Annotated in this window: 52 protein-coding genes and 1 pseudogene (2 of these 53 cut by a window edge); 17 read left to right on the forward strand and 36 right to left on the reverse strand. The window is 56.5% G+C overall.

The annotated features are described in order from the left end of the window. The 10 genes from nth to blr form a co-directional block, all read right to left on the reverse strand. Positions 1-316, reverse strand: the beginning of a protein-coding gene (nth, locus tag ACMGGH_RS15085; protein ID WP_028012914.1) for an endonuclease III. 320 nt of this gene lie to the left of the window's left edge; 316 of the gene's 636 nt are visible here — the first part of the coding sequence; its start codon is at positions 314-316; the stop codon falls past the left edge of the window. Then, positions 313-999, reverse strand: a complete 687-nt coding sequence (locus tag ACMGGH_RS15090; protein ID WP_023617347.1) for an electron transport complex subunit E — start codon at positions 997-999, stop codon at positions 313-315. Before ACMGGH_RS15090 ends, nth begins: the two co-directional genes overlap by 4 nt. A gap of 2 nt (positions 1,000-1,001) precedes the next feature. Then, entirely contained in the window at positions 1,002-1,622 is a 621-nt protein-coding gene (gene rsxG, locus ACMGGH_RS15095) for an electron transport complex subunit RsxG (RefSeq protein WP_045261492.1), read from the reverse strand. Between the two features lie 10 nt (positions 1,623-1,632). Beyond that, positions 1,633-2,685 (reverse strand): electron transport complex subunit RsxD, encoded by a 1,053-nt coding sequence (gene rsxD / locus ACMGGH_RS15100; protein ID WP_063153897.1) that lies wholly within the window; start codon positions 2,683-2,685, stop codon positions 1,633-1,635. Beyond that, a complete protein-coding gene (gene rsxC / locus ACMGGH_RS15105) occupies positions 2,686-4,707 on the reverse strand; it encodes an electron transport complex subunit RsxC (RefSeq protein WP_232948156.1) in 2,022 nt (673 codons plus the stop codon). Beyond that, positions 4,700-5,278 (reverse strand): electron transport complex subunit RsxB, encoded by a 579-nt coding sequence (gene rsxB / locus ACMGGH_RS15110; protein WP_028012918.1) that lies wholly within the window; start codon positions 5,276-5,278, stop codon positions 4,700-4,702. Before rsxB ends, rsxC begins: the two co-directional genes overlap by 8 nt. Then, positions 5,278-5,859, reverse strand: a complete 582-nt coding sequence (gene rsxA, locus ACMGGH_RS15115) for an electron transport complex subunit RsxA (protein ID WP_028012919.1) — start codon at positions 5,857-5,859, stop codon at positions 5,278-5,280. Before rsxA ends, rsxB begins: the two co-directional genes overlap by 1 nt. 76 nt (positions 5,860-5,935) lie before the next feature. Then, positions 5,936-6,376: a DUF2569 domain-containing protein gene (locus ACMGGH_RS15120; RefSeq protein ID WP_023311379.1), complete on the reverse strand. Its 441-nt coding sequence runs from the start codon at positions 6,374-6,376 to the stop codon at positions 5,936-5,938. An 86-nt stretch (positions 6,377-6,462) separates the two neighbouring features. Next, complete coding sequence (ydgT, locus tag ACMGGH_RS15125) at positions 6,463-6,678, reverse strand: transcription modulator YdgT (RefSeq protein ID WP_013096896.1); 216 nt, start codon at positions 6,676-6,678, stop codon at positions 6,463-6,465. Between the two features lie 233 nt (positions 6,679-6,911). Next, complete coding sequence (gene blr / locus ACMGGH_RS15130) at positions 6,912-7,037, reverse strand: division septum protein Blr (RefSeq protein ID WP_232948381.1); 126 nt, start codon at positions 7,035-7,037, stop codon at positions 6,912-6,914. Positions 7,038-7,278: 241 nt separating this feature from the next. Between blr and ACMGGH_RS15135 the strand changes: the two genes are divergently transcribed. After that, a complete protein-coding gene (locus ACMGGH_RS15135; protein WP_048956290.1) occupies positions 7,279-8,319 on the forward strand; it encodes an oxidoreductase in 1,041 nt (346 codons plus the stop codon). A gap of 54 nt (positions 8,320-8,373) precedes the next feature. On the opposite strand, the gene add is transcribed toward ACMGGH_RS15135, so the two are convergent. The 3 genes from add to malX all read right to left on the reverse strand — a co-directional run bounded on the left by add (position 8,374) and on the right by malX (position 12,285). Beyond that, a complete protein-coding gene (gene add, locus ACMGGH_RS15140; protein ID WP_047368418.1) occupies positions 8,374-9,375 on the reverse strand; it encodes an adenosine deaminase in 1,002 nt (333 codons plus the stop codon). A gap of 96 nt (positions 9,376-9,471) precedes the next feature. After that, positions 9,472-10,644 carry a MalY/PatB family protein gene (locus tag ACMGGH_RS15145; protein ID WP_232948157.1) on the reverse strand — a complete coding sequence of 391 codons (1,173 nt, stop codon included), beginning with the start codon at positions 10,642-10,644 and terminating at the stop codon, positions 9,472-9,474. Positions 10,645-10,692: 48 nt separating this feature from the next. Further along, positions 10,693-12,285 (reverse strand): maltose/glucose-specific PTS transporter subunit IIBC, encoded by a 1,593-nt coding sequence (gene malX / locus ACMGGH_RS15150; protein WP_028012923.1) that lies wholly within the window; start codon positions 12,283-12,285, stop codon positions 10,693-10,695. Positions 12,286-12,462: 177 nt separating this feature from the next. Here malX and ACMGGH_RS15155 point away from each other — a divergent pair, with 177 nt between their 5' ends. Continuing rightward, entirely contained in the window at positions 12,463-13,491 is a 1,029-nt protein-coding gene (locus ACMGGH_RS15155) for a Mal regulon transcriptional regulator MalI (protein ID WP_136343178.1), read from the forward strand. Position 13,492: 1 nt separating this feature from the next. On the opposite strand, the gene ACMGGH_RS15160 is transcribed toward ACMGGH_RS15155, so the two are convergent. Beyond that, on the reverse strand, positions 13,493-14,389 hold the full coding sequence (locus ACMGGH_RS15160; RefSeq protein WP_232948158.1) for a LysR family transcriptional regulator: 897 nt from the start codon (positions 14,387-14,389) through the stop codon (positions 13,493-13,495). A gap of 107 nt (positions 14,390-14,496) precedes the next feature. Between ACMGGH_RS15160 and ACMGGH_RS15165 the strand changes: the two genes are divergently transcribed. Beyond that, on the forward strand, positions 14,497-15,477 hold the full coding sequence (locus ACMGGH_RS15165; protein ID WP_232948159.1) for an MBL fold metallo-hydrolase: 981 nt from the start codon (positions 14,497-14,499) through the stop codon (positions 15,475-15,477). Positions 15,478-15,492: 15 nt separating this feature from the next. After that, positions 15,493-16,347: an alpha/beta fold hydrolase gene (locus ACMGGH_RS15170; protein ID WP_232948160.1), complete on the forward strand. Its 855-nt coding sequence runs from the start codon at positions 15,493-15,495 to the stop codon at positions 16,345-16,347. Positions 16,348-16,385: 38 nt separating this feature from the next. Here the strand turns inward: ACMGGH_RS15170 and ACMGGH_RS15175 are convergent, their stop codons facing one another. After that, complete coding sequence (locus ACMGGH_RS15175) at positions 16,386-17,918, reverse strand: YdgA family protein (RefSeq protein ID WP_232948161.1); 1,533 nt, start codon at positions 17,916-17,918, stop codon at positions 16,386-16,388. A 99-nt stretch (positions 17,919-18,017) separates the two neighbouring features. Next, positions 18,018-19,193 carry a mannose-6-phosphate isomerase gene (gene manA / locus ACMGGH_RS15180; RefSeq protein WP_232948162.1) on the reverse strand — a complete coding sequence of 392 codons (1,176 nt, stop codon included), beginning with the start codon at positions 19,191-19,193 and terminating at the stop codon, positions 18,018-18,020. Between the two features lie 199 nt (positions 19,194-19,392). Here manA and fumA point away from each other — a divergent pair, with 199 nt between their 5' ends. Both fumA and fumC read left to right on the forward strand, forming a co-directional pair. Further along, complete coding sequence (gene fumA / locus ACMGGH_RS15185; protein WP_028012930.1) at positions 19,393-21,039, forward strand: class I fumarate hydratase FumA; 1,647 nt, start codon at positions 19,393-19,395, stop codon at positions 21,037-21,039. Positions 21,040-21,176: 137 nt separating this feature from the next. Continuing rightward, positions 21,177-22,571 carry a class II fumarate hydratase gene (gene fumC / locus ACMGGH_RS15190; protein WP_028012931.1) on the forward strand — a complete coding sequence of 465 codons (1,395 nt, stop codon included), beginning with the start codon at positions 21,177-21,179 and terminating at the stop codon, positions 22,569-22,571. Here the strand turns inward: fumC and tus are convergent, their stop codons facing one another. Next, on the reverse strand, positions 22,572-23,501 hold the full coding sequence (tus, locus tag ACMGGH_RS15195) for a DNA replication terminus site-binding protein (protein WP_232948163.1): 930 nt from the start codon (positions 23,499-23,501) through the stop codon (positions 22,572-22,574). Between the two features lie 73 nt (positions 23,502-23,574). Continuing rightward, on the reverse strand, positions 23,575-24,873 hold the full coding sequence (rstB, locus tag ACMGGH_RS15200) for a two-component system sensor histidine kinase RstB (RefSeq protein WP_028012933.1): 1,299 nt from the start codon (positions 24,871-24,873) through the stop codon (positions 23,575-23,577). Between the two features lie 312 nt (positions 24,874-25,185). On the opposite strand from rstB, the pseudogene ACMGGH_RS15205 reads away from it, so the two are divergent. Beyond that, positions 25,186-25,362, forward strand: a pseudogene (locus ACMGGH_RS15205) (KilA-N domain-containing protein); the annotation flags it as partial. 42 nt (positions 25,363-25,404) lie between these two features. Here ACMGGH_RS15205 and ACMGGH_RS15210 read toward each other — a convergent pair. Continuing rightward, positions 25,405-25,791 (reverse strand): hypothetical protein, encoded by a 387-nt coding sequence (locus tag ACMGGH_RS15210; RefSeq protein ID WP_047368427.1) that lies wholly within the window; start codon positions 25,789-25,791, stop codon positions 25,405-25,407. 575 nt (positions 25,792-26,366) lie between these two features. Beyond that, a complete protein-coding gene (locus ACMGGH_RS15215) occupies positions 26,367-27,008 on the reverse strand; it encodes an HD domain-containing protein (protein WP_048999474.1) in 642 nt (213 codons plus the stop codon). Positions 27,009-27,125: 117 nt separating this feature from the next. Here ACMGGH_RS15215 and ACMGGH_RS15220 point away from each other — a divergent pair, with 117 nt between their 5' ends. After that, complete coding sequence (locus ACMGGH_RS15220; RefSeq protein WP_232948165.1) at positions 27,126-28,088, forward strand: GlxA family transcriptional regulator; 963 nt, start codon at positions 27,126-27,128, stop codon at positions 28,086-28,088. Positions 28,089-28,246: 158 nt separating this feature from the next. On the opposite strand, the gene ACMGGH_RS15225 is transcribed toward ACMGGH_RS15220, so the two are convergent. Both ACMGGH_RS15225 and rstA read right to left on the reverse strand, forming a co-directional pair. After that, positions 28,247-28,507, reverse strand: a complete 261-nt coding sequence (locus ACMGGH_RS15225; protein ID WP_207118989.1) for a hypothetical protein — start codon at positions 28,505-28,507, stop codon at positions 28,247-28,249. Positions 28,508-28,751: 244 nt separating this feature from the next. Further along, positions 28,752-29,468 (reverse strand): two-component system response regulator RstA, encoded by a 717-nt coding sequence (gene rstA, locus ACMGGH_RS15230; protein ID WP_028012938.1) that lies wholly within the window; start codon positions 29,466-29,468, stop codon positions 28,752-28,754. Between the two features lie 128 nt (positions 29,469-29,596). Between rstA and ACMGGH_RS15235 the strand changes: the two genes are divergently transcribed. Further along, a complete protein-coding gene (locus tag ACMGGH_RS15235) occupies positions 29,597-29,932 on the forward strand; it encodes a GlpM family protein (RefSeq protein ID WP_014883596.1) in 336 nt (111 codons plus the stop codon). Here ACMGGH_RS15235 and folM read toward each other — a convergent pair. From folM to ydgH, 3 genes are all read right to left on the reverse strand, one after another. Then, positions 29,929-30,651: a dihydromonapterin reductase gene (gene folM / locus ACMGGH_RS15240; RefSeq protein WP_028012939.1), complete on the reverse strand. Its 723-nt coding sequence runs from the start codon at positions 30,649-30,651 to the stop codon at positions 29,929-29,931. The two genes, ACMGGH_RS15235 and folM, sit on opposite strands and share 4 nt — an antisense overlap. 39 nt (positions 30,652-30,690) lie before the next feature. After that, positions 30,691-32,073 (reverse strand): amino acid permease, encoded by a 1,383-nt coding sequence (locus ACMGGH_RS15245; RefSeq protein WP_232948166.1) that lies wholly within the window; start codon positions 32,071-32,073, stop codon positions 30,691-30,693. A gap of 184 nt (positions 32,074-32,257) precedes the next feature. After that, a complete protein-coding gene (gene ydgH, locus ACMGGH_RS15250; protein WP_232948167.1) occupies positions 32,258-33,202 on the reverse strand; it encodes a DUF1471 family protein YdgH in 945 nt (314 codons plus the stop codon). Positions 33,203-33,737: 535 nt separating this feature from the next. On the opposite strand from ydgH, the gene pntA reads away from it, so the two are divergent. The 3 genes from pntA (at position 33,738) to ACMGGH_RS15265 (ending at position 37,882) form a co-directional block, all read left to right on the forward strand. Next, positions 33,738-35,267 (forward strand): Re/Si-specific NAD(P)(+) transhydrogenase subunit alpha, encoded by a 1,530-nt coding sequence (gene pntA / locus ACMGGH_RS15255; RefSeq protein ID WP_028012942.1) that lies wholly within the window; start codon positions 33,738-33,740, stop codon positions 35,265-35,267. Positions 35,268-35,277: 10 nt separating this feature from the next. Then, the gene (gene pntB / locus ACMGGH_RS15260; protein WP_013096868.1) at positions 35,278-36,666 is read left to right on the forward strand and encodes a Re/Si-specific NAD(P)(+) transhydrogenase subunit beta; all 1,389 of its coding nucleotides are present in this window, start codon (positions 35,278-35,280) and stop codon (positions 36,664-36,666) included. A 106-nt stretch (positions 36,667-36,772) separates the two neighbouring features. Continuing rightward, entirely contained in the window at positions 36,773-37,882 is a 1,110-nt protein-coding gene (locus ACMGGH_RS15265) for a mechanosensitive ion channel family protein (RefSeq protein ID WP_041910286.1), read from the forward strand. 40 nt (positions 37,883-37,922) lie between these two features. On the opposite strand, the gene uspE is transcribed toward ACMGGH_RS15265, so the two are convergent. The 7 genes from uspE to ACMGGH_RS15300 all read right to left on the reverse strand — a co-directional run bounded on the left by uspE (position 37,923) and on the right by ACMGGH_RS15300 (position 45,097). Beyond that, positions 37,923-38,873: a universal stress protein UspE gene (uspE, locus tag ACMGGH_RS15270; protein WP_028012944.1), complete on the reverse strand. Its 951-nt coding sequence runs from the start codon at positions 38,871-38,873 to the stop codon at positions 37,923-37,925. Between the two features lie 109 nt (positions 38,874-38,982). Continuing rightward, positions 38,983-39,135 carry a hypothetical protein gene (locus ACMGGH_RS15275; protein ID WP_223824746.1) on the reverse strand — a complete coding sequence of 51 codons (153 nt, stop codon included), beginning with the start codon at positions 39,133-39,135 and terminating at the stop codon, positions 38,983-38,985. Positions 39,136-39,311: 176 nt separating this feature from the next. Further along, on the reverse strand, positions 39,312-40,064 hold the full coding sequence (gene fnr, locus ACMGGH_RS15280; RefSeq protein ID WP_006174991.1) for a fumarate/nitrate reduction transcriptional regulator Fnr: 753 nt from the start codon (positions 40,062-40,064) through the stop codon (positions 39,312-39,314). A gap of 183 nt (positions 40,065-40,247) precedes the next feature. Further along, the gene (gene ogt / locus ACMGGH_RS15285; RefSeq protein ID WP_232948168.1) at positions 40,248-40,763 is read right to left on the reverse strand and encodes a methylated-DNA--[protein]-cysteine S-methyltransferase; all 516 of its coding nucleotides are present in this window, start codon (positions 40,761-40,763) and stop codon (positions 40,248-40,250) included. A 10-nt stretch (positions 40,764-40,773) separates the two neighbouring features. Then, entirely contained in the window at positions 40,774-42,300 is a 1,527-nt protein-coding gene (gene abgT / locus ACMGGH_RS15290; RefSeq protein ID WP_045261473.1) for a p-aminobenzoyl-glutamate transporter, read from the reverse strand. Positions 42,301-42,341: 41 nt separating this feature from the next. After that, positions 42,342-43,787 (reverse strand): M20 family metallopeptidase, encoded by a 1,446-nt coding sequence (locus ACMGGH_RS15295; protein ID WP_232948169.1) that lies wholly within the window; start codon positions 43,785-43,787, stop codon positions 42,342-42,344. After that, positions 43,787-45,097: a M20 family metallo-hydrolase gene (locus ACMGGH_RS15300; protein ID WP_232948170.1), complete on the reverse strand. Its 1,311-nt coding sequence runs from the start codon at positions 45,095-45,097 to the stop codon at positions 43,787-43,789. The genes ACMGGH_RS15295 and ACMGGH_RS15300 overlap by 1 nt, the downstream gene beginning before the upstream one ends. A gap of 175 nt (positions 45,098-45,272) precedes the next feature. Here ACMGGH_RS15300 and ACMGGH_RS15305 point away from each other — a divergent pair, with 175 nt between their 5' ends. Next, entirely contained in the window at positions 45,273-46,184 is a 912-nt protein-coding gene (locus ACMGGH_RS15305; protein WP_028012950.1) for a LysR family transcriptional regulator, read from the forward strand. Positions 46,185-46,539: 355 nt separating this feature from the next. Further along, on the forward strand, positions 46,540-47,103 hold the full coding sequence (gene smrA, locus ACMGGH_RS15310; protein WP_045630204.1) for a DNA endonuclease SmrA: 564 nt from the start codon (positions 46,540-46,542) through the stop codon (positions 47,101-47,103). A 27-nt stretch (positions 47,104-47,130) separates the two neighbouring features. Here the strand turns inward: smrA and tcp are convergent, their stop codons facing one another. Beyond that, positions 47,131-48,792 (reverse strand): methyl-accepting chemotaxis citrate transducer, encoded by a 1,662-nt coding sequence (gene tcp, locus ACMGGH_RS15315; RefSeq protein ID WP_232948171.1) that lies wholly within the window; start codon positions 48,790-48,792, stop codon positions 47,131-47,133. Positions 48,793-48,935: 143 nt separating this feature from the next. On the opposite strand from tcp, the gene ACMGGH_RS15320 reads away from it, so the two are divergent. From ACMGGH_RS15320 to umuC, 3 genes are all read left to right on the forward strand, one after another. Further along, positions 48,936-49,802, forward strand: coding sequence for an aldo/keto reductase family oxidoreductase (locus ACMGGH_RS15320; protein ID WP_028012953.1), 867 nt, complete (start codon positions 48,936-48,938; stop codon positions 49,800-49,802). Positions 49,803-50,357: 555 nt separating this feature from the next. After that, complete coding sequence (gene umuD, locus ACMGGH_RS15325; protein WP_028012955.1) at positions 50,358-50,792, forward strand: translesion error-prone DNA polymerase V autoproteolytic subunit; 435 nt, start codon at positions 50,358-50,360, stop codon at positions 50,790-50,792. Next, complete coding sequence (umuC, locus tag ACMGGH_RS15330) at positions 50,776-52,038, forward strand: translesion error-prone DNA polymerase V subunit UmuC (protein WP_045630206.1); 1,263 nt, start codon at positions 50,776-50,778, stop codon at positions 52,036-52,038. Before umuD ends, umuC begins: the two co-directional genes overlap by 17 nt. Positions 52,039-52,421: 383 nt before the next feature. On the opposite strand, the gene ACMGGH_RS15335 is transcribed toward umuC, so the two are convergent. The 3 genes from ACMGGH_RS15335 to ACMGGH_RS15345 all read right to left on the reverse strand — a co-directional run. Then, positions 52,422-55,493, reverse strand: a complete 3,072-nt coding sequence (locus ACMGGH_RS15335; protein ID WP_232948172.1) for an efflux RND transporter permease subunit — start codon at positions 55,491-55,493, stop codon at positions 52,422-52,424. Further along, positions 55,490-56,638: an efflux RND transporter periplasmic adaptor subunit gene (locus ACMGGH_RS15340; RefSeq protein ID WP_232948173.1), complete on the reverse strand. Its 1,149-nt coding sequence runs from the start codon at positions 56,636-56,638 to the stop codon at positions 55,490-55,492. The genes ACMGGH_RS15335 and ACMGGH_RS15340 overlap by 4 nt, the downstream gene beginning before the upstream one ends. Before the next feature lie 78 nt (positions 56,639-56,716). After that, on the reverse strand, positions 56,717-57,079 hold the end of the coding sequence (locus ACMGGH_RS15345; protein ID WP_045261461.1) for a sensor histidine kinase. The gene runs 834 nt beyond the window's last position; the window shows 363 of its 1,197 coding nt (coding positions 835-1,197); its start codon lies beyond the right edge, outside the window; the stop codon is at positions 56,717-56,719.

A 57,079-nucleotide genomic window follows, 5' to 3' on the forward strand; every position in this document is an offset into this window, starting at 1 on the left:
CCGGTACTTCGCCTCCGTGCTGTTCCAGCAGGATCCGACAGGTCTTAATCACGTTCTCGGCTTTGCTGTTAAACAGGCCGATGGTTTTGATATAAGACTTCACGCCTTCCACGCCCAGCTCCAACATGGCCTTCGGCGTATTGGCGACCGGATAGAGCAGGGCAGTGGCTTTATTGACGCTCACGTCAGTCGCCTGCGCAGAGAGCAACACCGCGATCAGCAGCTCAAACGGAGAGGTAAAATTCAGCTCCGTCGTCGGGTGCGGGTTCTCGTCCCGCAGACGGGTCAGGATCGCAATGCGCTTTTCTTTATTCATGAGGCCTTCTCGGGTGTCCCTTCCAGAACGCTGCGCTCAGCCGCGCGGCGCTTACGTTTCTCATCAATCAGGTATTTTATCGCCAGCATCATGCCGAGGCCAATAAATGCGCCGGGCGGCAGCATCGCCAGCAGGAACGGCGTATCGGTGTGAAACACCTCAACGCGCAGCGCTTTAGCCCAGCCGCCCAGCAGCGCATCTGCGCCGTCGAACAGCGTACCGTTGCCGAGGATTTCACGCAGCGAGCCCAGCACGAACATGGCGCACGTGGCGCCCATGCCAATGGAAAAACCATCCAGCGCCGACATGGCCGGGCTGTTTTTCACCGCGAACGCTTCCGCACGCCCGACCACAATACAGTTGGTGACGATAAGAGGAATGAAGATCCCGAGCGACTGGTACAGACCAAACGCGTAGGCGTTAATCAGCATCTGGACGATACTGACCACCGACGCAATGATCATGACGTAAATCGGAATACGAATTTCCGACGGCGTCCAGCGTCGCAGGGCAGATATGGAGAGGTTGGTCAGGGTCAATACCAGCGTGGTTGCCAGACCCAGACCGAGCGCGTTGGTGGCGGTGGATGTCACCGCCAGCAGGGGGCACATACCCAGAAGCTGTACCAGAGCGGAGTTGTTCTTCCACAATCCCTGGACAATAACCTCTTTAACCTGGCTCATGATTACTCCTCACAGGCCGGAAGATTGTTGATCTGCGCGGGCAGCGTTTCAGCGTACAGCCCGGCTCGTTTTACAGCGTTTACCACCGCCCGCGGGGTGATGGTTGCGCCCGTGAACTGGTCAAACTCGCCGCCGTCTTTCTTCACCGCAAACGCGGTGTCATCTTCACCATGGATCACTTTACCGGCAAAGTGCAAAATCCAGTCGCTCAGACGGGTTTCGATTTTATCGCCCAGGCCCGGCGTTTCATGATGTTCCGTCACGCGGGTGCCCAGGATGGTACCGGAGAAATCGCTGCCCACGAGCAGCTGAATGGCGCCGGAATAGCCGTCAGGGGCGGTCGCTTCCATCACCGCGCCGACCGGTTTATCCCCTTTGCGGGCGATAAAGAGGCGGTGCGGGCCTTTCCCAAGCTGCGGCGCATCTACCACAAAGCAGCTTTTTTGCAGGTCATTATCGTAGAAATCGGACGGGATCACCTGATCGAACAGCGCCTTTTGCTGCTTCGAGGCCTGTTCTTCGATGGTCGTTTTGGTCAACGCATTAACCAGTGCCGTCAGCCCCGTCAGGACCGCGGCGAAGACAGCCAGCGTGACGCCGTGTTTTTGCATCGTTTTTAACATGGCGAAACCCTTAGCGATGGCCGTACACGCGTGGACGCGTGTAATAGTCGATGAGCGGAACGGTAATGTTGGCGAGCAGGACGGCAAAGGCCACGCCGTCCGGGTAGCCGCCAAAGCTGCGGATGAGCCAAACCAGCAGGCCAGCCAGCGCGCCGAAGATCAGGCGTCCGCGGTTAGTCGTTGAGGCCGTCACCGGATCCGTCAGGATAAAGAAGGCACCCAGCATGGTCGCGCCGGAGAGCAGGTGCATCTGCGGGCTGGCCAGCGATTCAGGAGAGAATACCCAGCCCAGCGTGGCGCAGAACGCCAGCGTTACCAGGAAGCTGACCGGAATATGCCAGCGGATGGCTTTCTGCTGCAACAGGAACAGGCCGCCCAGCAGATACGCCAGGTTGACCCACTGCCAGCCGGCTCCCGCCAGCACGCCGCTGTAGATGGCGGACTTCATGATTTGCTCAACGCTGTGCCCGGCGTGCAGGGACGTTTTAAACGTATCGAGCGGCGTCGCCTGGCTGATACCGTCCACGCCCATACGCAGCGCGTTCATATCAGCACCCAGCGCCGTATGGCCGGTAAAGATCACCTGCAGAGCATCCATAAAGCCGGGCACCGTGGCTGCAATCTCGTGCGGTGGCAGCCAGCTGGTCATCTGTACCGGGAAGGAGATCAGCAGCACCACGTAGCCAATCATTGCCGGATTAAACGGGTTATGACCGAGGCCGCCATAGAGCTGTTTGGCAATAATCACGGCAAACACGGTGCCGAGCACCACCATCCACCACGGGGCAAGCGGGGGAATGCTGATGGCCAGCAGCAGGCCGGTCAGCAGAGCGGAGTTGTCCGCCAGGATGCGGGAAACCGCCATCTTGCGCAGCTTCAGCACGAGGGCTTCCGCGGCGACGGCGCTGGCGCATCCAAGAGCTATCTGGAACAGAGTTCCCCAGCCGAAAAACCAGCACTGAACGGCAATGCCCGGCAGCGCCGCCAGGCAGACCAGCATCATGATGCGCGATGTCTGGCGCTGATTGTGGGTGTAAGGGGAGCTTGCGATTCTGAAAACCATTTAATCCTCGTTAACTGCTTGTTGTGCGGCTTTCTTTGCCTGAACGCGCGCAATGGCGGCGGCGACGGCGGCCTTGCGCGGGTCATCGTTGGCGGCCTGCGGCTGCTCTTCCTGCTGCGCTGCTTTGCGCGCTTTGGCGCGGGCTATCGCCGCTTCAACGGCGGCTTTACGTGGGTCGACCGGTGCTTCAGGTTCTGCGGCTGGCGCCTGCTGCGCTGCTTTGCGCGCTTTGGCGCGGGCAATCGCCGCTTCAACGGCAGCTTTACGCGGATCGACCGGTTCCTGTTCAACCACCACTGGCTGCTCCCCGGCCTTGCGCGCTTTGGCACGGGCTATTGCCGCCTCAACGGCGGCTTTGCGTGGATCGATTTCAGCTTCCGGCTGCGCCGCTTGCGCTTTTTCCGCCTGACGGGCGCGGGCCGCAGCTTTACGCGCTTCGCGGGCGGCAATCGCTTCGCTGTTATCCGGTTTTTCACCGGCCTGGATCACCAGCGTCTGGGCGGCACTGGCTTTTTTCTCGCGAACGCGCGCCAGTGCGGCGTTGATTGCATCCTGATCTTTCCCGGCAGGCTGAACGGCGGCCTGCTTATGTCGCTCCTGACGAGCCATCTTCTCACGTTCGAGACGCGCCTGACGCGCTTCGAAACGTGCCTTGGCTTCTGCGGCGCGTTTTTCTTCCATGGAGATGGCATAAATCTCGGCCTTCTCCTGGCGGAAGTACTGCACCAGCGGAATATTGCTTGGGCAGACCCAGGCGCAGGCGCCGCATTCGATGCAGTCGGCCAGGTTATGGGCTTTGGCTTTATCGTGCAGCTGGCCTTTGCTGTACCAGTACAGCTGCTGCGGGAGGAGATCCGCCGGGCAGGCATCGGCACAGGCGCTGCAGCGGATGCAGCCTTTCTCTTCCTGCTCCTCCCCCATTTCGGTTGGGGAAGGGGCGAGCAGGCAGTTGGTGATTTTCACTACCGGAACGTCGAGCCACGGCAGGGTAAAGCCCATCAGCGGACCGCCCATGATCACCATCTGGTCGCTGGCAGGGCAAAAATCAGCCTGTTCCAGCAGATGGCGCACCGGCGTGCCGAGGCGCGCCCAGACGTTACCCGGACGAGAGACAGACTCTCCGGTCAGCGTTACCACGCGCTCGGTCAACGGCTCGCCGTCAATCACCGCACGCTTGACGGCGTAAGCGGTGCCGACGTTTTGCATCAGCACGCCGATATCCGACGAGCGTCCGCCGTGCGGGACCTGCTTGCCGGTGAGGATTTGCGTCAACTGCTTTGCGCCGCCAGAGGGGTACTTGGTCGGAATAACGCGCAGGGCGATATCATGGCTACCGGCCAGCACGGCGCGCAGCATTGAAATAGCCTGCGGTTTATTATCTTCGATACCAATCAGCACTTCCCGCGGCTGCAGAATGTGCGCAAGGATGCGGATGCCTTCCACCACCTGGGCGGCGCAATCCTGCATCAGACGATCGTCGGCGGTGATGTACGGTTCGCATTCGGCGGCGTTGATAATCAGCGTCTGAATGTTATCGCCACCGCCGCGCAGCTTGACGCCGGTCGGGAAGCCCGCGCCGCCAAGCCCGGCCACGCCGAACTGATGAATGCGCTCGATGAGCGCTTCGCGGCTCTGGCTGCGGTAGTCGCTCCAGCCGTCACGGTCAATCCAGCGGTCTTCGCCGTCGGCTTCAATAATCACGCTCAGTTCCGACAGCGCGGACGGATGCGCCACCGTATGCTGCGCAATGGCGACCACCTTACCGGAGGTGGGGGCGTGTACCGGCAGCATACGTCCGCGTCCGAGGGTCAGCGGCTGACCGCGCAGCACCGTATCGCCTTCTTTCACGCACAGCTCGCCCTCAGCGCCAATATGCTGCTTGAGCGGCATGACGTAACGCGTCGCCAGCGGAATTTGACGCAGCGGCGTGCCGTTGGACTGGGTTTTCATCTCTGGCGGATGGATACCGCCGTCAAAGTCCCAGATCTTCTCTTTTCTGAAAGCAGAAAATAACTTAAGCATGTTGTTCCACAGGAATATTGCGAACCGGAATGGTTTGAAGATCCCACTTCCAGCTTTCGGTAGTCGTTTCAACCGGGCGCAGCTCTATACATTGCGTCGGGCAGGGGGCCACGCAGAGGTTACAGCCGGTGCAGAGATCCGCCACAACGGTGTGCATGGCGCGGGTCGCGCCAACAATGGCGTCGACCGGGCAGGCCTGAATACATTTGGTGCAGCCGATGCAGTTTGCTTCGTCGATCACCGCGAGGGCGCGAACCGGCTCCTGGACTTCCGCATCGCCATCAACGGGCTGCGGATCGACGTTAAGCAGGGCGGCAATTTTCAGCATCACCGCTTCGCCGCCGGGCGCACAGCGGTTAATTTTTTCACCCTGAATGCCTACCGCTTCAGCGTAAGGGCGGCAGCCCGGGTAGCCGCACTGTCCACACTGACTTTGCGGCAAAAGCTCATCAATTTTTTCAACAACAGGATCGTCCTCTACCGCGAAACGGCGGGAGGCGTAGCCCAGGATAAGGCCAAACACCAACCCCAGGACGCTGATAGAGGCGATGGCAATCCAGATAGCATTCATTACAACTTCACCAGACCACTAAAGCCCATAAAGGCCAGAGACATTAAACCCGCGGTCACCAGCGCAATGGCATTACCGCGAAATGGCGCGGGGATATCCGCTGCTGCCAGACGTTCGCGAATCGACGCGAACAGCACCATAACAAATGAGAAACCGACAGCGGCGGAGAAGCCGTACAGCGCCGACTGCATGAAGTTATGGCCAAGGTTGATGTTCAGCAGCGCCACGCCAAGCACCGCACAGTTGGTGGTGATCAGCGGCAGGAAGATACCCAGCAGGCGATAGAGCGCCGGGCTGGTTTTACGCACCACCATTTCGGTAAATTGCACCACCACCGCAATGACCAGAATAAACGCCAGCGTGCGGAGATAGATTAACCCCAGCGGGATGAGGATCCAGGTGTCAATCAACCACGCGCAGATGGACGCCAGCGTCATGACGAAGGTCGTCGCCAGCCCCATGCCCATCGCCGTTTCCAGCTTTTTGGACACGCCCATAAACGGGCACAGGCCAAGGAACTTCACCAGAACGAAGTTGTTAACCAGCACGGTGCCGACAAAGAGCAGTAAGTAATCGGTCATTATTTAGCCTGAAATAAAAAAGCCGCCTATTATCGGACAAACCGGGGCAGGCGACAACAGGTTATCTGTAAGGTTATTACGGGTTCACGAAGGTGTTTTTCACACGCGTCGAACGTTTGAAATAGGGCACCAGCAGCGCCGCAGCCAGTAACGGGAAAAGCAGCTGGCGGACAGCAAGCGCGTCAGACACGGGCGAGAAAGCAAACGCTTTAACCGCCAGCAGAACCGAAATGAGCAGCCAGATAATGTAGTGCTTAGGCACACTCTTGCGGCGCTTAAAGAAAGCGATAGTCAGCCACAGGGTGTAGTACCACATCCCAATCGCGAAAACGAACGACACAAACCACATCGCTATATTCAGCACGCTTTGCGACATCAGGGTCTGAATAGCGTGAGGGGTAATCAATGCGGTGGTATAAAGCAGCAGCGCAAGCGATGCGCTTAATAAGGCAACCAGCAGCCATGCCAGTGGGGCGATTAACCAGCCTCCGATGCGTTCTCCAGGCGTTGCGGTCATGAACTCTCCCATTATCTGCGCGAAATGTTGTACAGCCAGTTTGCAGGGCGGAGAGTATATAACATTTCGCGCGGATGGCTACTTTCTTATAAAACGTAACGCCATACGGACTTCGGCACCTCGCCGACGTTGAACAAGCGTCCGCCGGAGACCAGCTCCGCACGGCGATGGTCAGCGGCGCGATACATATTGATAATGTCCTGATTATCCGACAGGGTGTAGTTCAGATGGTCAAACAGTTTTTCCAGGCTCTCAAGCGAATTGATCTTGCGAAATTTTAATAAATAGTCCTGAACTGTCATATTAATAATTTTCCATATAAAAGTGAGTAATACCAGTTAAGGTAATTCGGTCGAATAATAAACGGATTAATACAGACGTAAACAGCCCACTCAGATAACGCGACGAAATTAGGAGTTTTCTTTGCTGAAATTCAGGCACCGAAGGTGATGCCTGGAAGAGAAGGTTAACCGCGTTCACCAGGGCTGGCAATACGAAACTGACATATTATGTCACTCTTTAAAGCAGCAACCGGTTACTTAGGATGGGTGACGGCAGCAGACTCCGGCGGCTGGTAGTTATCAATATGGCTGGCTACGCCGAGCAAAATGACCGAAACCCCAAGAACAATCCATCCCGCTAATTCAATGATTCGATTAATAATTGATGCCATGATTCACTGTTGTAATTTATCCATAAATACAGGTCGCAAATGTTACAGCGCTGTTTCTCTGACGGCAAGCGCTTTGGGAACGATTCCCTTAAACAAAATCAGAAGGTTAATACTATGTAACAAAAATAGCCGGTACAGCCTGCTATTTTAAGCGCCATGGCTCATTATTAATGAGGACAATGCAAGAAAGGCCAGTATGAAATAAGAAACGCATAAAGAGGACAACACGATGAGTGATAACATCCGCGTCGGGCTTATAGGCTACGGGTACGCGAGCAAAACGTTTCATGCGCCTCTGATAGCCGGAACGCCGGGAATGGCGCTGGCGGCGGTATCCAGCAGCGACGCCGCCAAAGTCCACGCTGACTGGCCCGCAGTGCCGGTTGTCTCCGAGCCTAAACACCTTTTCAACGATCCGAATATCGATTTAATTGTTATTCCCACCCCGAACGACACGCACTTCCCGCTGGCGAAAGCCGCGCTGGAAGCCGGGAAGCACGTCGTTGTTGACAAACCCTTCACCGTGACGTTGTCACAGGCGCGTGAGCTGGAGGCGCTGGCAAAAAGCCTGGGCAGAGTGCTGTCCGTTTTCCATAACCGCCGCTGGGACAGCGACTTCCTGACGGTTAAAACGCTTCTCGGGGAAGGCACGTTAGGAGAGATCGTTTTTTTTGAATCGCATTTTGACCGCTTCCGTCCGCAGGTGAGAAACCGCTGGCGCGAGCAGGCCGGTCCGGGCAGCGGCATCTGGTACGATTTAGCCCCGCATCTGCTGGACCAGGCCGTGAATCTGTTTGGGCTGCCGGTGAGCATGACGGTCGATCTGGCCCAGCTCAGGCCCGGGGCGCAGACAACCGATTACTTCCACGCGGTGTTGAGTTACCCGCAGCGGCGGATTGTGCTGCACGGCACGATGGTCGCGGCCGCGGAATCTGCCCGCTATATCATCCACGGCACGCGCGGGAGCTACGTGAAGTTTGGCCTCGATCCGCAGGAAGATCGTCTCAAAAACGGTGAACGTCTGCCGCAGGAAGACTGGGGCTATGATATGCGCGACGGCGTCGTGACGCGGACGGAAGGTGAGGAGCTGGTTGAGGAAACCCTGTTAACGATCCCCGGTAACTATCCGGCTTATTATGCTGCCATCCGCGATGCGCTGAACGGCACGGGAGAGAATCCGGTTCCGGCCAGCCAGGCGATTCAGATTATGGAGCTGATTGAGCTGGGGATCGAATCTGCCAAACATCGCGCCACGCTCTGTCTGGCATAAGTTTTAAATGCTTTTGTATGCCGGGTAAGGCCTAGCCGCCACCCGGCAAAGGGTTTACGCGGTTGCCACCTTATCCCGCAGCGCCTGCTTCTCCGCAGGCGTCAGGAAGGCGATCTCCAGCCCGTTGATCTGCGCCTGACGGATCTGCTCGCGGCTCAGGCCCGCCTGCGGTGCGGCGATGTTGTACTCGTGGATGATATCCACGCCCTGAACCGCCGGATCGTCCGTGTTCAGCGAGGCCAGCACGCCGTGCTCAAGGAACGTTTTCAGCGGGTGCTGCGCCAGCGTTGCCACGGTGCTGGTCTGAATGTTGGACGTCAGGCACGACTCAATGCCGATGCGCTGCTCCGCCAGGAAATCCATCAGGGCGCGGTCTTCTACCGCCTTCACGCCGTGGCCGATACGCTCGGCGCCCAGCTCGCGGATGGCCTGCCAGATGCTTTCCGGGCCCGCTGCTTCACCCGCATGGACGGTAATGTGCCAGCCGGCATCGCGCGCGCGGTTGAAGTGGGAGAGGAACAGGCTGCCGGGGAAGCCCAGCTCATCGCCGGCAAGGTCAACGGCGGTGATGGCGTCACGGTGCGCCAGCAGCGCTTCCAGCTCCTGCAGGCAGGCGGCTTCGCCGAACGTGCGGCTCATAATGCCGATCAGGCGGGCCTGAACGTCGAACGTTTTACACCCTTCGCGGACGCCTTCAATGACGGCTTCCACCACGCCTGCAACGGGCAGGTTGTGGGTCATCGCCATATAGCCCGGCGAGAAGCGCAGCTCGACGTAGTGCAGGCCGTTGCGGGCCGCGTCTTCAATGTTCTCAAACGCCACGCGGCGGCAGGCATCCAGCGACGCCAGCATCTTCACGCCCCAGTCGAGTTTGCTCAGGAAGCTGACCAGGTCCGGTTCATTGGAGGTGACCTGTACGTGTGGGATCAACGACTCAAGCGTCTGAGCGGGAAGCGTTAAGTTGAACTGGCGGCCAAGATCGAGGATGGTTTGGGCACGAATGTTACCGTCAAGGTGACGATGAATATCAGTTAAGGGCAGGCGTGTATCAATCATGGTCGCACTCTTTTCGGGTTAAAGTGCGCCATATTATAAAAACAAAACGGGGTAAAAAGCTATTTGCGCAAGGGAATATTCCGTTGCGCAAACAAATTACAGGAGCGTGTTGATCCCGGCGATGAGGCGCTGAACCCCTTGTTCCAGCTTGCTGCGTGGGCAGCCGGCGTTAAGGCGCACGAAGCCGTTACCCTCGTTTCCGTACGTGTATCCCGGCATGATGGCGACCTTTTGCTGCTCGATCAGCACTTTTTGCAGTGCCCTGTCGTCAATGTTCAGCGGGCGCAGGTCAATCCAGGCCAGATAGGTTGCTTCTGGCGGCTGCCAGTTCAGTTTCGGAAAAGCACTGTTTAATTCCTGTGCGATATACAGCAGATTCTCTTCCAGATAACGACGCAAGGCATCCAGCCATGGCTCTCCCTGCTGATAGGCGGCGATATGGGCCGTCAGCGCCAGCACGGAAGGGGAAGAGAGCCCATCCCGTCCTTTTAGCGCGCTGAGATAGCCGTTACGGCTCTCTTCATCGCCGATCAGGCCGTATGCGCCCGTCAGTGCCGGAATATTAAAGCTTTTCGAGCCGGAGGTGAGAAGCGCCCATTTGCCGCGCGCTACCGCATTCCACGGGGTGTGGCGATGTGCCCCCCAGACCATGTCCATATGAATTTCATCGCTGATAACCGCCACGTCATAGCGCTCACAGAGTTCCGCCATCTGCGTCAATTCACCCCGCGTCCAGACCTTGCCGGTCGGGTTCTGCGGGCTGCACAGCAGCAGAATTTTATTTTCCGGTTTCGCCAGGGCCGCTTCAAGCGCCGCCATATTGCCCTGCCAGCCAGCCGCCTGCTTTTCCATCTCAACGGCCACAACCTGACGCGCATTGCCTCCAATGGCGTTGTAAAACGCATCGTACGCCGGGGTGTGGACCACCACGCCGTCACCGGGCTTTGACCAGAGGCGGATCAGCTCTGACACCATGTAGATGACGGAAGGGCCATAAACCATGGTTTCTTTATCAATGCGGCTGTTAAAGCGCTGCCGAAACCAGTGCTCAACAGCGGCAAGAAACTCGTCGTTTTTCCAGCGGCTGTAGCCCAGTACGCCGTGGTTGATGCGCTGATGCAGCGCGTCGGTAATGCAGGGGGCGGTGGCGAAGTCCATATCCGAGATGGTGAAGGGCAGCAGATCCGCCGCGCCAAAGCGGTCGGCGACGTAGTCCCACTGCGTACACCAGGTGCCGTGACGATCCACGACGGTAGAAAAATCAAACATGACGTTAATCCTTAAAGTAAAACCCCCTCATGAGAGGGGGTTGAGGCATCAGGCTTCTACTGTTCGCATCAGGGTTGCCAGCTCATCTTTCACCGACTGAACCTGCGGGCCGATAACCACCTGCAAATTATGCTGATTTAACTGTACCACGCCGATGGCCCGGTTGGCTTTCAGGGCGTTGGTATCCACTTTTGACATATCCGCCACCGACAGACGCAGGCGGGTGATGCAGTTATCCAGCGAGGTAATATTATCCGCACCGCCCAGCGCAGCCAGAATGGCAGGGGTGTTATACCCGGATTTGCCCACGGTACCGGCCACCGCCTGCTCAACGCTGGTGGCGGTGTCGGTATCGCGGCCCGGCGTTTTCAGGTTAAAGCGGGTGATGGCGAAGCGGAAGATACCGTAGTACACCGCGAACCAGATAGCCGCCACGACCGGCACCAGATACCACTTGGTTGACAGGCCGTGCAGGATCCCGAACACCACGAAGTCAATCACGTTGCCGTCGGTGTTGCCGATGGTGACGCCCAGCACCGCCATCACGGTAAAGCCCAGGCCGGTCAGCAGCGCGTGGATGAGATACAGCACCGGCGCAACAAACAGGAACAGGAATTCGATAGGCTCGGTGGTGCCGCCCACGACGCAGGCAATCACGCCGGAGATCAGCAGCCCTTTAATTTTATGTCGGTTTTCCGGGCGCGCGCAGTGATACATCGCCAGCGCGGCACCCGGCAGGCCGCCGAGGAAGGCCGGCATTTTACCCTGAGACAGGAAGCGGGTGGCGCTTTCAGAGAAGCCGTGGGTAGTCGGACAGCTCAGCTGCGCCTGGAAGATGGTCAGCGCACCGCTCACGTCGTGACCGCACACCTCCATGGTACCGCCCGCTTCGGTGAAGCGAATCAGGGCCACCAGGATATGCTGCAGGCCGAACGGCAGCAGCAGACGCTCGCCGGTGCCGAAGATCATCGGACCAAAATCTCCCGCGCCGTTGATGATGCGGCCAATGCCGTTGATGCCCATCGCAAAGACCGGCCAGATCAGCGGAATGATCAGGCCGAACAGACCCATGACCACCAGGGTGACAATCGGCACGAAGCGGGTACCGCCGAAGAAGGCCAGAGCATCCGGCAGGCGGATATTGTGGAAGCGCTCGTGCAGCATCCAGATAATGACCCCGGCGATCACCGCTCCGAGGATCCCGGTATCAATAGACTGAATACCAATCACGCTCTGAATGTTGTTGGCCTTCAGCACGGCAGCATCGGTCGTCGGCAGAATGCCTTTCGCGGTCAGCCAGAAGTTAACCGCCAGGTTCATCACGGCGTAACCCACAAACCCGGCAAAGGCCGCGACGCCTTTATTCTCGCGGGCCAGGCCCAGCGGGATGGCGATGCAGAACATCACGGGCAGGAAGCTAAACGCGAAGGAGCCGACCTTACTCATCCAGATAAAGATCGCCTGCAGCACGGGAGTACCGAGGAACGGGATCAGCGTGATGACGTCTTTACTGCTCAGCGAGCTGCCGATCCCGAGCATGATCCCGCAGAACGAGAGGAGCGCCACGGGCAGCATAAAGGTTTTACCCAGTTGCTGGAAAAACTCCCACAGCGATATTTTTTGTGCTGTTTTCGCCGTCATAAAACGACTCCTTTATTGTTAAAATCAGTTTGCCTGCTTCAATGCTGCGAGAAGATAAAACGTTTTATCAAAGTTTAGTGCGCGCTAAATCACATTCTCAGGCTTTGACTGGTAGTATAAAGATAACGTATTGATAAAACGTTTTACCGATCTCATTTCAGGGAGTCACGCTGACACATGGCTGTAGCGAAAAAAGTCACCATCAACGATGTCGCGCTGGCGGCGGGGGTTTCCGTCAGCACCGTTTCTCTCGTGCTCAGTGGTAAAGGGCGCATCTCGCCCGCAACCGGCCAGAGGGTGAACGAGGCGGTTGAACAGCTGGGCTTTGTGCGTAACCGTCAGGCGTCGGCGCTGCGCGGCGGGCAAAGCGGGGTGATTGGCCTGATTGTCCGCGACCTGACGTCACCTTTTTATGCGGAGCTGACCGCCGGGTTAACCGAAGCGCTGGAAGCGCAGGGGCGGATGGTCTTTCTGCTGCACGGCGGGCGCGAGGCCGGGCAGCTTCTCTCCCGTCTCGATATGCTGCTGACCCAGGGGGTTGACGGAGTGATCGTCGCCGGAGCATCGGGCGTGGGCAGCGAACTGTGCGAGCGTGCCGCCGAAAAAGGCGTGCCGCTGGTGTTCGCCTCGCGCGCCAGCTATCTGGACGAGGCCGATACGCTGCGCCCGGATAACATGCAGGCCGCGCAAATGTTGACCGAACATCTTATTCGCCGCGGGCATCAGCGCATTGCCTGGCTGGGAGGGAAAAGCTCCTCCCTGACGCGCGCCGAGCGGGTCGGCGGCTACTGCGCGACGCTGATTAAATACGGCCTGCCGTTCCACAGCGAATGGGTCGTGGAGTGTGAATCCAGCCAGAAGAAAGCGGCGGAAGCGATAGGCGCGCTGCTGCGAAGCAATCCGACGATCAGCGCCGTGATTTGCTACAACGATGTGATTGCCATGGGTGCCTGGTTTGGCCTGATCCGCGCCGGGCGTCAGAGCGGCGAGGGCGGGGTGGAAACCTTCTTCGGCCATCAGGTGGCGTTAGGGGCGTTCGCCGACGTTGGTGAAAACGCGCTGGATGACCTGCCGATAGTCTGGGCTACCACCCCTGCGCGGGAGATGGGCTACACGCTGGCAGAGAGAATTATGCAGCGCATCGACAACACGGACGTCCAGTCCGGGCACCAGATTGTCGCGGCGCGGCTGGTGACGGTGAAATAACTCAGCTCTGCTGCGTAAGCGGGTTGAGCGTCAGATGTGTCTCCAGGGCTTCTACAAATTTTCGTACTTTTGCCGGGATCAGCCGGGAGGTCGGGTAAAGCGCCCAAATGGCCAGCGATTCCGGCTGAGCATCTTCCAGGACGATCCGCACGAGTTTACCCTCAGCAATGGCAGGCTCTACGTACCAGCGAGATAAATTTGCGATGCCGAGTCCCCCCAGACAAGCCTCGAAAATCGCCTCAATAGAGTTAGCCGAGAATCGGCCTGACACCTTTTGTTTGTAGCGCTGTTCACCCTTTTCAAATGACCAGTGTGTCGTATCTGAGGTGGTCAGGCAGCTATGTCCAGCCAGATCGTTAAGCAATTTCGGTGAACCGTACGCGGCGAGATACTCCGCGCTGGCGCAAAGCTCGCGGGGGTTATCACAGATGCGGTGTGCGACTAACCGGTTATCGCGCAGCGGTGCAATGCGTAACGCCACGTCTATGCCTTTCCCGACAATATCAATTTGCTCATCGGTTGCCAGCAGGTCGACCTGCAGGGCAGGATGTTGCTGCATAAACAGCGGCAACATCGGTGCAACGATCTTGCGTCCAAACGCCGCTGAGGCGGTAATGCGAAGGCGTCCGGACAGGTGCGTACCATCAGGAAACAGATCGGCCAGCGCGTTATTTTTATCTTCCAGCAACGCCTGCGCATGCGGCAAAAAAACGTCACCATCGCTGGTGGGTGAAAGGGATCGCGTGGTGCGATGCACCAGCCTGACCCCCAGCTCAGCCTCAAGATTGTTAAGAGAGCGTGACGCCGCCATGGCGCTCATTGAGAGCCGACGCGCGGCGCCCGCCAGGCTACCCGCCTTAATCGCTTCGACAAACACTTCAACGTCTTCCAGTTTCATTGTATCGCTTTTCGTTATGCTGCCTTATCAAAGTACATATCTACAGTATTTATCGTTACGCTGCCATAGTCTCTTCACAACCTGAAAAATATCAATCTGGAGTGAAGATGAAAAAGTTGAAAACGGTTCTGGCATTCAGCAGTCTGTTGCTGGTAAGTGCCGCCTGGGCTGACGCACCTGCGCAGGTGAAGCAGCAGGTCCCCGGATATTATCGTCTGGCGATAGGGGAATATGAGGTCACGGCGCTGTTCGACGGCTATAACGACCTTTCGCCGTCTTTACTCCACGGTCTTTCAGACGACAAGGTTCGTAAACTGCTGGCTCAGCATAAAATCGATGCCGAACGCATGCCGACCGCTTTTAACGCTTTCCTGGTTAATACCGCTAAACATCTGGTCATGATTGACAGCGGAGCGGGGCACTGCGTGCCGGAAACGGCCGGCCAGCTGGTTAACAATATGAAAGCATCAGGCTATCGTCCCGAGCAGGTTGATACCATTTTCCTGACTCACCTGCATCTTGACCACGTGTGTGGCCTGAGCGATGCAGACGGTAAAGCGTTGTTCCCCAATGCCACCGTCTATGTACCGCAGGGGGAGGCCGACTACTGGCTTGATCCTGCAAAAGAAGCGAGCGCGCCGGCTAATGCGAAAGAGTATTTCGCTATTGCCCGAAAAGCACTGTCTGATTATAAAGCCTCCGGACATCTCAAAACCTTCGTTCCGCCAGCTTCGCCGATCCCGGAAGTCCAGACGGCCTATGCCGTTGGCCATACGCCCGGCAGTACCGTTTATCGCTTTGCGTCGCAGGGGAAGGCTATTAACTTCATTGGGGATCTGATTCATGCGCCAGCCGTCCAGTTCCCGCATCCTGAAGTGTCTATTCGCTTTGATGTCGATTCGAAAAAAGCCATCTCGTCCCGGGCGCAGGAGTTTAACGCCCTGGCGAAAGACGGCGAGTGGATGGCCGCTGCGCATCTGCCTTTCCCCGGTATTGGGCATATCACCGCCTGGCAGCAGGGCTATAGCTGGAACCCTGTAAATTACGGTCCTTATCAACGTGCGGCCAACGTGCCTCTGCTGAAATAAAGTGAGGTTATGAATATGAAAAGTTACACCGTAACGGCAAACGGCATTCGCCAGTTTGTGGTTGAAGAGGGTGAAGGCGCGCCGGTTATTCTTCTGCACGGTTTTCCTGAAACAAACTATGCCTGGCGCTACCAGATACCTGTATTGTCCCGGCACTACCGCGTCATCGCGCCGGATTTGCGAGGATATGGCGAAACGGATAAACCGGCTTCTGGCTATGATAAACGGAACATGGCCCGGGATATCCGGGAGCTAATGCGTGCGCTGGGGTTACAGAAGGTGGTGCTGGTGGGGCACGATCGCGGGGCGCGCGTCGCGACGCGGTTTGCAAAAGATTACCCTGAGCTGGTGGATCGTCTGGTGGTCATGGATAACGTGCCAACGCGTATCGTGGCGCGCGATTTGAATGCGTCCATCGCCCGTGCATACTGGTTCTTCCTGTTCCATCTTGTGCCCGATCTGCCGGAAGCGCTGATTGCAGGACGTGAAAATATCTGGCTGCGCTACTTTTTCTCGGACTGGACCTACGATCCGTCAACCATCAGCGGCGAGGCGTTTGACACCTATGTGCGCGCGTATCAGGCGCCCGGAGCCGTGCGAGGCGCGATGGCTGACTATCGCGCCAACGCGGAAGACGTGGCGCAGGATCTTGCCGACGCTGACGTGAAAATCGCCTGTCCGGTAATGTCGCTGTGGGGCAATGATTTTCACGCGGTCGGCAAGCTTTTCGATATGCAAAGCGTCTGGGCTGAAATGGCGGATAACCTGCGGGCGCAGGGTATCGACGAGTGCGGCCATCTTCCTCAGGAGGAACAGCCTGAGAAAGTTAACGCCTTGCTGCTGGATTTCCTGCAGGGATGGAAAGGATAAGGGCAATAAAAAACCCCTCTTGCGAGGGGTCTTGACGTTTACTGCTGCGGTGCCGCCGGTACGGCTGGCGCTGCGGGTTCAGCCGGTTCCGGCATTCCCAGCGTCGGCATACCAAACATGCCAACAAACTCTTCCAGCGGCATTTTGTCGCCGTTCAGCGTTACCTGGCCGTTGGCATATTGCAGGCTGGTGGAAATGGTGTTGTCTTCCACTTTGGTGATGCGGAACATCTGACCCATCGCCGCCAGACCTTTCACCTGCTGGTTCGCCAGCTTGCCGGCATCTTCATCGCCGTAGCCTTCCAGCTTCGCAATCTGGGTCATAAACTCGGTCGCCATATCCATCGGGATGGTCAGCTTGCTGTCGAGCGACTTCACGCTGCGATCCACTTCCTGCGCCAGAGTCTGCGGTTCACCCGTGGCGGCTGCAGGATCTTTCAGGAACAGCGACAGGTTAAAGCTGGTTTCGCCTTTGCTGTTTTTCCAGCTCAGCGGCGCAACGGTGACCACCGGCTGGCCTTTCAGCAGGATTGGCAGGTTATTGAACAGCACCGCCATCGCCTGCTGCTGGTACACTTCCGGGTTCTGCTGCAGCGCGGCGTCGGTCAGCAGCGCCTGGCTCTCTTTGCTGTATTTCTGGCTAAATTCGTGCCATGCCTGGCCGTCGATATTGCCGATCTTCAGCGACAGCTTGCCGGTGCCCAGATCCTGATTCTGCACTTTCAGGCTCTTCAGCGTGTAATCCAGCTGGGTATTGATGCTCTTACCGTCTTTGGATACGTCGGATTGACCGTTAACGTCCATGCCTTCCAGCACGGCCATCTCTTTTCCTTCAATTGCGATAGCAATTTTATCCACGGAGAGCTTCTGATCGCCGATACGCTCTTTAAAGTCGGTCATACGGCTGTTGCCGTCGGCTTTCAGGTTGTTGAAGGTGAGCTGAACTTTTTGGTTATATTCGTTCACGGCGTTGACCAGGCCGCTTTCCGCTTCACCCGTCATGGAGAAGACGTTGCCGTCCCGATCCGCATCAAGTTTGAAATGGCCACCGCTGAAGGCGACTTTTTCGTTCTCTTTCTCGTAGTTCAGCGGTTTCAGCGCGATATCAGAACTGGTATCACCGGAGTAGCTAATACGGGTGTTAATGTCGAAAGGTGATTCATTCTTCGCCAGGTCAAACAGCGGTTTAGTGACGTCGTTATTCACCAGTACGGTATGAACGGACGCCATGGACGGGATCAGGTTAAACGACTTTAGCTGCGCCAGCGGCAGCGGACCGTGGCTTACCATTTCATCCAGCACCACGCTCTGTCCCGGCTTCAGCCAGCCGTTTGCCGCACCGGCCACCGGCTTCACCACCAGCTGCATGCGGCTGGTGAACACGCCGCGCTGATAGTTCTGGTAGCTCAGCTCCAGACCCGCCTCCGGCGCGCTGCGCTTAATTTCTCCGTTAGCCTGCGCCACCATCTCAGCCAGACGGCCTTCCAGCTGTTTCCCGGTAAACCAGGAGGCACCCGTCCAGACCACGCCTAACGCTACAATCACTCCAACCGCTACGACCGATTTTTTCATTGCGACTATCCCTAAAATGAAACCAGGCGGTAAAAACCGCCCGGAGATATTAAGCCTTCAACTAGCTTAGCAAGAGTTGTTAAAAAATTCAGTAAGTGCTTAAAGCTTATTAAAAACGCGCGCCAGGCGACCGGTGCCGCTCACGCTGACCGGGGACTCATTGGCTGCAACGAATGCTGACTCGCCAGGCTGGAGAACCAGACGCTGCTCGCCTTTGCGCAGCGTTGCTTCGCCCTCGACGCAGAACAGGATCGCCGCGCTCTCCTGTGCGATTGTCGTTTCCGTCTGATTGAGGTCGTGCAGGGAGAACGCAAAATCCTCAACCGGAATCGGGAAGTCCAGCTCTGCGCCGTTTTTCACCGGCTGAGTCAGCAGCTCCGCGGCAGGCTTCGCTACAAACTTCACGTTGGCAACCAGCTCAGGGATGTCGATATATTTCGGCGTCAGGCCCGCGCGCAACACGTTGTCAGAGTTGGCCATTACCTCCAGCGCTACGCCCTGCAGGTAGGCGTGCGGGGTTTCCGCGAACAGGAACATCGCTTCGCCCGGGTTCAGCTTCACCACGTTCAGCAGCAGAGGGGAGAACAGGCCGCTGTCGTCCGGGTAGAATTCGGAAATCAGACGGATGGTTTCCCACGGTTCACCTTGCTGGCTGTCCAGGGCGGCCTTCAGCACCGCCAGCGCGTGAGATTTCTCTTCCCCCTGCATATTCAGCAGGCTGGCAAACAGCTGGCTCAGCGCCTCGGCGTTCGGGTTTTCAAGGAAATGCGCGATAGCTTTGTTGGCACCCGCGACCGGTTGCAGCAGAGAGATAATCTCTGAAAACTCGCGGAACGCGTTCATCGCCAGGAACGGGGTCAGCGCAAAGACCAGCTCCGGCTTGTGGTTAGGATCTTTGTAGTTACGCTCGGCGGCGTCCAGCGGGATGCCCGCCGCGTTCTCTTTGGCAAAGCCGATTTCAGACGCTTTCTTGTTCGGGTGAACCTGGATGGAGAGCGGCTGGTCGGCGCACAGCACCTTAAACAGGAACGGCAGTTCGCCAAAGCGCTGAGCCACCTTGTCGCCCAGCAGTGCGGCTTTATCGGCATCAATCACGTCACGCAGGCTGCGTACCTGGCCGCTGGCGTCTTCAATTTTTGAGCTGCTCTTCGGGTGCGCCCCCATCCACAGTTCCGCCATCGGCAGGTTGTTCGGGTTCGCGATACCGTAGAGATCCGTTAACGCAGTTTTACTTCCCCAGGCGTAGTTTTGCACTGAGTTAATGAGTTTTTGCATTATCAAGCCCTGATTCAAATGTGGAATTAACTCCGGGTATTAAAGCAATAAACTACGTGGAAGTAACCTGTGGATGTAAAAAGTCGTACTAGTCTCAGTTTTTGTTAAAAAATTGTGTAGGATAAGCTGACTCGCTTTTAAGCCGGGCAGCGGAACATCTGCCCTGAATAAACAGACCGAAGCAGTAAGTGAGAGAACAATGTCGAATAAACCCTTCCATTATCAGGATCCTTTCCCCCTCAGTAAGGATCAGACCGAGTATTACCTGTTAACCCGCGATCACGTCTCCGTCTCTGAGTTTGAAGGACAAGAGATCCTCAAGGTGGATCCGCAGGCGCTGACGCTGCTGGCGCAGCACGCTTTCCACGATGCCTCCTTTATGCTCCGCCCCGCGCATCAGCAGCAGGTTGCCGATATTCTGAGCGACCCGGAAGCCAGCGAAAACGACAAGTACGTTGCCCTGCAGTTCCTGCGTAACTCCGACATCGCGGCGAAAGGCATTCTGCCAACGTGCCAGGATACCGGCACGGCGATCATCGTCGGTAAAAAAGGCCAGCGCGTCTGGACCGGCGGCGGTGACGAAGCGGCGCTGGCTCACGGCGTCTACAACACCTACACCGAAGACAACCTGCGCTATTCGCAAAACGCGGCGCTGGACATGTACAAAGAGGTCAACACCGGCACCAACCTGCCAGCACAGATTGACCTCTACAGCGTCGACGGTGACGAGTACAAATTCCTCTGTATTGCCAAAGGCGGCGGTTCGGCCAACAAAACCTATCTCTACCAGGAAACCAAAGCGCTGCTCACTCCGGGCAAGCTGAAGAACTACCTGGTTGAGAAGATGCGCACCCTCGGCACCGCGGCGTGCCCGCCGTACCATATCGCGTTTGTGATTGGCGGTACCTCGGCGGAAAGCACGCTGAAGACCGTGAAGCTGGCCTCAACCAAATACTACGACGGCCTGCCAACCGAAGGTAACGAGCACGGTCAGGCGTTCCGCGACGTGCAGCTTGAACAGGAGCTGCTGGAAGAGGCGCGTAATCTGGGGCTCGGGGCGCAGTTTGGCGGTAAGTACTTCGCCCACGACGTGCGCGTGATCCGTCTTCCGCGCCACGGTGCCTCCTGTCCGGTCGGGATGGGCGTCTCCTGCTCTGCGGATCGCAACATCAAGGCCAAGATCAACCGCGAAGGCGTGTGGATCGAAAAACTGGAAAACAACCCGGGTAAATACATTCCGGAAGCGCTGCGTAAAGCGGGCGAGGGGGAAGCGGTTCGCGTTGACCTGAACCGTCCGATGAAGGAGATTCTGGCGCAGCTGTCTCAGTATCCGGTTTCGACCCGTCTCTCACTCAACGGCACGATTATCGTGGGCCGCGACATCGCGCACGCGAAGCTGAAAGAGCGTCTGGACAACGGCGAAGGGCTGCCGCAGTACATTAAAGATCACCCGATCTACTACGCGGGCCCGGCGAAAACGCCTGAAGGCTATGCCTCCGGCTCGTTAGGCCCAACCACGGCAGGGCGTATGGACTCGTACGTTGATCAGCTGCAGGCCAACGGCGGCAGCATGATCATGCTGGCGAAAGGCAACCGCAGCCAGCAGGTGACGGACGCGTGCCACAAGCACGGCGGCTTCTACCTCGGCAGCATCGGCGGCCCGGCGGCGGTTCTGGCGCAGGGCAGCATCAAGAGCCTGGAGTGCGTGGAATACCCGGAGCTGGGTATGGAAGCGATCTGGAAAATCGAAGTGGAAGACTTCCCGGCGTTTATCCTGGTGGATGACAAAGGCAACGACTTCTTCAAGCAGATCCAGTCGTCCCAGTGTTCGGCGTGCGTGAAGTAAATTGAAAAAAACGGGTGGCGCCGCCGCCACCCGACATCAAAAAGAGCGCACAAAGCGCCATACCGTTTCTCAGAAGTCATCAATACTTATCCCTTAAGCATGTGAGCAATCCCTCTTTTGTTATCAAGGAGAAAGTAATGACCACGGTACGCCATGAGAAAGACTCGATGGGCGCCATCGACGTCCCGGCCGATAAGCTATGGGGCGCGCAAACCCAGCGTTCGCTGGAGCACTTCCGTATTTCGACCGAAAAAATGCCCGTCTCGCTGATTCAGGCGCTGGCGCTGACCAAACGCGCCGCCGCGAAAGTGAACCAGGATTTGGGCCTGCTGGACGCCGATAAAGCCACCGCCATTATCAACGCCGCAGACGAAGTGCTGGCGGGAAAGCATCCTGACGAATTTCCCCTTGCTATCTGGCAGACCGGTTCCGGTACCCAGAGCAACATGAACATGAACGAAGTGCTGGCGAACCGGGCGAGCGAGCTGCTGGGCGGCGTGCGCGGCATGGAACGTAAGGTCCACCCGAACGATGACGTCAACAAAAGCCAGAGCTCTAACGACGTCTTCCCGACGGCGATGCACGTGGCGGCGGTAATCGCCATTCGCGAGCAGCTTATCCCGCAGCTCAACGTGCTCAAATCCACGCTTAACGAGAAAGCGCAGGCCTTCCGCGACATCGTCAAGATTGGCCGTACGCACCTGCAGGACGCCACGCCTTTGACGCTCGGCCAGGAGATTTCCGGCTGGGTGGCGATGCTGGAACACAACCTGAAGCATATCGAGAACAGCCTGCCGCACCTGGCGGAGCTGGCGCTCGGTGGGACGGCGGTCGGTACCGGGTTAAACACCCATCCAGAATACGCGGTGCGCGTGGCGGAGGAGCTTGCTGCCATCACCGGACAGCCGTTCGTCACGGCGCCCAATAAGTTCGAAGCGCTGGCGACCTGCGATGCGCTGGTCCACACCCACGGCGCGCTGAAGGGGCTGGCGGCCTCGCTGATGAAAATTGCTAACGACGTGCGCTGGCTGGCCTCGGGCCCGCGCTGCGGCATCGGTGAAATCAGCATCCCGGAAAACGAGCCGGGCAGCTCCATCATGCCGGGTAAAGTGAACCCGACCCAGTGCGAAGCCATGACCATGCTTTGCTGCCAGGTGATGGGCAACGACGTGGCCGTCAACATGGGCGGTGCGTCCGGCAACTTCGAGCTGAACGTCTATCGCCCGATGGTGATCCACAACGTGCTGCAATCTGTTCGTCTGCTGGCGGACGGGATGGAGAGCTTTAACGAGCATTGCGCGGTGGGGATTGAGCCCAATCGCGAACGCATCAGCCAGCTGCTCAATGAATCTCTGATGCTGGTCACCGCGCTCAATACCCATATTGGCTACGACAAGGCCGCCGAGATCGCCAAAAAAGCGCATAAAGAGGGGCTGACGCTGAAAGCCTCCGCCCTGGCGCTGGGCTATCTCACGGAGGCGGAGTTTGACGCCTGGGTTCGCCCGGAAGCGATGGTCGGTAGCCTGAAATAATCATCCCGCCACGTACAGGTGCAGCCGAGGAATAATCAGCTGTAGCGGCTGCGCCTGAGGTCTGTAACGGTGCTGAACATTGTCAGCATCGTAATTCAGCAGTTCCCCAATATCGGGTACCACCGCGCCCTGATCGGCATCGTAAAGCGCAATCAGCGGCGTCGGGCAGGCATACTGTACCTGCTTTTGCTGACCGGAATACCAGACGCGAGCGATAGGCTGCACCTTCACCGGGCGCTTTATCTTCAGGCGCGCATCCGCTGGCAGCGAGGCGATGCTGTGGTACTCCTGCTCCAGGCGCTCAATCCACTGCTCCCGCGACCACGGCGCGACGGTGCGCGGCGTCTTCAGGCTTTTTTCCAGTTGGGCCAGAATCTCATCCCGGGTGAAGTTTTTAATGATGTGCTTATTCGCCCAGCCGAAGCGCAGCGTAGCGGGGTGACGCAGTACCGTCAGCGTCCGATAGGCATTCAGGGTAATCAGCCCCGGAAGCTGTCGGTGCACCCACTCGAACCGCGCGGCAGGCGCGAGGCCGGACTCTTCGGTGATGATCTTTTCAAAGGCCGCTTTCAGGGTGTTGATATGCGCAATCTGGCTTTCCAGCGCTTCGCGCGATGTCGCATCGGTTTGCAGGCAGATGACCCCCGGCAGGCGCACGGCGGCCTTGCTGCTTCGGTTTTCTGACTGCTGCTGGATAAACAGGCGACGATAGTGTTTTAGCGCCTGCTCAAGGGCCGCGCTGCCGATGTGCTGTTCGACCTCGATGGTGTCCAGCGGATCGTGCTCGGCTCCCTTAGCCACATCCGGCAGGGTAAAGACGCGCGCGGCCAGCAGGCGGCAGGCCTGCAAACGCTCGGTCAGGGTCAGGAGTTCGTGTTCTATTTCCCGAAACGTGCCGTTAAGCCGTTCGATGAGATCGTAGTTCGCCATAAACACCCTCATTAGTTACAACATACTTATCATATAGCACAGCACGCCGGGTCAGGCCAGCGTGCGGTTGAGGTCAGGCAGGAACGGGAAGGGCGATGTTATGGTACACCGGCCAGCTAAAGCAGAAGCGCGCGCCGCCGAGCTCGCTCTCCTCGCAATGCACCGTGCCGCCCATCGCCTGCGCGATAGAGTAGACAATCGCCAACCCCAGGCCGCATCCGCCGGTGGCGCGATCGCGGCTGGGATCGAGGCGGACAAACGGTTCAAACACGGTTTCTCGCGCTTCCGGGGCAATTCCCGGTCCGTCGTCCTCCACCGTCAGGCTGGCCCGGTTGCCCTGCAAATCCAGGCCAATCTGGAGTGTACTTTCGCTGTAGCGCATGGCGTTGTTCATCAGGTTGTCCAGCACGCGCTCCATCAGGCGCATATCGAGCGCGCCGTAGTCACCCGGCGTGACGCGCGTCAACAGCGTGCGCTGCGGATTTACGCTCTGAACGTCATCAATGTGGGTTTGCAGCCAGGCGGGCAGATCCGGCGTGGTGAGGTTCAGCTCGTTTTGCGGGCGGTCGAGACGCGCGTAGGTCAGCAGCTCCTCAATCAGCGCTTCAAGCTGGCCAATGTCGCGGTTAAGCGCCTGATTCTCTGCCTCGGTCAGATTCTCGCTCATCTCCAGACGGTAGCGCAGGCGAACCAGCGGCGTGCGCAGCTCGTGCGCAATTCCGTCGATAAGCTGCTTCTTACTGGCGATTAGGGCGTTGATGTTATCGGCCATCTGGTTAAAGGCCACGCCCAGACGCTCAAAGCTGGAACCGCTGTCGAAGTGAATGCGTTCAGTAAAATGCCCCTCGCCAAAACGCTGCGCGGCGGATTCCAGCTTCAGCATGTCCTGCCAGTGGGGCCGCATCCAGATAAAGACCGGAAATGCGAGCGAAATGGCGATAAAGGCCATCAGCGCCATGTCCAGCAGGCGCATCTGATGGAGATAATAGAGATAGGGCACCGGCCCGACGGCCAGCACATAATGGCTGCGCGGAATGCGCTGGATAAAGGTGTATTTCTCATCCAGCGCGACGATGTCCCCGTCGCGCAGACGCTGCATGGCGGGCGGGTCCAGATCGAAATCTTTTAACGGCTCAATGCGTAAATCGAATGACAGATTGAGATCCAGCTCTTTCAGGGTTTTCGCCCAGTCGTGTGGCGGGATCTCTCTCAGCTCGCTGCGCATCAAATAGAGCGAGCTTTTCATCAGATCGTCCAACGACTGCCGGCCCGCACGTTCGGCGGTGAATTTATAAACCAGGCCGACCAGCATGGTCATCACCAGGAAGCAGACAAACAGTAAAAGATAAAACTGCACAAACAGCTTTTTCATTAAATATCACCGGGACATCAAGTAATTAACTACTTTGTTTTGACCTTCAGGAGCACTTTAGGGGCATTTGCATATCCGCCAAAGCGCTGATTCAAAAATGGTACCTGATCGCTATCGAGAACATTTATCCTCGCAGAGTATACATGGAAGACCATCTCTGCATTCTTATCACCCATCTGATTCGCTATAAAAGCAGGATTAGCACCTGCCGACAACATCCAGCACGCGTATGTATGACGCAGCTGATAGGGCGTCTGCGGCGAATGCCCGATCGTTTTATCGTTCGGTAGGCCTGTCTTCTCTTTGAGTTTTGAAGCAATTTCTCGGCTGAACAAGCTTGATCATATTATTAATACCGAAACGAAAGAGGTTAGTCATTGCGCCAGCAAAATGGCCCGGTGGGAAGCTGGTGGTAGGAAACAATTTCTTCATGTGGCTCGTGAGTGGATGATGAGCGAAGTTCAGATTTATTTGCCAGGCTTCAAATAAGTATTCACAGAGAGCCACTTTCACAACGGCTCCCGGATAAAATTACTTCCTGTAAAGGTCGCCTTGACCGGACCTTGCTCTTTCCCAGATTTCATCATCTGAGAGTGTAGTTTCTATGAGTTCAATCGGTGCGCCATTGTCATTAATCATGGCAACAAAGAAACCATCAATGGGCTCATAGGGACCAAGAATTACTTCTTCATCTTCGATAGCTCTTAGCAGGTTGTCCACTTTGAAGGCTACATGAGGCACAGTTTTTATCAGATTGTGGAGTGGAGAACTATCTTTAAATCTATGCCACTGCACACGAAACTGACCTGGGTTATCAACTGTATACATCCCCGCTTTTTCGCTGTATGCACCTTCAAAAACGCCATCCTGTAACGGGATGCCGAAGTGATGAAAAGTATACTTTACGTTTGATTTCATTCTTATCTCGCTAACTAATTAATGACAATGTAATTGAGCATAGGATGTAACTACTGTGGGCAATGTACTAAATATAACAACTAAAGAATACCATACATGATATTCTTCCAACACGAGCGCATTTGTAAGTGGATTTAAAAGGGATATCCCTACAGCGGATAAATCACCTGCTATTACCTTGAGTGGATAAATAGACGTTCATGACTTACATCGACAGATACATTAAACCTGTAAGGGAATCGATTTAACTGCTGGTAATTTTGAAATGATCAATCTGATGCGAGCGTTTGTTCTGAAGGTGTTGAATTTTTTACAAACTTATGCAATTCGCCGCTGATGCCGAAATTCTTAGCAAATTGTACTTAAGCTGCGAAATCTAGATTTATATCTTCCCCGAATCCGGAGAAAAACTCTTTGGTACCGGATGGATAAGACGCAATGCGATGCAATGTGGCTTCACTGGCATACTGTCAGTTGACCGGAAGGAGACTTTCGCACTATTACTCTTATCCGAACATCCCCATGACTGAATAGTACCTGATGCCCCCATCAGGTACTATTCAGTCTGTCCGTTATCAGCCTTGCCAGCGAGACTGTCGGATAATGCTGCAGAAATTCATAGGCTTGAAGAGTGTGTCCTTGTCTGCAAGTACATCCGCTTTTACGTTACCAAATGTCGTGTGCGGCTTGTGTTTGATGCCGTCATAAAAGGCCTGAATAATGTCCTCCTTAAAATGCGGTGTACGTGGGAAACGCTGGGTAACTGCGCTGATTTCTTCCTGTGAGAATACTTCAAAATCAATTCCCAGCACGTCCATTTCTACTCCTGCCGTAAGTAGCGCTATTTCCGGTGCCATGAATTCCGGAATACCCGGCGTGGTGTGGAGGGCAATTGCTGTCCAGACCTTATCAATATCCTGAGTTCCGATGCCATATCTTTCCAGAAACTTCCGTGCTTCGTTTGCACCATCTACTTCAAAACGTTTATCGCAGCTACAGTATTCGCGAGTCAGGCCAATGTCATGGAACATACATCCAATGTACAAAAGCTCAGCATCGGCTTTAACCTCTCTTTTCTGACCGGCCAGAGCCGCCCATTGGTAAACGCGGCTTGAATGGTTAAAAAGCAGATCGGATTCCGTGTCACGAATGAACTCGGTGGCTTCACGGGCCATTTTGCTGTCCGGGATACTGATATCTTCGGTTGTGCGAATCATGAAATACTCCTCTTCTCTGTTGTAGGTATACAGCATAAGGTTTACCTTGAATGTCCCAAAATGTATTTTAAAGACTTTATGGGACATAGAGATGATTCAGGACTCCGGAGACTTAAAATGAGTCATAACGTTTTTATTCTGGCGGTGCCAGGCGTTCAGATGCTTGATGTCTGTGGCCCCATAGATGTGTTTGCTGAGGCTAACCGGGTTCTTAAGCGCAGCTTTTACTCGCTGCGCGTTGTTTCGGTTACCGATCCTGTGATTCGGTCTTCGTCAGGCGTAAAGATAACGGCAGATGCAACCCTGTCAGACTGCGGTGGGCTTACGGCAGATACATTCCTTGTTGCCGGCGCGCCGGATATTGCTTATTACCAGCCGGACCCCCGTGTGCTGGATGGAATTAACGCACTCTGCGAGTCAAGCAAGCGGTTTGGTTCAGTTTGTACGGGGGCATTACTCCTGGCGCTCACCGGAAAGCTAAATGGAAAAAGAGTGACCACGCATTGGGCATGTGCGAAAACCCTTTCCGCCAGGCATCCCCAAATAATCGTAGAGGCAGATGCGTTGTATGTTGACGATGGGCGAGTGAGAACGGCGGCGGGCGTTACTTCAGGCCTGGATTTGGCACTGCGACTTGTTGAAGAAGATCTCGGTAGGGAGGTTGCGGCAGAAGTCGCCGATCAAATGGTCATGTTTTTCCGGCGTCCAGTTAACCAGTCTCACTTTATGAGGAGCAATACGCTTTCGCTTGATGGCCGTACAGCTCTTCAGGAGCTCCAGAGATGGGCAATCGCGAATATTAAAGACGTGACAACGGTTGCTATGATGGCAGAGCATATTAACTTCAGCCAGAGGCACCTTACGCGGATATTTCGGCAGGAAATTGGCCTTACCCCGGCGCAGTGGCTCGAACGCGAGCGCGTATCTAGAGCAAAAGTACTGATTGAAAAGGAAAAAATGCCAGCGAAGAAACTTGCCGTTGAATGTGGCTTTTCTGGGCCGGATGTTATGAGGCGAGTATTTTATCGCCTGACAGGAATAACACCTAATGATTACCAGAAAATGACGAGCCGTGAATAGCTTTGCGAACGGGAGAGAAGCTATAGCCTTTCCAGTAAATTGCAGATTTTCTGCACACTAAACTGCACAAACAGCTTTTTCATTGGATCTCACCGAAAAAACGCTATGTGCAGAATATACATGAAAACCCTTCGGTTTTTTCACGTCTGTCGAGCGTGTTATATGGCTTTCGCGCTGTTTTTTACCTTGGCGATGAGTTTTTCGGTCACGGCCAGGCCTTCCGCAATGTGCGTATCAATCACATCCGCCCCGTATTCGCTGATGAGATCCAGCAGTATTTCGTAATACTGGATGAGTTCCAGCAGGTCAAAGAGCGCTTTTTGATCGGTGCGTGAGGGGGAGGTGTGGTTAAGGGTTGCCTGATTAACAATCCACTCAAGATTGGTTTTTATCGCTTCTACCTGACCGTAGCTATACATAATTCATGGGCTTAAATCCTCATTTCAAGATTTCTGGGAGCGATGTCGTGAAAGCTTCACGGCGAAAATGAGTAAAACGATCGCAAGAGCGGGATGAGCTGAAGAAAGGAGAGTCGAGAAGCTAATTATGGAATAGTTTGCGTGCTTAGCAAGTTAAATGTTGCGCAAACGTAAAAATAAATGCGCGAAAGGAGGGCATTTCCGCGCAATGCCTTCAATTCGCGCAGATTATCCTATCCGACGATCAGGTTTCCCAGGCGTGTGGGGCAAACAGATAACCCTTGTTACGCACGGTTTTAATGCGGTAGGGCTCGGTGGCGTTATCCTGCAGTTTTTTGCGTAATCGCGAAATCGCCACGTCAACGCTGCGATCCATACCGTCATAGCTCACGCCACGGAGGTTTTTCAGCAGCGCGTCGCGGTCCATGATTTGCCCGGCATGCGTGGCCAGCTCCCAGAGCAGGTCAAAGTCTGCGGTAGAAAGGGCGATAAGCTCGCCGGAAAGCAGGACCTGGCGGTTAACCGGGTCAATAGACAGCGTACCGAAGCGCAACGCTTTGTGTGGCGTCAGGGACGGCGCGGGCGCTTCGCGTTCGATGCTGGCGTGCTGGCGCAAATGCAGGCGCAGGCGGGCCAGCAGGACGGCAGGCGGTGTGGTTTTCAGAATGTAATCATTGGCGCCCATCTCCAGCGACAGAATATGGTTCATATCGCTGTCCAGTGAGGTAAGCAGAACGATAGGACCGTCCCAGCGGGCGCGCAGGTCCCGGCAGAGCGTCATGCCGTCTTTGCCTGGCAGCATGATGTCCAGCAGCACTAAATCCGGGTTTTCACGGACGACCACCTCTTCGGCACGATCGCCGCGAGGCTCAACAATGACGTCCATATCATGTTTACCCAGATAGGCGGCGATCAATTGCCCGACTTCGGGTTCGTCTTCAACATATACAATCTTATTCATACAGCGTCTGTTTTCGTGAAAAAAGCCAAAATACACCGCGGAACCTTAACCTTCCATTAATCTTTCAAAATTAACGCCGCTTCCGTTATTCTGACGTTTCTTGTTATTTGATTGTTATAGGAAAAAATATGGGGCTGGTGATCAAAGCCGCGCTGGGGGCGCTGGTGGTGTTACTGATTGGCATTCTGGCAAAAACCAAAAACTACTATATTGCCGGGCTTATCCCGCTGTTCCCGACCTTTGCGCTGATTGCCCACTATATTGTGGCCTCTGAGCGGGGTACGGAAGCGCTACGCACGACCATCGTGTTTGGCATGTGGTCAATCATTCCGTACTTTCTCTACCTGCTTTCCCTGTGGTATTTCACCGGTTTTCTGCGGCTTCCCCTGGCGCTGGGCGGGGCAGTGGTCTGCTGGGGGCTCAGCGCCTGGGTGTTAATCTTCTTCTGGAGCCGCTTTCACTAGCGCAGCGGGCGGCCGCCGTCCACGGCAAAGGTTCTGCCGGTGACGTAGCAGCTGGTGAGGAGATAATCCACCAGGTCGATCACCTCTTTTTCGCCTGGGGCAATTTTCATGAGCGACTTATTCAGCGCCTGCTGGCGGTATTCCGCATCATCGTGTTCGTTAAACAAAATCATCGCCGGGGCGATGGCGTTCACCTTTACCTCGGGCGCGAGCTTGCGGGCAAAGGAGCGCGTCATGTTATCCAGCGCGGCTTTGCTGGCCGCGTAGGCGATATGCTTGTCGCTGCCGCGCTCCACCACATAATCGGTAAAGTGAATAATGTCCCCCGCCGCATGCCCGTGGCCGCGCAGCAGATCCTGCAGCGCGTGGTTAAGCAGATAAGGGGCGTTAACGTGGATCTGCAGCATGGCGGAGAGCGTATCGCTGAGGGACGTGCCGGGCTTCTCGGCACACCATGCGCTGGCGTTATGGATCACGGCACGCAACCCCGTCGCGGTGGATTTAACCTGTTCGGCAAAGGCCAGAATGCCTTCGTCGGTGGAAAAATCAGCCTGAATGCAGACCGCTCCGGCTTTGCGCAGCCCCTCAATCGACGGGTATTCCGTACGGTAGCTGACAATGACCGGATGCCGAAGGTTGAGAAAGTGATGGGCGAGGGCGAGGCCGATACGGCGGCCTCCACCGGTGATCAGTATTGGGCGAAGCGGTGCATTTCCCATCGTATTCTCCTTTACAGTTCAACAATGGGAAAGACAGTGCTATCCCATTAACATCCAGGTTGCCGGTACGGCAGCAACCAGTAACAGCCCGATTAAGGCCATTTCACGGCGTTTCAGCGCGTTCTCCAGCTGATGCGTGCGGCGGGCATAGATAAACACCAGCAGACCCGGCGCATACAGCACAACCGACAGCAGCAGATGCATCGGCCCGGAAGCATACAACAACCACAGGCCGTAAATACAGGCCCCTACGCCCACAACATAGTGCACCGGACGCGTGGCGATTTTTAACAAATACGCACCCACTAAGAAATAGGGTACCAGAATCATCTCCGAGGCGATGGTCAGCAGGGTGTTATAGTCTGAACCTGTGAGCCAGATCAGCACCAGACAGACCTGAACGCTGATGTTGGTCAGCCAGAGTGAGGCTGATGGTGCATTATTTTGGTTTTGACGGGCAAACAGGCGGGGAAACGCCTTGTGCGTCGCGGCCAGGAACGGTACTTCAGCCGCCATGATGGTCCAGCTCAGGTAAGCGCCGCAGACGGAGACGATCAGCCCTGCGGCAATCACCACGTCGCCCCACGGGCCGAGCATTTTCACCATCAGGCCTGCCATGGACGGGTTACGCATTTCGGCCAGTTCAGGACGCGCCACCACGCCCAGCGAAAGCAGGGTCACCAGCAGATACACGCCCAGCGCCGCCAGGACGGCCAGCAGCGTGGCGCGGCCCACATCGCGCTTATTACGCGCGCGGGCAGAAACCACGACGGCACCCTCAACGCCGATAAATACCCACAGGGTAATCAGCATCGTGTTTTTCACCTGCTCCCAGACCGGAACGCCCAGCGCAATGCCGCTGAAATCAAGCGAAAACACGTCAAGACGAAACGCGATAAAGGCCAGCACGATAAACAGGCCAAGCGGCACCAGCTTCGCCAGCGTCGCCACCAGGTTGATGCTGGCGGCGGTCTGGACACCGCGCAAAATCAGCCAGTGAACAATCCACAGCAGCACCGAGGCGCCGACGATAGACTGCCAGGTATTACCGTCGCCAAACAGGCGCAGCTCAGGGGTATCGGTAAAGAAACTGAGCGCCGAGAAGACAATTACCAGATAAGAGACGTTGGCGATGACCGCGCACAGCCAGTAGCCCCAGGCAGAACAGAAGCCGATCAGCTCGCCGAAACCTTCACGTGCATAGGTGAAAATGCCGCCGTCCAGATCCGGGCGAATGCGCGTCAGCAACAGCATGGCAAACGCCAGCAGCAATATCCCGACACCGGTAATGCCCCAGCCAATGAGCAGGGCGGCAGGGCTTGCGACGGCCGCCATGTTCTGCGGTAAACTGAATACGCCCGCGCCCAGCATTGAGCTCAATACAAGTGCAGTTAAAGCACTCAGGCCAAGTTTCTTTTCCATTGGCTTCCTGTTATGAAAAGTCCCAATCCAGAATAATTATTTCGCTAAGGCGCATAAAAATGGTGGATCACACTAAGGCGCGGGATTTTACGGAGTGTAACGAAAGCATGCAATGATGTGTGGCAGATTTTCAAAAAAAGTAACAAAAAAGGCGGCATTGCGCCGCCTTTCGTCAACGGTTTTGTTACTTGTACAGATCGGCGCTGATGGTCACGTTGTTACCACGTTCCTGCCACTGGCGGGTGATGTGGTAATACTTCGCCCCTTTCTTCGCCGCACGCTTCGCGACCTGATAAGAGACTTCCGTCATATTGCCGTAGTTGCCGGTAAACTTGATGCTGTCGAACGGCACCATCTGCGCGGCAGTGGCTTTGTTCAGCTCTTCAATTTTGGTGCCGTCCGGCAGCGTCACGGAGTAACGGCCACCTTTCGTGGACTGCGTTTCAAAGAAACGGCCCACTTCAGCGCTTGGCGCCGCAGAGGTGGCTACGCCCGGAATTTCAACTTTCTTCGCTTCTTCGCCGCCTTTGGCTATCGCCGCGCGACCCGCTTCAGAATCCGCAGGGATGGCATCCGGGCTCTGCAGAACGCGTTTTTTCGCATCTTCTTTGTAGATGAATGCGGTAATGCGCTGGTTGCCGCCCTGGTTAGCATCCACCTGACGCACGATAAAGAAAGAGTAGGCACCTTTCTCTTTCGCGGCTTTGGTGATGGCATCGTTCACTTCTGGCTGGCTGCGATAGAAGCCCTGAACGGTAACGGTGTCGTAAGGTTCCAGCTCAATGGCCTGGTCTTTCGGCAGCTCAACGATACCGTTGATCACGCGATTTTTCGGCGCGTCAGCCTTTGGTGCATTATCTTTATACAGCGCAATGGTCACGCGCTGGTTACCGCTGTTGCCGTAATCGGACTGGTCAACTACGTAAAACGAGGCCGCCCCGTTTTTATCCGCGGCTTTTGATGCGGCGGCGACGGCATCGCCAATAGAATTATAACGACCCACAATGACCGTATGGTCAAAAGGTTTTAACGCTGCCGCTTGCTCTGGCGTTAACTCTGTTGCGGCATTCGCAGACAGGGCGGTCGCACAGAGAAGTGCGGACGCCAGGAGTGTGTTCTTAAGCTTCATAAAAATAATCCTTCGCCTTGCGCAAACCATGTACTGGTATTGTTGTTTATTTGAGACGGCCCCGATTATGGCATTTAAAACCCGTCGCTGTCTGCGCCATTTTTCACTGCCTGTGCTCACTCAATTACCGAATTCGATAACATTTAGTGATATGTTGAAAAAACAGGCGTTTGACAAGCAAAACTGATAAAGCATATGACTTTTACAAGTTAATTTAATGTTAATAACTTGTTCTCTTATGGCGCTATATCATGTTTTTACCGCTTCGCTTGCGCGATTTATCGGTTCTGGCGATGAATTTAAGGTAAATATCACTGTCAGTGACGCCGATCGCTTATTTTTCACAGATAAAGTAAGAAATAGTGTTTTCTGGCGGTAGATCACAAGCGCTATTTTCAGTAGGTTATAGACAGTTTGTTACTGTTTTATTTTGCGGGGTTACTCATTTCTCGTCGCTATCATGCTGGCGAAAATTGATACAAACCGCGGGCATTTATCGACAAACCATCATCAAAAACCGATGGAAGGGAAAACTATGCGTATTGGGGTACCAAAAGAACGGTTAGCCAATGAAACCCGCGTAGCGGCAACACCGAAAACGGTGGAGCAACTGCTTAAGCTGGGTTTTACCGTCGCGGTTGAAAGCGGCGCAGGCAAGCTGGCGAGTTTCGATGACGAAGCCTTTATTCAGGCTGGCGCGGAAGTGGTGGACGGTGCTGAAGTCTGGCAGTCGCCCGTGATTCTGAAGGTCAACGCGCCGGAAGAGAGTGAGATTGCGCTGCTGAATCCAGGCACCACGCTGGTGAGCTTCGTCTGGCCTGCACAAAATCCTGAACTGATGGAGAAGCTGGCGGCCCGTGGCGTGACCGTGATGGCGATGGACTCCGTGCCGCGTATTTCGCGCGCGCAGTCGCTGGATGCGCTGAGCTCCATGGCAAACATTGCCGGCTACCGCGCCATTGTTGAAGCCGCTCACGAATTTGGACGCTTCTTTACCGGCCAGATCACCGCGGCGGGGAAAGTCCCACCGGCGAAAGTGATGGTAATTGGCGCGGGCGTGGCGGGTCTTGCCGCAATCGGTGCGGCAAACAGCCTGGGCGCTATCGTGCGCGCGTTCGACACCCGTCCCGAAGTGAAGGAACAGGTCCAGAGCATGGGGGCCGAATTCCTTGAGCTGGACTTTAAGGAAGAAGCGGGCAGCGGTGATGGTTACGCGAAGGTGATGTCCGAAGCCTTTATCAAAGCCGAAATGGAACTTTTTGCCGCGCAGGCGAAAGACGTCGACATTATTGTTACCACCGCGCTTATTCCGGGTAAACCGGCGCCGAAGCTGATCACCCGCGAGATGGTCGACTCCATGAAGCCGGGCAGCGTGATTGTCGACCTGGCGGCGCAAAACGGCGGTAACTGCGAGTATACCGTTGCCAATCAGGTGACCACGACCGCGAACGGCGTGAAGGTGATCGGCTATACCGACCTGCCTGGTCGCCTGCCAACCCAGTCGTCTCAGCTGTACGGCACCAACCTGGTTAACCTGCTGAAGCTGCTCTGCAAAGAGAAAGACGGCAACATCACCGTCGATTTTGACGATGTGGTGGTGCGCGGCGTCACCGTCGTTCGCGAAGGTGAAATTACCTGGCCTGCGCCGCCTATTCAGGTTTCAGCCCAGCCCCAGGCAGCGCCGAAAGCGGCACCCGAGCCAAAAGAACCGGCAAAACCGGCTTCTCCGTGGCGCAAATACGCCATCATGGCGCTGGTCATTATTCTGTTCGGCTGGCTGGCTGACGTCGCGCCGAAAGAGTTCCTCGGCCACTTTACCGTCTTCGCACTCTCGTGCGTTGTGGGTTACTACGTGGTGTGGAACGTCTCCCATGCGCTGCATACGCCGCTGATGTCGGTGACCAACGCTATCTCCGGGATCATCGTGGTAGGGGCGTTGCTGCAGATTGGACACGGCGGCTGGATCAGCTTCCTGAGCTTTATCGCGGTGCTGATCGCCAGTATCAATATTTTCGGTGGCTTCACCGTGACTCAGCGCATGCTGAAAATGTTTCGTAAAGGCTAAGGGGTAGCATATGTCTGGAGGATTAGTTACAGCCGCATACATTGTTGCTGCAATCCTGTTTATTTTCAGTCTGGCGGGGCTTTCCAAACACGAAACGTCTCAGCAGGGAAATAACTTTGGTATCGCCGGGATGGCGATTGCGCTGATTGCCACCATCTTCGGGCCGGATACCGGCAACGTGGCGTGGATCCTGGTGGCGATGATCATCGGCGGCGCGATTGGTATTCGCCTGGCGAAGCGCGTGGAAATGACCGAGATGCCGGAGCTGGTGGCGATTCTGCACAGCTTCGTGGGCCTGGCGGCGGTGCTGGTGGGCTTCAACAGCTACCTGTATCACGAACCGGGCATGGAGCCGATTCTGGTCAACATTCATCTGACCGAAGTGTTCCTCGGTATCTTCATCGGTGCAGTAACCTTCACCGGTTCTATCGTGGCGTTTGGCAAGCTGCGCGGTAAGATCTCTTCTAAACCGCTGATGCTGCCTAACCGTCACAAGCTGAACCTGGCGGCGCTGGTGGTGTCGTTTGTGCTCCTGGTGGTCTTCGTGCGTACCGAAAGCGTGGGCCTGCAGGTACTGGCGTTGCTGGTGATGACCATCATCGCGCTGGCGTTTGGCTGGCATCTGGTGGCGTCCATCGGCGGTGCGGATATGCCGGTGGTTGTCTCGATGCTGAACTCCTACTCCGGTTGGGCAGCGGCGGCTGCGGGCTTTATGCTGAGCAACGACCTGCTGATCGTCACCGGTGCGCTGGTCGGTTCTTCCGGTGCCATCCTGTCTTACATCATGTGTAAGGCGATGAACCGTTCGTTCATCAGCGTTATCGCCGGTGGCTTCGGTTCTGACGGTTCTTCTACCGGCTCTGACGAAGAAGTGGGTGAACACCGTGAGATCAGCGCGGAAGACACCGCGGAAATGCTGAAAAACTCGCATTCTGTGATCATCACCCCAGGCTACGGTATGGCGGTGGCGCAGGCGCAGTATCCGGTGGCGGAAATCACCGAGAAGCTGCGCGCGCGCGGTATCAAAGTTCGCTTTGGTATTCACCCGGTGGCCGGACGTCTGCCGGGCCACATGAACGTACTGCTGGCGGAAGCGAAGGTGCCATACGACATCGTGCTGGAGATGGACGAGATCAATGATGATTTCGCCGACACCGACACCGTGCTGGTTATTGGTGCTAACGACACCGTTAACCCGGCGGCACAGGACGATCCGCGCAGCCCAATCGCCGGGATGCCGGTTCTGGAAGTGTGGAAGGCGCAGAACGTCATTGTCTTCAAACGCTCGATGAACACCGGCTATGCTGGCGTGCAGAACCCGCTGTTCTTCAAAGAGAATACCCATATGCTGTTTGGCGACGCCAAAGCCAGCGTGGATGCGATTCTGAAAGCGCTGTAATTCGCTTTCTCCTGACAAACCGCCTTTCGGGGCGGTTTTCCTATTTCTGCGGCCAGCGTTTCTCCTCTGTCTATACTTTACCCTTTGTGTAATACGAGGAGGTGTAATGCAATTTCTGTCCCGCTTCGACATCATCGCGCTGATGATGACGCCGACATTCTGGATAGGCGCCGCCACGGTTGTCTTTGTGACGCTGCTGGTGTACTGGTTGCTAACGCGCCTGATCGCGTTCGTTAAGAAAGGCATCACCACCTGGGGCGACAAGCACCCGACCACCAACCGGATGCGTTTTATCCTGACCGATATGCTTAACCGCACCAGCCGCTTCCTGCTGTTTGTGGTGGCGCTGCTCTTCAGCCTGCGTTTCGTTGACTTGCCGGATCATCTCTTTGGCACCGTGAGCCACGCCTGGTTCCTGGTTTTCGCCATCCAGGTGGCGCTGTGGATGGATCAGGGGGTGGTGTCGTGGCTTCGTCACGTCATGCTGGCGCCCGGAAGCCATAAAAACCCGGTCACGCTGGTGATCACGGGGCTTATTCTCCGTGCCATCGTCTGGTCAGTGATGCTGCTGTCTATCCTTGCTAACGCGGGCGTCAACATCACTGCTCTGGTTGCCAGCCTTGGGGTAGGGGGTATTGCCATCGCCCTCGCCGTACAAACGATCCTCAGCGACGTGTTTGCCTCGCTCTCTATCGGCTTTGATAAGCCGTTTGAAATTGGCGATTTTGTGGTGTTCAACGACGTGGCGGGGACGGTAGAGCACATTGGCCTGAAAACGACCCGTATCCGCAGCCTGAGCGGGGAGCAGATCGTCTGCGGTAACGCCATTTTGCTTCAGCAGACGCTTCACAACTACAAACGCATGCAGACGCGTCGCATCGTCTTTACCTTTGGCGTTGCCAGCGACACGCCGCCCGATAAGTTGCGCTACGTGGGGGATATGGTCAGGCAGATCATTACCGATGTCGGCGAGACAAAATTCGATCGTGCCCATTTTCTGGGATTTGACCGCGACCGCCTGACGTTCGAAGTCGTCCATATCGTTAATACCGCGGATTACAACAAATACATGGACATCCAGCAGGAGATCAATATCCGTATTCTTGAAGGGCTGAACGCCCAGGGGATTAAGCTGGCGCTGCCCAGCATGGTATTGCACGCGCCGTGGATGCAGGATGAGTCAGGTGAACAGCCGAAGCCGGTAATGGAGAGCTGATGAGAAAAGCCCGCCGGAGCGGCGGGCTTTGATGTTTACGTTAATCGTCTTCCGGGTCGTCCAGCTCAATCGGCGTCTGATACTCATCCGGCTTGATGACCAGCAGGTCGCAGCGCAGATGGTCGATCACCTGTTCGGCGGTATTGCCGAGGAAGGCAGCAGAGATACCGGTCCGGCCAATGGTGCCCAGCACCACAATCCCGGCCTGCAGATGTTCGGCTAAATCCGGGATCACCTCTTCAGGCAGCCCTTTTTCCACGTGCGTCATGTTCTCGTCAATGCTGAACTTCTGGCGCAGCGCTTTCATCGCCAGCAGGTGCTGACCGCGGATCGCGTCGTTATAGACGCTTGGGTCAAATTCCGGCAGCTCAATGGCGATATTGATCGGGGTAACCGGATAGGCGCCCACCAGATGCACTTCGGTATGGTTAACCTGATCGGCAAGCTGGATGGTCTCCTTCACCAGCTTCTCGTTGAGCGAATTGTGATAATCCTCTTCGCTCGCGAGATTCACCGCCACAACGGCTTTCCCGCCTTCAGGCCACGGCTGGTCTTTCACCATCCAGACCGGGCAAGGGCATTTACGCAACAAATGCCAGTCGGTCGGAGTGAAGATTACGGACTCCAGCTTGTCGTGCTGGTGCGCCATCTTCAGCAGCAGGTCGTGCCCACCGGCAACCACTTCCTGGATAATGGCCTCAAAAGGTCGGTTATGCCAGACCACTTTAATATCAATAGGCACGCCCGCTTCCAGGTAATACTTCGCCTGTTCACGGATCCACGCGGTACGCTGGCTGATGACGCCCTGACGCATAGCGGTGCGCTCGTCAGGCGACAGAAGGGTGGTCATCTCATACGAGAAGTCATAGATCGGCAAAAACGCTTTGATTTTGCCACCAATCCGTTGATGTAAATACACAGCACGTCGTAATGCCGGCTGATCGTCCTGATTCGGATCGATAGCTACCAGCATGTTTTGATACTTGGCCATACAGGTCTCCTTACTACTGTCACCACAGTCTGTAATTAAAAGAGTAACCTATATATCCTGAATGAAACAGAGGGGAGCTTTTGCCAGATCAATAATTCATGAAAATTTATCAGAGGAAAAGCACGGTGGATGTCACCGCGATAAACGCAATGAACAGCAGCACCATCACCGCTATCGCAAAGGTCGTGGAATCCTGAACGTAGGTTTTTTCCTCCCCCTTCATCGGACCGACAAGCATGATCCAGATGAATATAAAGGTCACTGAGGCGATCACGACTGAAACGAAAAACAAACTTTCTCTCAATTCATAACCTCAACGACAACCTTTCAGGCGCTGTATGGGGACGTGCTACGATGAAAATGTCTTAAAGCGGAAGCGATGATACCAGACCAATAAATCACGTGAATTTATCAGTCTGGTTATCAACATGCGGAGAGTTACGCCACGTTGCGGGCGTGTCCGGCAAGAACGGCCAGCGCTTCGCCGTTTTCGATAGTGATGTATTTACCCTTAACGGCCAGCATTCCGCTCTTCTGGAAACGACCCAGCAGACGGCTTATGGTCTCAACGGTCAGGCCCAGGTAGTTACCGATATCGCCACGGGTCATGGTCAGACGGAACTCACGCGGCGAGAAACCGCGTTCGGCGAAGCGGCGGGAGAGGTTGTAGATAAACGCGGCCAGGCGCTCTTCTGCGTTCTTTTTGGAAAGTAGCAGAATCATGTCCTGATCGCCTTTGATCTCACCGCTCATCAGACGCATCATCTGCTGACGCAGGTTAGGCATCTTACCGGACAGATCGTCCAGGGTTTCAAACGGAATTTCGCAAACCATCGAGGTTTCGAGTGCCTGAGCAAAGCTCGGGTGGTGACCAGTGCCGATGGCATCAAAGCCCACCAGATCGCCTGCCAGGTGGAAGCCGGTGATCTGCTCGTCACCCTGTTCGGTGATGGTGTAGCTCTTGATGGTGCCAGAGCGGATAGCATAGAGCGATTTCAGTTCGTCTCCCGCTTTAAACAGCGTCTGCCCTTTCTGAATCGGCTTTTTGCGCTCGATGATATTATCAAGCTGATCGAGTTCATGCTCATTCAGGGTAAACGGGATACAGAGCTGGCTGATGCTGCAATCCTGGCAATGGATAGCACAACCGCCAGACTGAATGCGTCGTATAATTCGCTTTTCCGGGATCATAGGTTTGCTCAAGCCTTAATTGATATTGGTCAATTTTAACATCTTTTTGGTAAGTACGTAAGCCTGACAAACCCTCAATAAGGACAAGAGACGGCAACGTGTTGCCATCTTCTTGAAATTCCACAGCTTGATTATGGATTTTTAGCCTAACCGGTAGAAAATTAAGCACAAAAAGCCTGGGAACTACAGCAAGAGATACCCTTCGTGACGCAGTAACCACTCCTTGCGCTGCACGCCGCCGGCATAGCCGGTCATGGTGCCGTTACGGCCAATGACCCGATGGCAGGGCACCACAATGCTGACCGGATTAGAGCCATTGGCGGCACCCACCGCGCGTGCGGCGCCTGCGCGGCCTAGCTGCTCCGCGAGCTGGCCGTAATGCATGACCTGCCCGCACGGAATCGACCGCAGCGCCTGCCACACTTCGCGCTGAAAAGGGGTACCTGCCGTGGCGGTTGGCAGAGTGTCAATGATGCTGAGATCGCCTTCAAAATACGCCGCCAGCTTGTCGCTCAGCCCGCCCGGGTTGGTGGCGCTGATGCGTTCATAACCCTGTGCGCGGTAATGAATATCAAGCAGTTCCTCCATGCGGTCGCTGTGCTCTTCCCACTCAACGGCGCGCAGGCAGAACTGCTCGTCCGCGATCACCCACAGCCGCCCGAGCGGCGTCGCAATTTTATCTTCGAGTAATCTCAGCATTTTCAATCCTTTAATTTAGCCTCGGGTATATCCCCGGCCCAATCGGCAGGCCGACAAGATACCATGCCACCAGCATCACCAGCCATACCCCTAAAAAGATAAGCGGGTAGGGTAAAACCAGCGAATAGTAGGTACCCAGTCTGGCCTCGGGCTTATAGCGCTGCAGGAAGCCTAAAAACAGCGGAACGAAAGGTGAGACGGGCGCCAGCGGGATCACCGAGGAGTCCGCGATGCGGAACAGGATCTGGGCAAACGCCGGGTGGAACCCGAGCATCATAAACATCGGCACGAAGATCGGCGCCAGAATTGACCAGATGGCGGAGCCGCTGGCAATAAACATGCACAGCAGGGATGACAGCAGCGCCAGCCCGACAAACGCCGGTACGCCGCTTAATCCGGCAGCCTCCAGCGCGTCGGTCAGGCCCACGGCCATAAACTTGCCCATGTTGCTCCAGTTAAACATCGCCACGAACTGCGCCAGCGGGAATACCATCACGATAAAGCCCGCCATCTCTTTCATCGGCTCGATCATCAGCTGCGGCAGATCGCCCTGACGGCGGATTTTGCCGGTAGCGATACCGTAGGCGAGCGAAACGACAAAGAAGAAGAGAATAATCAGCGGCACGATGCCCTGAATAAACGGCGACGGCAGGACGGTATGCTTAACCGGATCGCGCAGTATGCCGTTTTCCGGCACCACCATCAGCGCCACCAGCGCGATAAACGCCAGCGAGACCAGCCCGGCCACGCGCAGGCCGAAGCGCTGCTCTTTGCTCAGCGTCTCCAGCTTTTCATCGCTACGGCCTTCCCATTTGCCCAGACGCGGCTCGACGATCTTATCGGTAATCAGCCCGCCGACAATCGTCAGGACAATCACCGAGCTGGCCATAAAGTACCAGTTGTCGATCACGCTGACGTGCATGGCCGCATCAATGGTTTTCGCCGCCTCCGTGCTGATGCCCGAGAGCAGCACGTCGGTGGTGACGATCAGCAGGTTGGCGGTAAAGCCGCAGCCCACGCCCGCAATGGCCGACAGCAGACCCGCCACGGGATGGCGCCCGACGGCGAGGAAGATCAGCGCCCCCATCGGCGGCATAATCACCAGCGCGGCATCGGATGAAATGTGGCTGAAGAAGGCGATAAACAGCACCATGTAGCTGGCGTAGCGCGCGCTGACGTGGGACGCCATTTTTACCATCAGTGCGGGTAACAAGCCCACGCGTTCAGCCAGCCCGGCGCCCAGCACCAGCGCCAGAATGGCCCCCAGCGGAGCGAAACCGCTGAAGTTTTTGATCACGTTCGGTAAAAACCAGTGCAGCCCGTCAACGCTGAGCAGGTTTTTCACCGCCACCAGGCTGCCGTCTGCCGGGCTGCGCACGCTGACGTCAAAGGCCGAGAGCACGGCGGTGGCAACCATCAAAATCACAATCAGATAGATAAACAGCAGGAAAGGGTGCGGCACTTTATTGCCGATCCTTTCAACCCAGCCATAGAGCTTACCGGATGGGGAATGCGAAGGTATGGATGACATACTCATGGGCGTTCCTCGGGAGTGTTGTGTTGTTGTGTTGTGTTTTTTTATTTTAAAGGTGACGGTGTCACGCCCAGTGGGATCGGACACGCGTACGGTTTTTCTTCTATTTGTTGTTCGAACTCTTCACGGCATGTTTTCAGCAGGTCTGCATCCTGCAGCAGATTGAGTGCGGTTGCGCCCATCACTTTCCCGGCCAGCAGCATGCCTTTGTGGGCGATGGAGGTTCGTCCTTGCGCCACCAGTTGCCAGGTGTGCAGCGGCGTGCCAACGGTAAAGCAGGGGCTGAAGCACTGGGCGACCGGCATTTTCCAGCTGACGTCACCCACGTCTGTTGAACCCGCCAGCACGTTATCGGTGATGGCATAGGGCGCGACTTCATCCACCAGCAGCGTCTCCTGATGGCGGCGGGCAAAGGCTTTGCCTGCTTCTCCCCCCGTGGCGGCAATGTTTTTCAGGCTGTTCTGCAGATCGCTGGGCGTCAGCGTGGCGCGGATTTCGCGGGCAAAGTCGCGCTCTTCATCGGTCCACTCCGGCGTGCCGTAGTGCTGCAACGCGCGGTACATCGCAGCCTCAAGCGTGCGGTTCGGCAGGTAGCTGGAGCAGGCCTTATCAAAGCGGCATTCGACGGTGGTTTCGGTCATCATTGCCGCGCCCTGGGCAATTTTTTCGATGCGCTCATAGATCTGCTGCGCGTCGGCCATCTCCGGGGCGCGGATCAGGTACAGCACTTCAGCCTGCGCCTGCACCACGTTGGGCGAAATCCCGCCGGTGTCGGTGATGGCGTAATGGACGCGCGCTTTCTCTATGATGTGCTCGTTAAGGAAGTTGGTGCCGGTAGTCATCAGCGTCACGGCGTCCAGCGCGCTGCGCCCTAAATGGGGCGAGTTGGCCGCATGCGCCGCCACGCCGTGAAAACGCCAGGCCGCCTGAATGTTGGCCAGCGTGCTGACGTTAAACATCCCGGCAAAGGCCTCCGGGTGCCAGGTGACGGCGGCATCAACGTCATCAAACAAACCTTCACGTACCATAAAGGTTTTCCCGGAGCCGCCTTCCTCACCGGGACAGCCGTAAAAACGCACCGTTCCGCTGCCGCCGTGCTGCTCCAGCCAGCTTTTTACCGCCACCGCGCCCGCAAGCGCTGCGGTGCCCAGCAGGTTATGCCCGCAGCCGTGGCCGTTTGCCCCCGGCGTGGCGGATTGCGCCGTCGCGCAGTGCGCCTGCTGGCTTAGCCCGGCCAGTGCGTCGTACTCGCCCAGCAGAGCGATAACCGGTTTTCCGCTGCCGAAGCTGGCAATAAAGGCATTTGGGATACCGCCTGCCTCTCGGGTCAGCGTAAAGCCCTCGGCTTCCAGCTCGTCAGCGAGCCGTCTGGATGACCAGAACTCTTCAAAGCGGGTTTCGGGATGATCCCAAATTGCGTCGGCAATATCGGTTAGCGTCTGACATCGCGTGTCGATGGCGTCGGCAATAAAAGCGTAGTTCTCCTGCATTACACACCTCGCGTCCACGGGAAATTGAGCGCAGTTCGCGCCAGCGTTTCAATGGCGACAGCCATGACCTGCTCATCGAAGTCGAATTTTTCGTTGTGATGTCCGGCGCTCAAATCCGTGCCGAACACCATATACGACGCCATGCCGCCGTTCTGCTGCACGCGGGCCATCATCAGCGTGGCGTCTTCAGAGCCTGCTGGCGCTTTCACCTTATCGATTGCGTGCACAATTCCCGATACCTGGCTCGCCTGTTCACGCAGGTAATCAACCCAGGCCGGCGTCGGCGCGCTGGAGGTGGCGGCCCCCATCAGGCGCATCTCCGCGCTCACGCCATAGAGCGCGGCCGCGCCGGTAATGACAGCCTGCGCACGTTCAAAGACATACTGGTTTATTGCTTCGCTTTCGCCGCGGGTTTCAACCTTGATCAGTGCATTTGCGGGCACCACGTTGCGGCCGCTACCCGCCTGCATCACGCCGACGTTGACGCGGGAAGCGCCTTCGCTGTGCGGGGCGATGCTGTGCAGGGCGAGGGCGGCCTGCGCGGCGGCAAGCAGGGCGTTACGTCCATCCTCCGGTTTGCCGCCCGCGTGTGCGGCAACGCCGGTAAAGTTCACGTCGAACTTGGTGGTTGCCATAAAGTTATCGCTGCCGCAGATCGCCGTTCCGGCGGGGACGCCGGTACCAATATGGATGGCGGTAAAATAGTCCACGCCGTCCAGCGCCCCGGCGGCGACCATGGCGCGCGCGCCGCGGGTGCCTTCCTCGGCAGGCTGGAAGATCAGCTTGACGGTACCGTTGAGCTGCGCTTCGTTCTGCTTAAGCACCTTTGCCAGCCCCAGGCCAATGGTGGTGTGGCCGTCGTGCGCGCAGGCGTGCATCATTCCCGCGTTGCAGGAGGCAAAACCGTCGCGGAACGGGCGATGGCTGTCGTCGAGCGCTTCGCTTAAATCAAGGGCATCCATGTCGACGCGAAACGCCAGCGTCGGGCCCGGTCGTCCGGTATTCAGGGTCGCCACAATGCCGGTAAATCCGCCTTCAAACGGCGCCAGCCATTTCTCAGGCGCCCCCTGCGACCGCGCACGGGCAAACTCTCGCGAAAGGGTGGCGTCATCGGGCAGCCCCATACGGCTTTCGGCATCGATCACGTCGCGACCCATCGCCAGTTCGTAGCCCAGGGAGTCAAGGATTTCCGCGACCTTTGCGGCGGTACGGAACTCTACCCAGCCGGATTCCGCAAACTGGTGAAAATCGCGACGCCATGCGATCAGCTGGGGGGCTAATGTCTGGATGTACTGCGCCAGTGTGTCCATATCTGTTCCTGTCATCATTAAAAAATGTGAACTGCTTCACGCTGTGATAGTTTTTACTTATCACTAACCGTTTTTTCACAGTTTTAACCGTTCAGGAATTACCCTCGCACATCCCTTTCCATTAAAGTAGATGACAGTTTCTTTACTCTGATAAACAACGGTTATCGGTTGGGCTATGTCATTTCAGATTAAATTCCATCAAATCCGGGCGTTTGTTGAAGTGGCGCGTCAGGGCAGCATTCGCGGTGCCAGCCGGACGCTGAATCTCTCGCAGCCGGCGCTGACCAAATCCATCAAAGAGCTGGAGGAGGGCATGGCGGCGCAGCTTTTTGTTCGCCGGAGTAAAGGCGTTGCGCTGACCGAGTGCGGGGAAGGGTTTTACCAGCGCGCCAGGCTGATTCTGGAAGAGCTGCGTGCGGCGCAGGATGACATTCGCCAGCGGCAGGGGGATCTGGCCGGGCAGATCAATATCGGGATGGGGGCCAGCGTGTCACGCAGCCTCATGCCCGCCGTCATCACCCGTTTTCACGCCCAGCACCCGCAGGTTAAAGTGCGAATTATGGAAGGGCAGCTGGTGTCGATGATCAATGAATTACGCCAGGGCGAACTGGACTTCACCATCAACACCTATTATCAGGGGCCTTACGACCATGAGTTTACGTTTGAAAAACTCTTCGAAAAACCGTTTGCGGTATTTTGCCGGGAAGGGCATCCGGCGACAGGGGCAACATCCATTAACGATCTGCTGCATTATAACTGGACAATGCCAACGCCGCGGGGAAGTTATTATAAGCAATTAGAAGATCTATTTAGCCACCGCTCGCAAATACCGCGGATTGGCGTAGTGTGCGAAACCTTTTCTTCCTGCATTAGCCTTGTTGCGCAAAGTGATTTTTTAAGTATCCTTCCGCAGGAGTTAGGCTGTGACCCGCTGCTGGCGCACCGTCTGGTCATTCTGCCGGTTGCCGAGTCGCTTCCAAAAGCCGCATATTATTTAATTCAGCGCCGGGATTCTCGTCAAACTCCGCTTGCCGAATCATTAATTACGCAATTCAGAAGGGAAGCGAGAAAAATAGTTTCAGGGTGAATGTCGCATAATAAAAAAACAGAGTCTGCCCGACATCAGACAGACCCTATAGTACACACAGCAGTGCGTCCTTTCGCAAGTCCTGGGTATTATATCCATGAGGCAGGTAAATTTAGTTATAACACCTTTCCCGAAAAATGACAGGAAGGTGAATGACTGATTTTACGAAAATTTAACGCAAATCACCTATTTTACCGTTGATGGGGTTTTAGTTAAGTCAGGTTTAAGTGCATTTTATAATGACTATATATATTCATCGGGTTAATATTTATCTCGTGCCTCATCTTCTAAGGGTTATTGAGACACCTGTCTGGCGCAGGTATAGTACAAGCCCAGATGTAGCCGGAGGATTTCCATGAACCCTGACGACAAATCCCTTTTTCTTGACGCCATGGAGGATGTCCAGCCCCTGAAACGCTGCACCGATATCCACTGGCAGCAAAGCCGTAATACCCGGGCTCGCCAGGACATCGATACCGAACAGCTCGACAACTTTCTGACCCTGGGTTTCCTTGAGCTATTGCCACTTGACGAGCCGCTGGCGTTCCAGCGCGAAGGCGTCCAGCAGGGCGTTATTGATAAGCTGCGTTCGGGTAAATACTCCCGACAGGCCAGCTTAAATCTGTTGCGTCAGCCCGCTGAACGCTGCCGCCAGATGCTGTATTCCTTTATTCGCCAGGCCAGTCGTGACGGATTACGTAACCTCATCATCATCCACGGGAAAGGGCGCGAGCAAAATTCGCATCCTAATGTGGTGCGTAGCTATCTGGCACGCTGGTTAACCGAGTTCGAGGAAGTGCAGGCGTTCTGCGTGGCGCTGCCGCATCACGGCGGCAGCGGGGCTTGCTATGTTTCCCTGCGAAAATCCGACGACGCGAAGCAGGAGAACTGGGAACGGCACGCCAAGCGCAGCCGTTAGCGGGCGATATCTTCGCCCGCCTGAGGCTTAGAAGGTTTCCCAGTTACTGTCGGGGGTGGCATTAGCCGTTGCCGGACGCAGCAGCTGCGGCGTTTTAACGTTGGCCGGGCGTGGGGCGGTGGCGTTTGCTTTACCGTTCAGACGAAACGCGGCCACGGCCTGACGCAGCTGTTCGGACTGATCTTCCAGCGCCGCTGCCGCCGTGGCGGACTGCTGCACCAGCGCGGCGTTTTGCTGCGTCACGCTGTCCATCTGCGACACGGCCAGGCTCACCTGCTCAATTCCGCGGCTCTGCTCATCCGATGCGGACGAAATCTCGCCCATGATATCGGTGACGCGGGTGACGGCGGCGACAATCTCCTTCATAGTCGCGCCCGCTTCGCTGACCTGCTCAGAACCGGTGTTCACCCGGCTGACGGAGTTCTCAATAAGCCCTTTGATCTCTTTCGCCGCCTGCGCGCTGCGGCTGGCCAGCGTACGAACTTCACCGGCGACAACCGCAAACCCGCGGCCTTGCTCGCCTGCGCGTGCGGCTTCCACCGCGGCGTTAAGCGCCAGAATGTTGGTCTGGAATGCAATGCTGTCAATCACGCCGGTAATATGAGCGATTTGCTGCGAACTGTCGGCAATTTCGTTCATGGTGCGCACCACGTTATCCACGACGTGGCCGCCGCGAGCCGCTGTTTCAGAGGCATTCTTCGCCAGCAGCGTCGCCTGACGGGCGTTATCGGAGTTCTGTTTAACCGTTGCGGTCAGCTCTTCCATGCTGGCGGCTGTCTCTTCGAGCGAGGAGGCCTGCTCTTCGGTGCGGGCGGAGAGATCGTTGCTCCCTGCGGCAATTTCACCCGCGCCGGTGTAGATGGAGTCGGTGCTGCCGCGTACGGCGCTGACGGTCGTCACCAGCGACTGCTGCATCTCGTGCAGGCCAGCCGCCAGCTGACCCATCTCATTGCGGCCAGAGAGGGTAATATCCTGCGTCAGATCGCCTCCCGCAATGGCGCGAATATGGTTCATGATGGCGTTGAGCGGTTTTAACAGCAGGTGCTGTAAACCCTGCCAGATCACCACCAGCACGGCGATAACGGCCAGGAAAATGGCTGCCAGCGTCCACTGCATCTGCGTGAAGCTGCTTTGGTTCTCTTCGGTTGCCGCCTTCAGCAGCGTGTTGTTCTCGGCGCGCCAGCGGTTATAGACCGCTTCCATGTCGTCCTGGGCCTGCTGAGCGTCCAGATCGCCATAGGCCTGGTAGTTGTCGGCACGCAGATACTCAATCGACAAACGCATCACCTCGTGCATCTGATTCCATGACTTCTGCATCTCGTCGGTTAACGCCGCATTCTGGTCGTTAACCTGCGGCATTTTCTGCCATTCTTTGTTATAGGCTTCAGCTTTAGCCAGCGAGTCGCCTGCGGTGCCGAGCAGTTTGTTAATCGCGGCAAGGGATGCCGGGTCGCGCTGGTTCTTCAGGTAGCGGATTGCCACGCGGGTGACGGTAACGCGCGTTTTCACCAGCGTGTTCACGCTGTCGCTCAGGCTTTCCTGCTGGGCATTCAGCACGCCGGAGTTCTGGAAGTTATGGCGATCGTTGCTGACGGCAGAGTAGAACAACCCTCCCGTGACAACTTGCAGCAGACAGAATATGGTGAGGGCAAAGATAATTCCGGTAATCACGTGCAGATTTTTCAGCATAGCGGTCGTCCGTTAGAAAAGATGCAGAGGTACACCCATACTATCGTCGTATAGAATTTAAACTTTAATTTAACTCGCGCTTAACTTAGGGCTTCGGTCAGGAACCTGTTGTAAATCCGGATCATTTTATGAGGAAGGTTAACATGAGCAGCATTGATAAAAGCGGGACGTACGCGCTCGGAACGCGAACGGTTAAACGACTGGGCTACGGGGCAATGCAGCTTGCCGGGCCGGGCGTATTTGGCCCGCCGAAGGATAAACAGGCCGCGCTGGACGTGCTGCGCGAAGCCGTGGCGGCGGGTGTGAATCATATCGATACCAGCGATTTTTACGGCCCGCATGTGACGAACCAGCTGATCCGCGAGGCGCTTCATCCTTACCGGGACGATCTTACCCTCGTCACCAAGATCGGTGCCCGTCGCGATGACAAAGGGGCCTGGCTGCCGGCCTTTTCCGCGCAGGAGCTGACCCAGGCGGTGCATGACAACCTGCGCAACCTGAAGCTGGATGTGCTGGACGTGGTGAACCTGCGGATCATGTTTAGCGCACACGGCCCGGCAGAAGGATCGATTGCTGAACCGCTTTCCACCCTCGCAGAATTACAGCAGCAGGGGCTGGTACGCCACATTGGCCTGAGCAACGTCACGGCCACGCAGGTGGCGGAAGCGCGGAAGATGGTGCAGGTCGTCTGCGTGCAGAACATGTACAACATTGTGAACCGCGGCGACGATGCGCTGGTGGATTTACTGGCGCAGCAGGGGATTGCGTATGTGCCGTTCTTCCCGTTGGGAGGCTTCACGCCACTGCAGTCCACCGGCCTGCAGGCCGTCGCGGATTCCCTGGGCGCAACGGCGATGCAGGTTGCGCTGGCATGGCTACTGCAACGGTCGCCGAACATCCTGCTGATCCCCGGCACGTCATCCGTGGCGCATCTGCGGCAAAACCTCGCGGCGGGAGAGGTGCAATTGCCGCCTGAAGCACTTGAAAAACTGAATGCGCTGATGGGTTAATCACAGCATGGGCAAAGCCGGAAGGGCACTTCCAGGCTTTGCCTGCTCAGACTCCGCATTGACTTTTCTGTCTGTGAAGCGCTAACGCTTCTGCCACAATTTCCTGCTTGCTTTTTCGCGTCTCAAAGGCGGTGATTCTGATGTATTCCATCAGGTCAGGCTCAATGCGGGCGCTCAACATCCTGAGATCGGCCTCCTTTGCTAAACCGCGGGCAACTCGCTTGTCGGGATAGTCACGGGCTGGCATAGAAAACGTTCTCCAAAAGTCTTGATAATTCGTGCCCTAAAATATGCGTTATTCTGATACCGAAGTCAATTGATAGTGTTTGCATAGTGATTTTATGATTTTTTTTCACATAAAGTGATTTTAAAGTGTTGGCTAATGACTTTTTTATGACTTTTGGTTGGCCCATCTGCGATCGCCAGCAGAGAGATTGCTAAATTAAATCCGCTCAAACTTCAACGCGTTTGCGGTCTTTGTCGGAAATGACCTTGATCCTGTGCCGTAATCCGTAATACTGTGTTTATATACAGTATCTGGCGGGAAAGGCATTTATGGACACTCTCTTTTCTTATCATCCAAAGCAACTTATTGAATTACCTTTATATCTTGAGCGTGTTGCCTGTGGTTTTCCAAGCCCTGCGCAGGATTATGTGGAGGATCGTCTCGATCTTAACCGGCTGGCGGTCAGGCACCCCAGTGCGACCTACTTTATCAAAGTGAGCGGGGACTCCATGATCGGCGCAGGGATTAGCGACGGCGATCTGCTGGTGGTAGACCGCTCGTTAAATGCCGAGCACGGGGACATTGTTGTGGCGTCGGTCGGCGGCGAATTTACGGTGAAAGAGCTACAGACCCGCCCGGTTCTGCGGCTGCTGCCGCGTAATGCCCGCTATCAGCCGATCGCCTTTCAGTCCGAAGAGGAGCTGCAAATCTTCGGTGTCGTCACTCATACGCTCAAAACGCATAAACATGTTCGCGCTGGTTGATGTGAATAGCTTCTATGCCTCCTGCGAGAGGGTGTTTCGCCCCGATCTGGTGGGTAAGCCCATCGTGGTGGTGTCCAATAACGACGGCTGTATTATTTCGCTGTCGCGGGAGGCAAAGCAGTTCGGCATAAAAATGGGGGAGCCCTATTTTAAATTCAAAGAGAAGGGGTATCCGTCGCGGGTTTACGTCTTTAGCTCCAACTATGCGCTGTATGCCGATCTCAGCAGCCGGGTGATGCAGACGCTGACCGATCTCGCGCCGGCCATTGAGATCTACTCCATCGATGAAGCATTTGTGAACGTTTCGGGTGTCAGCAACTGCATCTCGCTGGAAGCATTCGGTCATCAGATGCGTACGCAGGTCTTTAAAAACACAGGCTTAAGCGTGGGCGTTGGGATTGCGCCGACCAAAACGCTGGCGAAGCTGGCCAACTATGCGGCGAAGCGGTGGTCAGCCACCGGTGGCGTGGTCGATCTCTCGGATCGTGGACGGCAGCGTAAGCTGCTGGCAAAGGTTCCGGTGGAGGAGGTGTGGGGCGTAGGACGACGCATCACGAAAAAGCTTAACGCGATGGGGATAACCACGGCGCTGGAGCTGGCGGAAGCGTCATCCTGGGTCATCCGCAAACATTTTAACGTGGTAATGGAGCGCACGGCGCGCGAGCTTCGAGGTGAGCCCTGCCTCGATCTGGAAGAGTTTACTCCCACGAAGCAGCAAATTATCTGTAGTCGTTCGTTTGGACACCGTATTACGCAGTACGAGGAGATGCATCAGGCCATTTGCGCCTATGCAGAACGTGCTGCGGAAAAACTGCGTGGCGAGCATCAGTATTGCCGCTTTATCAGCGTGTTTGTGCGCACCAGCCCGCATGCCGACAACGAAATTTATTACGGCAACCAGGCTTCCGTCACCCTGATGACGCCCACCAATGATTCGCGCGATATCATCCGTGCCGCCACGGAGGCGCTGGGTCGTATCTGGCTTGACGGATATCGCTATATGAAAGCGGGGGTGATGCTGGCAGACTTTTTCAGCAGCGGCGTTGCCCAGCTGAATTTGTTTGACGATAACCGCCCGAGCGCCAACAGCGCCGCGCTGATGGAAACCATCGACAGCTTAAATCATTCCGGCAAAGGGAAAATATGGTTTGCCGGGCAGGGGATTGAGAAAGCCTGGGCGATGAAGCGGGAGATGCTGTCACCGGCCTATACGACGCGGTACGCGGATTTGCCGGTAGCGAGATGAAAAGCGGCTATGTGTGACAAAGAGCCGGAGACGGTTTACGGACGCCGCTCCTATGCAGCGTCCATAGCATCAGGGTTAAGGGCTTACTCAACCGTTAACGCATCGACAACCTTGTCGCTTCTCTATCCACACCGCCATCTCTCCCGCAAGGTGCGGGCCTTCACCGAGTGGCTGGAAAGTTTAGTGTAAAACCGCCACCGGAGAAGAGCCGCCAGTTCATGACACCGCGCGCCAATCTGTTCCATGGCATTCAGCAGGCGAGGCGTGGGTTCGTTTGCGCAGTTTAGCCGCAGCAGCTGACGGAGGATGAGATCCCCCGGATCCTGAGGAACCGTTTTGCGCTGACGGCTGTGTAATCTGCCGGGGAACGATTGAGCCTCAGCTCACCTTTCTTCTGCGGCTTTGCGCTGAGTCCCCCACTGTAACAGCAGGCTAAACGACGCGGGTAATACGGTCAGCGTTACCAGCGTCGCGACCAGCAGCCCGCCGATAATCGCATAGGCCATTGGCCCCCAGAATACCTGATGAGAGATCGGGATCATGCCCAGAATGGCGGCGCAGGCGGTCAGACAGATGGGCCTGGCCCGATGCTCCGCGGCCGCCACAATCGCGGCATCGTTTGCCATCCCCTGAGCAAGATTACTGTCTACCTCGCTAATCAGTATCACCGCGTTACGCACGATCATCCCCGCCAGGGCGATGACGCCCAGCAGCGCGACAAATCCCATCGGCGTGCCGCCGGGCAGCATAGCCAGCACAATCCCCGGTAAACCAAACGGGGCCATCAGAAGCGCCAGCAGCATCCGGGAATATCGGCGCAACTGAAGCATCAGCAGCATCAACATGATGGCAAGCGTCACCGGAAGAACGCTAAAAACGGAGCTGTTCCCCTTATCTGATTCGGCAACCGCGCCGCCTTCTTCTATGCTGTAACCGGCTGGCAGCTCCGCGCGCAGCGTGTCGATCGCCGGACGCAGCGCCGCCGATACCGCTTCGGCCCTCAGCCCCGGCGCGAGGTCAGTTTGCACCGTAATAAAAGGCAACCGCTGTCGACGCCAGATGACCGGATCGTCCACGCTCCAGTCCAGCGTCGCGACGGCGCTGAGCGGAATTTTTTTACCGTCATTCCCCTGAACGGTCAGCGAGGAGAGGGTGGCGGTGCTGTGACGTTCATTGTCCGTGGCCCGCAGCAGCACGTCGACAAGGCGATCGTTATCCCTGACCGAGGTGACAACGCTGCCGGACCAGAGGGTATTCAAGGTGCGGGCGAGAGCTTCTGACGATATTCCTGCCGCCCTGGCCGCCGTCTGATTCACCTTCAGAGTAATGATCCTCTCCGGCTCTCCGGCCGTCTGGTTAACCTCGCGCGACAGCGGCGATTGGCCAATCGCGTCGGCCAGACGGTTCGCAAGCACCCGGACCTGCAGGTAATCAGGCCCGCTCACCCGGTATTTGATTGGCCAGCCGACGGGCGGCCCAAGCTCCAGGGGCGACACGCGCGTGATGATGTCGCTAAACTGCGCCGCCAGCAGCCTGTTCAACTGCCCATGCAGACGATCCCGCGCCTGAAGATCCTTCGCCACCACCACAATCTGGGCGATGTTTTCATTTTCCAGCAGCACGTCCATCGGCAGGTAAAAACGGATGGCTCCTGACCCGACGTACGTCGAGTAGCGCTCGATATTGCTGTTGCCGGCCAGCGCGTGTTCCAGCTTTTCCACCTCTCTTAACGTTTCGGGCTGCGACGCGTTGGCCGGAAGCGTCAGGCTGACCAGCAGCTCAGGCCGGTCCGACGCGGGGAAGAACTCACCCTGCATAAACGTCGTGCCGTACACGGACAGCCCCAGCGCGGAAAGCGCAATCAGCACGGTGGCGAGCCGGTGACGTAGCGCCAGCCCTAAAAGCCGCCCGTACCCGCGCGCGATCCTTCCAGGGCCTGCCGCGCGATGTCTGACCTTCTCCGGCAGCAGCCACGTGCCCGTCAGCGGCGAAAACAGGATCGCGACAACCCAGGAGCAGAGCAGGGCAATCAGCACTACCGCAAACAGGGAAAAACAATATTCACCGGCGCTGGAAGCCGCAAAACCAACGGGAATAAACCCGGCAATCATCACCAGGGTTCCGGTGAGCATCGGGAAGGCCGTCGTTTTGAATGCATGGGTGGCCGCATGCCGACGGGAATCCCCGGCTTCCAGTCGGGAGACCATCGTTTCGACGGCGATCATGGCGTCATCCACCAGCAGACCCAGCGCAATGATCAGCGCCCCAAGCGAGATACGCTGAAGCCCGATGCCGGCGAGCATCATGCCGGCAAACGTCATGGCGAGCACCAGCGGAATGGCCGCAGCCACCACCAGCCCAGCCCGCAAACCCAGCGAGACAAATGAAACCGCCAGCACGATAACAACAGCTTCAATAAGCACCCGGACAAAACCACTTACCGCGTCACTGACCACCGCCGACTGATCGGCAACTTTCACCATCTCAATACCGTGCGGCAGCCCGGCACTGAGGACTGTCATTCTGTCGTTCAGCGCGGCGCCAAAACGCAGCATGTTGCCCGTTGGCGCCATTGACACCGCCAGCCCGATGGCCGGTTTGCCGTTTACCCGGTACGTGGGGGCCGGCGGCTCGGCGGCTTCCCGGGTGACGGTGGCGATATCGGTCAGCGGAATATAGCGATTGTTAATGTGCAGCGTGACGGCGCGTAAACTCTCTTCGGACGTGAGCGCCCCGCTGACCTTGATCGCGATGTTCTCCTGCCCGGTACGCATAACGCCAGCCGGGACAACAGCGTTTTGCGCCCGCAGCGCATCGGCGACCGCCTGAATATCCAGTCCCATACCCGCCAGACGGGCCGGAGAAAAAGCGAGAACCATCTGATCCTGCTGTTCGCCCAGCAGGGTGGTTTTGCCGATATCTGGCAAGGAGGCGAGCTCACGACGTATTGTCTCAACGCGATCCCGCACTTCCCGTAAGGTGTAGCCGTCGGGAATAAAGCCGTAAATCGTGCCGAACGTATCGTCAAATTCGTCGTTCACGGCCGGGCCCTGAACGCCTTCCGGTAAAGACGGCGCGATGTCCTGCATTTTTTTGCGGATCTGATACCAGATGTCCTGCACCATTTGCGGCGGGGTATTGTCACGGAGATTCACATGGATAACCACGCTCCCGGCGCGGGTTTCACTTTCGAGATAATCAAGCCAGGGCGTTTCCTGCAGCTTTTTTTCAAGCGTATCGGTCAGCAGACGGGTGGTGTCCGTTACGGACGCGCCCGGCCACTGCGCGGAGACGACCGCCGTTTTAATGGTAAAAACCGGATCTTCATTACGCGGCAGTTTTTCATAGCAGAACACGCCCATCGCCACGATCAGCAGCATGAAGAAACTGACCATCTGCTGATGGTTAAGCGCCCATGCGGACAGGTTAAATTTCGCTTCCGGTTTCGTGTTCATGGCTGAACCTCCCCGGGTACCACCGGCTCTCCGGAACGGAGTTTGCTCACGCCAGCCGTAATCACCCGGTCGCCTGGCTCAAGGCCGGAGGCGATAATCACCGAGGAGGCCGTATAGCAGGCAGGCACCACCGCACGCAGCTGCGCCTGCGAATGCGGGTTAATCACAAACACCGCCGGTCTATCTCCTGTTCGGCTCAGAGCCGATGCGGGAATGACGTAACCTCGCGGGCCAGTCGAGGGCAGGGTGACGGTGACGCTGGCACCCAGCACTATCGCCGCTGGCGGGTTTATCAGGGTGGCTCTGACGCGCCAGGTGCGGGTCTGAGGATCGGCCTGCGGGGTGATATCCCGCAGCACGGCAGATGCCTGTACCGACGGGTCGCTGAGCAGGGAAACCCGCAATTCCGCCTTATCCAGCGGCGGTATCGCATCGGGCGTGGCGATATCAAACGCTACGTCGCGGGCTTCGCCGGTTGCCAGCGTAAGCACCGTCTGTCCCGCGCTGACAACCTGGCCCGCAGAGGCGCTCACCTCGGTGATCGTGCCGGTTTGTGGAGCGATAAGGCGCGTCCAGCCAAGGCTTTCGCGGGCGTTACGCCACGCGGCCTCGCTGCTTTTTAATCGCGCGCGGGCGACAAGCCAGTCCGCGCGGGCGCTGTCGAGTTGCGTGCGGGCTATTGCGCCCGTCGGCATGAGCTTTTGCATTCGGCTGACGTTAAGCGCGGCAACCTGCGCTGAGGCTGTGGCCCCTTCATAGTCGGCCGTTGCGCTGTCGAGCTGATTTTGTCCGGTGGTATTTTCAAGTGTGGCCAGCAGCTGTCCGGCATTAACCCGATCGCCAATATCAACGCTGCGCGTCAGTATTCGCCCCCCGGTTTGAAAGCTCAGCGTCGTTTCATCGCGGGCATGGATCTCACCGGTCCTTTCCAGCGCGGGGAGGGTTTGGGCTGTACGTACGACGACGTAGCGCACCTTACGCACTGGGGCAGGCTTATTTTCCTGTTTGTCACCGCAGCCGGTGAGCGGAAAAATCACCAGCGCGAGCAGGACCAGAGGGAGAAAATTTACCCAGGAAAGAGTGCGCGCCACGCCGTACAGATGGTGCAGGCAGTGGCGGAGGGAGAGAACAAATTCGTCTGACATAACGCCGCTCCATAAAGATGAGGGCGTTATTAAATGCGCGCTACGTCGAGAAAGATTCGATGTTCTGTCAAGGGTTTATCAAGAGTGGATATTTTCATTACCGGACGGCTGCCAGGGTAACAAAATACGCACAGCAAGGCCGCCCGTTTCCGGTAATGAGGCCTCGATCGTGCCCCCATGGGCCTGACAAATCGCCCGGGCGATAGACAAACCGAGGCCGCTGCCGCCGGAATGCCGCGCGCGGGACTGCTCCTCACGGCTAAAGCGCTTAAACATGTCCGGTAAGAACTGGAGGGATACGCCCGGTCCGTCATCGTGAAATTCAATGGCGTAATGCCCGCTGGCGTAGTGCAGCGCCACCTCAAGATGGCCGCCTTCGCGCCCGTAGCGTAGTGCATTTTCCATAAGGATAGTAAATACCTGCCCCATGCGGAACGCATC

This window comes from Enterobacter sp. BNK-16 (assembly GCF_048684955.1).
Lineage (GTDB): Bacteria > Pseudomonadota > Gammaproteobacteria > Enterobacterales > Enterobacteriaceae > Enterobacter > Enterobacter bugandensis.

Excerpts from the sequence above, each read along its gene's own strand:
- ACMGGH_RS15210 (WP_047368427.1), bottom strand. The coding sequence starts at position 25,791 with ATGAAATCAAACGTAAAGTATACTTTTCATCACTTCGGCATCCCGTTA.
- tus (WP_232948163.1), bottom strand. The coding sequence starts at position 23,501 with ATGGCGAACTACGATCTCATCGAACGGCTTAACGGCACGTTTCGGGAA.
- uspE (WP_028012944.1), bottom strand. The coding sequence starts at position 38,873 with ATGGCCAAGTATCAAAACATGCTGGTAGCTATCGATCCGAATCAGGAC.
- manA (WP_232948162.1), bottom strand. The coding sequence starts at position 19,193 with ATGCAAAAACTCATTAACTCAGTGCAAAACTACGCCTGGGGAAGTAAA.
- ACMGGH_RS15175 (WP_232948161.1), bottom strand. The coding sequence starts at position 17,918 with ATGAAAAAATCGGTCGTAGCGGTTGGAGTGATTGTAGCGTTAGGCGTG.
- ACMGGH_RS15135 (WP_048956290.1), top strand. The coding sequence starts at position 7,279 with ATGAGTGATAACATCCGCGTCGGGCTTATAGGCTACGGGTACGCGAGC.
- rstB (WP_028012933.1), bottom strand. The coding sequence starts at position 24,873 with ATGAAAAAGCTGTTTGTGCAGTTTTATCTTTTACTGTTTGTCTGCTTC.
- ACMGGH_RS15300 (WP_232948170.1), bottom strand. The coding sequence starts at position 45,097 with ATGGACACACTGGCGCAGTACATCCAGACATTAGCCCCCCAGCTGATC.
- rsxG (WP_045261492.1), bottom strand. The coding sequence starts at position 1,622 with ATGTTAAAAACGATGCAAAAACACGGCGTCACGCTGGCTGTCTTCGCC.
- umuD (WP_028012955.1), top strand. The coding sequence starts at position 50,358 with ATGGACACTCTCTTTTCTTATCATCCAAAGCAACTTATTGAATTACCT.
- ACMGGH_RS15265 (WP_041910286.1), top strand. The coding sequence starts at position 36,773 with ATGCAATTTCTGTCCCGCTTCGACATCATCGCGCTGATGATGACGCCG.
- umuC (WP_045630206.1), top strand. The coding sequence starts at position 50,776 with ATGTTCGCGCTGGTTGATGTGAATAGCTTCTATGCCTCCTGCGAGAGG.
- pntA (WP_028012942.1), top strand. The coding sequence starts at position 33,738 with ATGCGTATTGGGGTACCAAAAGAACGGTTAGCCAATGAAACCCGCGTA.
- ogt (WP_232948168.1), bottom strand. The coding sequence starts at position 40,763 with ATGCTGAGATTACTCGAAGATAAAATTGCGACGCCGCTCGGGCGGCTG.
- ACMGGH_RS15320 (WP_028012953.1), top strand. The coding sequence starts at position 48,936 with ATGAGCAGCATTGATAAAAGCGGGACGTACGCGCTCGGAACGCGAACG.
- folM (WP_028012939.1), bottom strand. The coding sequence starts at position 30,651 with ATGGGAAATGCACCGCTTCGCCCAATACTGATCACCGGTGGAGGCCGC.
- rsxB (WP_028012918.1), bottom strand. The coding sequence starts at position 5,278 with ATGAATGCTATCTGGATTGCCATCGCCTCTATCAGCGTCCTGGGGTTG.
- fnr (WP_006174991.1), bottom strand. The coding sequence starts at position 40,064 with ATGATCCCGGAAAAGCGAATTATACGACGCATTCAGTCTGGCGGTTGT.
- fumC (WP_028012931.1), top strand. The coding sequence starts at position 21,177 with ATGACCACGGTACGCCATGAGAAAGACTCGATGGGCGCCATCGACGTC.
- ACMGGH_RS15145 (WP_232948157.1), bottom strand. The coding sequence starts at position 10,644 with ATGTTTGATTTTTCTACCGTCGTGGATCGTCACGGCACCTGGTGTACG.
- ACMGGH_RS15340 (WP_232948173.1), bottom strand. The coding sequence starts at position 56,638 with ATGTCAGACGAATTTGTTCTCTCCCTCCGCCACTGCCTGCACCATCTG.
- ACMGGH_RS15090 (WP_023617347.1), bottom strand. The coding sequence starts at position 999 with ATGAGCCAGGTTAAAGAGGTTATTGTCCAGGGATTGTGGAAGAACAAC.
- ACMGGH_RS15295 (WP_232948169.1), bottom strand. The coding sequence starts at position 43,787 with ATGCAGGAGAACTACGCTTTTATTGCCGACGCCATCGACACGCGATGT.
- ACMGGH_RS15170 (WP_232948160.1), top strand. The coding sequence starts at position 15,493 with ATGAAAAGTTACACCGTAACGGCAAACGGCATTCGCCAGTTTGTGGTT.
- rsxD (WP_063153897.1), bottom strand. The coding sequence starts at position 2,685 with ATGGTTTTCAGAATCGCAAGCTCCCCTTACACCCACAATCAGCGCCAG.
- tcp (WP_232948171.1), bottom strand. The coding sequence starts at position 48,792 with ATGCTGAAAAATCTGCACGTGATTACCGGAATTATCTTTGCCCTCACC.
- ACMGGH_RS15220 (WP_232948165.1), top strand. The coding sequence starts at position 27,126 with ATGAGTCATAACGTTTTTATTCTGGCGGTGCCAGGCGTTCAGATGCTT.
- ACMGGH_RS15120 (WP_023311379.1), bottom strand. The coding sequence starts at position 6,376 with ATGACCGCAACGCCTGGAGAACGCATCGGAGGCTGGTTAATCGCCCCA.
- add (WP_047368418.1), bottom strand. The coding sequence starts at position 9,375 with ATGATTGATACACGCCTGCCCTTAACTGATATTCATCGTCACCTTGAC.
- ydgH (WP_232948167.1), bottom strand. The coding sequence starts at position 33,202 with ATGAAGCTTAAGAACACACTCCTGGCGTCCGCACTTCTCTGTGCGACC.
- ACMGGH_RS15235 (WP_014883596.1), top strand. The coding sequence starts at position 29,597 with ATGGGGCTGGTGATCAAAGCCGCGCTGGGGGCGCTGGTGGTGTTACTG.
- rsxC (WP_232948156.1), bottom strand. The coding sequence starts at position 4,707 with ATGCTTAAGTTATTTTCTGCTTTCAGAAAAGAGAAGATCTGGGACTTT.
- ACMGGH_RS15335 (WP_232948172.1), bottom strand. The coding sequence starts at position 55,493 with ATGAACACGAAACCGGAAGCGAAATTTAACCTGTCCGCATGGGCGCTT.
- rsxA (WP_028012919.1), bottom strand. The coding sequence starts at position 5,859 with ATGACCGATTACTTACTGCTCTTTGTCGGCACCGTGCTGGTTAACAAC.
- abgT (WP_045261473.1), bottom strand. The coding sequence starts at position 42,300 with ATGAGTATGTCATCCATACCTTCGCATTCCCCATCCGGTAAGCTCTAT.
- malX (WP_028012923.1), bottom strand. The coding sequence starts at position 12,285 with ATGACGGCGAAAACAGCACAAAAAATATCGCTGTGGGAGTTTTTCCAG.
- ACMGGH_RS15160 (WP_232948158.1), bottom strand. The coding sequence starts at position 14,389 with ATGAAACTGGAAGACGTTGAAGTGTTTGTCGAAGCGATTAAGGCGGGT.
- ACMGGH_RS15245 (WP_232948166.1), bottom strand. The coding sequence starts at position 32,073 with ATGGAAAAGAAACTTGGCCTGAGTGCTTTAACTGCACTTGTATTGAGC.
- ACMGGH_RS15225 (WP_207118989.1), bottom strand. The coding sequence starts at position 28,507 with ATGTATAGCTACGGTCAGGTAGAAGCGATAAAAACCAATCTTGAGTGG.
- ACMGGH_RS15305 (WP_028012950.1), top strand. The coding sequence starts at position 45,273 with ATGTCATTTCAGATTAAATTCCATCAAATCCGGGCGTTTGTTGAAGTG.
- rstA (WP_028012938.1), bottom strand. The coding sequence starts at position 29,468 with ATGAATAAGATTGTATATGTTGAAGACGAACCCGAAGTCGGGCAATTG.
- ydgT (WP_013096896.1), bottom strand. The coding sequence starts at position 6,678 with ATGACAGTTCAGGACTATTTATTAAAATTTCGCAAGATCAATTCGCTT.
- ACMGGH_RS15215 (WP_048999474.1), bottom strand. The coding sequence starts at position 27,008 with ATGATTCGCACAACCGAAGATATCAGTATCCCGGACAGCAAAATGGCC.
- pntB (WP_013096868.1), top strand. The coding sequence starts at position 35,278 with ATGTCTGGAGGATTAGTTACAGCCGCATACATTGTTGCTGCAATCCTG.
- ACMGGH_RS15165 (WP_232948159.1), top strand. The coding sequence starts at position 14,497 with ATGAAAAAGTTGAAAACGGTTCTGGCATTCAGCAGTCTGTTGCTGGTA.
- smrA (WP_045630204.1), top strand. The coding sequence starts at position 46,540 with ATGAACCCTGACGACAAATCCCTTTTTCTTGACGCCATGGAGGATGTC.
- ACMGGH_RS15155 (WP_136343178.1), top strand. The coding sequence starts at position 12,463 with ATGGCTGTAGCGAAAAAAGTCACCATCAACGATGTCGCGCTGGCGGCG.
- fumA (WP_028012930.1), top strand. The coding sequence starts at position 19,393 with ATGTCGAATAAACCCTTCCATTATCAGGATCCTTTCCCCCTCAGTAAG.